This is a genomic window from Xanthomonas hortorum (genome assembly GCF_011305375.1).
In the GTDB taxonomy this organism is placed as follows: domain Bacteria; phylum Pseudomonadota; class Gammaproteobacteria; order Xanthomonadales; family Xanthomonadaceae; genus Xanthomonas; species Xanthomonas hortorum_E.
This window is the reverse complement of sequence record NZ_VCME01000028.1, coordinates 53,080-110,750: the sequence shown is the minus strand read 5'-3', so window position 1 is coordinate 110,750 and position 57,671 is coordinate 53,080. Positions and strand designations below refer to the sequence as shown.

Sequence of the window (57,671 nt, the reverse complement as noted above, 5' to 3'; positions counted from 1 at the left end):
CTGACGTCCAGGTCGGCGTGCGGCGTGCGCTGCGCGGCCTGACGGTGCGCGTAACCCGCCGCAGACTTGCTAGGTCATGCGCCCCCGGCGCGGCACCAGGAATGGCTTCAAAGAAAGGCTTCAAAAAAACACTGCAAGTCACCCACACACCAGCCGTCGGGCAACTCTCAACCTTTCCGCAATCGGGTCGCTATCCGACATATCCCGGTCACACATCCTTTCACTGGATACCTGCCATGACGTTTAAGATCACGATCGCAAACACGTTGGCCAACGTGCCGCTCAAGCGCAAGTTCCTGTTCCAGACTGCCTTGGTTGCACTCGGCATCATCGCGCTGGCGGTCGTCGCCGCGCGTATGCAGTACGTGGATCTCACCGATACGCGACGCGATGGGCTCAAGAGCCAGATCGAGATGGCGATCGCGGTGGTCAATGGCTACGCCGAGCGCGCCGAAAAAGGCGAGATCGATGTCGAAACCGCAAAGAAAAGCGCACTGCATACGCTGTCCACCATGCGTGCGCGTGGCGGTGTGGATTACATCTACGTCACCGACCAGGCGCCGGTGATGCTGATGCACCCCACCCGCCCGGATCTCAACGGCAAGCCGCTCAACGATGTGCTGAGCCCCGATGGCAAGCGCATCTTTCCGGCGTTCGTCACGGCCGCGCAGGCTGGCGGCGGCTACGTCGATTACGCCTGGGCCAAGCCGGGCGAAAAAGAGCCGGTGCAGAAGACTTCTTATGCATCGCTGTACAAGCCGTGGGGCTGGGTGATCGGTACCGGCGTGTATCTGGACGACACCCAGGCGCAGGCGCTGGCCTTCACCGGCATTGTCGCCGCAGCCGGCGGCGTGCTGGTGCTGATCAATCTGCTGGTGGGCTGGCTGATCGGCAACTCGATCCTGGAGCCGGTGTCGCGTGCACTGGCTGCCATCAAGGGCGTGGCGCGTGGCGATCTGAGCGTGCGCACCGCCCAGCACGGCAGCGATGAAATCGGCCAGATGCTCAAGGCCACCGACGAAATGGTGCACACGCTGGAGCGCTTCTCCGCGCAGACCAAGGTGATGATGCACATGCACGCCGGCGAAGACGTCAGCCATCGCATGCCGACCGATTTCCCCGGTGTCTACGGCGAGCTGGCCGGCGGCATCAACACCATGATCTTCGAACACCTGGACGCCATCATCGATGCGATCGGGGTACTCAACGAATACGCGCAGGGCGACCTGTCGCGCGACGCCGCACGCCTGCCCGGCACGCGTGCGGTGCTGCATGAAGCGATGGATGCGGCCAAGGCCAGCCTGCTGGCGATCAACACCGAGATCAAGCGCCTGGCCCAGGCTGCGGCCAATGGCGACTTCAGCCAGCGCGGCGATGCCACACGCTTCAAGCACGATTCGGCACGCATGATCAACGACCTCAACGCGATGATGGAGGTCAGCGACCGCAACCTGGGCAAGCTGTCCGAGCTGCTGGCCGCGCTGGCCGAGGGCGACCTCACCGCGCGCATGGACGGCCAGTTCCACGGCGTGTTTGCACGCATGCGCGACGACGCCAACACCACGGCCACGCAGCTGGCCGGCATCGTTGGACGCATCCAGCAAGCGGCCAGTTCCATCACCGGATCGGCCAGCGAAATCGCTGCCGGCAACAACGACCTGTCGCAGCGTACCGAGCAGCAGGCCGCCAACCTGGAAGAGACCGCCGCTTCGATGGAGGAACTCACCTCCACCGTCAAGCAGAACGCCGAGAGCGCACGTCAGGCCAATCAACTGGCGATCGGTGCGGCATCGGTGGCATCGCAAGGCGGGCACGTGGTCAGCCAGGTGGTGGATACCATGTCCGGTATCCAGACCTCGTCCAAGAAAATCGCCGAAATCATCAGCGTCATCGACGGCATCGCCTTCCAGACCAACATCCTCGCATTGAACGCGGCGGTGGAAGCCGCGCGTGCCGGCGAACAGGGCCGCGGGTTTGCGGTGGTGGCATCAGAGGTGCGCACGCTGGCACAGCGCTCAGCCGGCGCGGCGAAAGAGATCAAGCACCTGATCGACGACTCGGTCGGCAAGGTGGCACAGGGCTCGGCGCTGGTGGATCAGGCCGGCAAGACCATGGCCGAGATCGTGTCCTCGGTGCAGCGCGTGACCGACATCATGAGCGAGATCTCAGCCGCCTCCCAGGAACAATCGGCCGGTATCGAGCAGGTCAATCTCACCGTTACCCAGATGGACGAGAGCACCCAGCAGAACGCCGCGCTTGTGGAAGAAGCCACCGCCGCTGCCAATGCCATGCAGCAGCAGGCGCAGCAGCTCGACGAGGCGGTGTCCAGCTTCCGGGTGAGCGCAGCGGTTCCTGCACAGCGCAGCCACAGCCGCGTTGGCGCACGTGCAGGAGCCCTGCTCGCCACCGGCTGAGCAACATCCACACCGTCGCCTTCAGCAGTCAACCCCTTCTTTCGCAGCGACTCCCATGACCGTGTCTTCCACGCAATCTCGCTCCGGCGGCAGTCTGGCGTACCGCCTGATGCTGGGCACCGCAGTGGCTGCCTTGCTGTGTTTCGGTCTGACTGCGGCGATCAGCTACTGGCAAAGCAGTCGCGCGTTGATCGCCTCGGCACAGACCACGATGCAGAACGCGGCACGCTATCAGGCCGAGCAGATCGGCAACGAGCTGGGGCAGGCGTTCACCACCGGCCAGTCGGTCGCCAGCGCCTTGCTGGCGCAGCGTGCCCATGGTGGGGTGAGCCGCGATGCGGCGGCGGCGATCGTGCACGACCAGTTGCAGAACCATCCCGAATGGGTGGGCATGGGGACGTTGTGGGAACCGCAGGCCTTCGATGGCAAGGACGGCGACTATGTCGATGCCAAGGGCCACGACAACACCGGTCGTTTCATGACCTACTGGGCCTATAACGGGCAGTCGCTGATCCGCGAACCGTTGGTCGGTTACGAAAAACCCGGCGACGGCGACTGGAACCTCAAACCCCGTGCGCTGGGCCGGCAGATCGTGGCCGGCCCCTACGATTACCAGATCGGCGGCAAGCCGGTGTTGATGACCACCTTGTCCACGCCCATCATGGATCAGGGCAAGTATGTGGGCGTGGTCTCGGTGGATTTCGCCCTGGCCGCGTTGCAGAAACGCCTGAGTGCGCTACGTCCGATGGACGACGGCTATGTCGAGCTGATCTCGCCTGCCGGGGTGATTCTGGCCTCGCGTGACGCTGCGCGGATCGGCAAGCCAGCCGACGGCGCCGACTATCGCGCGATGCTGGAGGCGACCAGGGCCGGCAAGGACTATCTGGATTTCACGCCGGATGCAGCCGGCACGGTCAGCGCCTATGTGCCGTTGCAGATCGGCCAGGCGCAAGAGCGCTTTGCGTTGGGTGTGGTGGTGCCGTATGCGGCGATCATGCAGCAGGCACATCGCCTGTTGTGGACCATTCTGGCGGTCGGCCTGGGCTCGGCGCTGGTGCTCAGCATTGCGCTGTTTGCACTGTTGCGCCGTCAGGTGGTGGGGCCGCTGGATGCCGCCGCAAAGGTGGCAGGTGCCATTGCCGCCGGCAAGCTGGACAACCAGATTGCCGCGCAGCGCCAGGATGAGGTGGGCCGCCTGATGGGCGCCATGCAGCGCATGCAGACCGACCTGCGCCAGCGCATCGAGCGCGAGGCGCAGATCGCCAACGAAAACCTGCGCATCCGCACCGCGTTGGAGCATTCGGAGATGGAAGTTCTGCTCGCCGACGAACAGCACAACGCGGTATTCATCACCGAAGCGCTGCATACCTCGTTGAAATGCGGCGAAGCGGCGTTTCACGCCAAGGGCCAGCAGGGCTTCAGCGCCGATGCGGTGGTGGGCAAACCGCTGGACTATGTGTTCGGCACCGACGCCGACGGCAAGGCGCGTTTGCAGCGCCTGCAGCAGTTGCAGTCCACCTCCCTTGAGCGCTACACCTTCGGTCCGGTGACGCTGGACCTGACCATGACCCCGCTGTATGCCGCAGACGGCCATCGCAGCGGCAGCATGTTGCTGTGGCGCAATGTCAGCGCCGAGGTCAGCACGCAGCAAGAAGTCGCTGCCGTGGTGCAATCCGCCTTGATGGGCGACTTCGGGCAGCGCCTGGCATTGGACGACAAGCACGGCTTCTATCTGGAGTTCGGCCGTCAGCTCAACGGTTTGCTGGACACCACCGCGCAGGGACTTGAGCGTATTTCCAGCCTGCTCAGCGCGCTGGCCGAAGGCGACCTCAGCGTGCGCATGGATGGCGACTTCCAGGGCGTGTTTGCGCGCATGCGCGACGATGCCAATGCCACCGTGGCGCAGTTGACCGAGATCGTTTCCGGCATCCAGACCTCTGCCACGCAGATCAATGCGGCCGCCAGTGAAATTGCCGCCGGCAACAACGATCTGTCGCAACGCACCGAACAACAGGCGGCCAACCTGGAAGAAACCGCCGCCTCGATGGAAGAACTCACCTCCACCGTCAAGCAGAATGCCGAGAGCGCACGTCAGGCCAACCAGTTGGCGATCGGCGCAGCCGATGTCGCCTCGCATGGCGGCGCGGTGGTGGCGCAGGTGGTCACCACCATGTCCGGTATCCAGACCTCGTCCAAGAAGATCGCCGAGATCATCAGCGTCATCGACGGCATCGCCTTCCAGACCAATATCCTGGCCTTGAACGCGGCAGTGGAAGCGGCGCGTGCCGGCGAACAGGGCCGTGGATTTGCGGTGGTGGCCTCCGAGGTACGCACGCTCGCACAGCGTTCGGCCGGCGCAGCAAAAGAAATCAAACAGCTGATCGACGATTCGGTGAGCAAGGTTGCGCAGGGCGCGTCGCTGGTTCACCAGGCAGGCACCACCATGAGTGAAATCGTGGCCAGCGTGCAGCGCGTCACCGACATCATGGGCGAGATTTCCGCCGCCTCGCAGGAGCAATCCAGCGGGATCGAGCAGGTCAACCTCACCGTCACGCAGATGGACGAAGCCACCCAGCAGAACGCTGCCTTGGTGGAAGAAGCCACCGCTGCGGCACGTGCAATGGAAGAACAGGCTGGCCAGCTGACCGACGCGGTGGCGGTGTTCAAGCTCACGCAGGCAGCCAGGCCCAAGCCTGCTGCATCCACCGCCAAATCGGTCGGCACATCGAGCGTCAAACCGGCCGTCAGCACCGCGCCATCGCCCAAACGTGCGCCAACCGCCCGCAAGCACATGGCAGCGCCGCAGCCTCACGCGGCAGGCAAGACGTCCAGCAACGCTGGCAACGACAGTCAGTGGCACGAATTCTGAGACCGGCGTTCGGTGCATGCGCACACACGTGTGCGTAGCGGCATCCGGTTGCACTCGTCAACCGGACGCAAGCCGCAGCATTGATTGATCCAGGTAGCGCGCACGCTGCACGGCCGGCACGTGGCAGACGCCCTCCCCGACTGCAGCTCCGTCCATCGGCCACGCATCAAGATTCATCCGCCGTTGCCGCTAGCGAGGAGGACATCGACTGCCTGCGCCCCACCGCAACAGCCGCTCTAGCACCGCATGCGCGCTGTTGTCGGACAGTGCAAGCAGACGCATGCGTTCCGGATGTTCGCGCGTTTCAGGGGTCGCCATGAAGCCACGTATTCTTGCCAGCTGCCTCATCCTGTTCGGTGTCGTCGGCCATGCCCGCGCCGAAGATCCGATCGCCACCGACCGCCCCGATTTCGTCGAGTCCAGCCTGACCGTCGGCGACCGCCGGCTGCAGGTGGAAACCAGCGTCGCGTGGGAACGCGATGACGCGGTCGATGGCTACGCCACGCCCACCTTGTTCCGCTACGGCCTGGGTCAGACCTGGGAATTGCGGCTGGAAACCGATGGCTGGCAGCGCATCGACGCACCCGGCGAAGCCACGCTCAGCGGCATGTCCGATGTCGCGCTCGGCATCAAACACCACCTGGCCAGTTCCGACAGCGGCAAGACCTCGCTGGCTTGGCTGCTGCATGTGGATCTTCCCAGCGGCGCACGTGCGCTGCGCGGGCATGGCGCGCGGCCATCGTTCCGGCTGGTGGCCGAGTGGGATCTCAGCGACAGCATCTCGGCCGGCATGATGCCCGGCGTGATCCGGGACGACGACGGGCAAGGCCATGGCTACACCGCCGGCATCTTCGGCGCGGTGCTCGGCAAGGTCTGGAATGACCGCGTGCGCTCCTTCGTCGAAGTGGCATTGCCGCAAATCGCCAGCAGCGAGAACGGCGGCACCGTGGCACTGCTCGATGTCGGCTCGGCCTGGCTGCTGAGCAACGATGTGCAATTGGACGCGGTGTACAGCCGCGGGCTCAACCAGCGCTCACCGGATCACGCACTCGGCGTGGGTCTGTCTTTCCGCTTCTGAAACAGGCCGCACAATGAAAATCATGCACATGTTGGGCATTCTGGTACTGGTGGCTGCGCTGGCGCTGCTCGCCCTGGGCGGCGTCGGCTACAACGGCCAACGCGGCTTGCTTGCGGCGATCGCCGCGCAGGTGATCTCCTCCGATGCACTGCGCAACCACATGCAGGCGGACATGATGCATGACGCCTTGCGCGGTGATGTCACTGCCGCGCTGCTTGCCGCATCCAGGCAGGACGATGCCGCCATTGCCGCCGCACGCACCTCGCTGGGCGAACACGCCGCAGAATTTCGCCAGTCGCTGGAGGCCAACCGCACGTTGCCGCTCGATCCGGCATTGCGCAGCGAGCTGGAAGCGGTGACACCGACCTTGCAGGCCTACATCGCCGCGGCCGATCAGGTGATGACGCTGGCCGAAACGCATGCCGATAGCGGCGCGGCCTACGCCGATTTCAACGACAAATTCGGCCAGCTCGAAACCCGCATGGGCGCGATCAGCGAGCGCATCCTGGCCTTGAACGCGGCCAACCGCAGCCAAGCCGAGCACTACAGCAAGCGGGTGATGTGGCAACAAGGCGGCGCGGTGGTGCTCGCGTTCGTGTGTCTGGCGCTGGCGGCTGGCTGGATCCTGCGCTCGGTGTTCGGCCTGCTCGGCGGCGAGCCGCAGCTGGCCATGGCTGCCGCACAACATATCGCCGAGGGCCGCCTGGACCAACCGATTCCGGTCGCCGCCAAACACGCACGCAGTCTGATGGCGGCATTGGCACGCATGCAGCGCGATCTGCGCGAACGATTGGAGCGCGAGCGCAGCATCGCCGCCGAAAACCTGCGCATCCGCACCGCGCTCGACAACGCCTCCACCGGCATGTACATCGCCGATCCGGATCTGACCATCATCTACACCAACAACGCGCTGAAGACCTTGCTGCACACCTACGCCGACGATATCCACGCCTGCGCGCCCGCCTTCGACCGCGCTGCGCCATTGATCGGCCAACCGGTGTCGCAGCTGGAAGTGGGCAACGCGCAGGACGCGGAAATCTATCAACGCCTGGATCGCCAGGGCTCGGCGCAGCGCGAAGTGCAGTATCGCGCCGCCTGCATCGTGCAGGATGTCTCGGCGATCCGCGACGCGGCCGGCGCACACCTGGGGTTTGTCTGCGAATGGCGCGACCGCAGCGCCGAAGCGCAGGTCGAAATCGCCGTGGCCGACGTGGTACGCAGCGCGGCCGCAGGCGACTTGTCCAAGCGCATCGACAGCGTCGGCAAGCAGGGCTTCTTCCTGCAGTTGGCGCAGCAACTCAATGCCTTGCTCGATGCCAATGCAGGCAGCATCGCCGAGGTCTCGCGCCTGCTCAGCGCGCTGGCCGAGGGCGATTTGAGTGCACGCATGCACGGCAATTTTCAGGGCGTGTTCGCCAGCATGCGCGACGATGCCAACAGCACCGCCGAGCAACTGGCGCAGGTGATCGGACACATCCAGCAGGCCGCCGGCAGCATCCATACCGCATCCAGCGAAATTGCCGCCGGCAACAACGATCTGTCGCAGCGCACCGAGCAGCAAGCGGCCAATCTGGAAGAGACCGCCGCCTCGATGGAAGAGCTCACCTCCACCGTCAAGCAGAATGCCGAAAGCGCGCGCCAGGCCAATCAGCTGGCCATCGGCGCAGCCGGTGTCGCCTCGCAAGGTGGTGCGGTGGTGGCGAACGTGGTGACCACCATGTCCGCAATCGCGGTGTCATCCAAGAAGATCGCCGAGATCATCAGCGTCATCGACGGTATCGCCTTCCAGACCAATATCCTGGCCTTGAACGCGGCGGTGGAAGCGGCGCGCGCCGGCGAACAGGGCCGCGGATTCGCCGTCGTCGCCAGCGAAGTGCGCACGCTCGCGCAGCGTTCGGCCGGCGCGGCAAAAGAGATCAAACACCTCATCGACGACTCGGTCGGCAAGGTGACCGAAGGCTCGCTGCTGGTGCACCAAGCCGGCACCACCATGTCCGATATCGTGGCCAGCGTGCAGCGCGTGACCGACATCATGGGCGAGATTGCAGCGGCTTCGCAGGAACAGTCGTCCGGCATCGAACAGGTCAACCGCACCATCACCCAGATGGACGAGGCCACCCAGCAGAATGCCGCGCTGGTGGAAGAGGCCACCGCCGCCGCACGCACGATGGAAGAGCAGGCCGGGCAGCTGGCGCTGACAGTGGCGCGCTTCACCCAGGAGACGACGCCCGGCATTGCCGTTGCCGCGCCCACGAAAAAATCGGCCAGCGCCGCAGCCAAGCGTGCAACCGCTACCGCGACGCGTGCACCGGCCTCGCCACGTCGATCGAACAGTACGCCTGCGGCAACCGCCGGCAACGACAGCCAGTGGCAGGACTTCTGACCCCTGCACCGGTCGCGTGCGCAGCGCTGCGCGCGCGACCGTAACGCATGCCCTGCCCTATCGAAACTGCATATCGCAGCAGCCTGGACTATGGAAACAGCGCGTTCCGCATGACCGATTCTTCTTCATGAATAAAGAATCTTCCGGCCGGGCCGCTAGCGTGCTGGACAACGTCTCTGCGTAACTCCGAGGTAAATAATGAACAAGTTCAACGACTGGCCGATCCGCCGCAAACTGATGTTTGCCTTCTGCCTGAGCGCCGTGCTGACTGCCCTGCTGGGTGGACTCGGCTTTTCACGCATGAAGCAGATGCAGCAGGAAACCGACCTGATCAATCAGGACGTGGTGCCGGTCCTGAGCCGCCTGTCCGAGTTGCGTGGTTTCGCTGGCGAATTCCGCGTCTATGAAGTGGGCCAGTTCGTCAATCTCGACGATCCGGAACGCTATGCGATGTTCTTCAAGCGCATGGACGAGATCCAGGCCAAATACATCGAAACGCAAAAGGTCCTGGATACCAAGATCGGCGCCGCCTCGCCGTTGAAGGCCGAGTACGCCAAGCTGACCGATGCCAGCGCACGCTACTTCGCGGCCAACCAACAACTGCGCAAGCTCTATACAGACCCAGACCGCGCCGCGGCGATGGAATTTTCGCGCAAGCAGTCCGGCGAGATCCGCAAGGAACTGTTTGCTTCGGTCGACAAGCTCTATGCGCAGCAGTCCAAGGCACTGAGCGATATGGTGACCGCCAGCGCAGCCTCGTTCAAACTCACCAGCGCGGTGCTGCTGCTCGGCACGCTGCTGATGGCAGCGTTGTCGGTCACCTTCGGCTGGTTGATCGCACGCAGCATCACCACCCCGCTGTCCAAGGCACTGGGCGCGATCAAGGCGGTCTCGCGTGGCGATCTGAGCGTGCAGGTCAGCAAGACCAGCAACGACGAAATCGGCCAGATGCTGGAAGCCACCGGTGGCATGACGCAGATGCTGCGCCGCTTCAGCGACGAAACCGCGCGTATGTCGCACCTGCATGCGGCCGAAGACATCACCCACCGCATGCCGGAAGATTTCCCCGGCGTGTACGGCAACCTGGCCGGCGGCATCAACACGATGATCTTCGAGCATCTGGATGCCATCACCGATTCGGTGCGCATCCTCAATCAATACGCGCAAGGCGACCTGACCCAGGACGCACGTCGTCTGCCGGCCAGCCGCGCGATCCTGCATGAAGCGATGGATGCGGCCAAGGCCAGCCTGTTGTCGATCAACACCGAGATCAAGCAGCTGGCACAGGCCGCCGCTGCCGGCGATTTCAGCGCACGTGGCGACGCAGCACGTTTCAAGTACGACTTCGCGGTGATGGTGTCGGATCTGAACTCGATGATGGAAGTCAGCGACCGCAATCTGGGCAAGCTCTCGCAGTTGCTCGGTGCAGTGGCCGAGGGTGATCTCACCGCGCGTATGGATGGCGAGTTCCACGGCGTGTTCGCGCGTCTGCGCGACGATGCCAATGCCACCACCCAGCGCCTGACCGACATCGTCGGCCGCATCAAGCACTCCACCTTGGCCATCAACACCGCCGCAGGCGAAATCGCCGCCGGCAACCAGGACCTGTCGCAGCGCACCGAGCAGCAGGCGGCCAATCTGGAAGAAACCGCCGCCTCGATGGAAGAGCTCACCTCCACCGTCAAGCAGAATGCCGAACACGCGCGCCAGGCGAATCAATTGGCGATCGGCGCAGCCGGTGTAGCCTCACACGGTGGCAGCGTCGTCGGCCAGGTGGTCACCACCATGTCCGGCATCGAGACCTCGTCCAGGAAGATCGCCGAGATCATCAGCGTTATCGACGGCATCGCCTTCCAGACCAATATCCTCGCGTTGAACGCGGCGGTGGAAGCCGCGCGTGCCGGTGAGCAGGGCCGTGGATTTGCGGTGGTCGCCTCCGAGGTGCGCACGTTGGCACAGCGTTCGGCCGGCGCAGCCAAAGAGATCAAGAGCCTGATCGACGACTCGGTGAGCAAGGTGGCCGAAGGCTCGGCGCTGGTCAATCAGGCCGGCAGCACCATGAGCGAGATCGTCTCTTCGGTGCAGCGCGTCACCGACATCATGAGCGAGATTTCCGCCGCCTCGCAGGAGCAGTCGGCCGGCATCGAGCAGGTCAACCAGACCGTCACCCACATGGACGAAGCCACCCAGCAGAACGCCGCGCTGGTGGAAGAAGCCACCGCCGCCGCACGCTCGATGGAAGATCAGGCGCAGCAGCTCACCGAAGCGGTCGCGCTGTTCCGGCTGTCGGCCGAGCTGGAAGCGGTGACACGCGCCACCCCGGTGGTGCGCCACATCACCGCCAAGCGCCCAGCCGCCAGCACTGCGCCTGCTGCCAAGACGCCCGCTGCCAGGTCATCGGTGTCCAAGCTGGCTGCCTCCAAGCCGGCTGCCGCACGGTCGACCGCACGTACTGCCGCCGCAGCGGCGCCGTCCAACGAGTCGGATTGGGCGGAGTTCTAAACGCGCAGATCGTCCACATACAAGTCGCTGCAGTCCAAGCCGCGCTCTTTCGGGAGCGCGGCTTTTTTATTGCCGCAATTTTTCATAAGCAGACTCAGCCATGAGGCGAGAATAAACGCATATCGATAATAATATTTTACTTATGTATTGATTAGCCGGCGGTCGCGTTCGGCGTGATCGACAATTGGAGACCTTTAATCCGGGCCGCAAAACGATTTAATTGGCGACGCCATTTTCACAAGCATGACTTGACTTATATATTTACGCTATTGAGGTATTAAGTAATTGGCATGGCGAGCCGTTACTGCGCATAGCGACGCGGCATACAGCAAGTGGTCGGCGCTACTCGGTCGCTCCCTTTCATCGCATAACGCCATCCAGGATCTGTCATGACCGCACTTCTCCAACGCTACAACGTCGGCCCTCGATTGGCGGCGGCTTTTGCTGTGCTGATCGTGTTGTCGGGCATTATCGCCTTCATCGGCTATCGTGGGCTGACCTCTGCACGCGCACTCGTGGATCATCTGGTGCACCAGAACATGGAGAAGATCCGGCTGTCCAACGACATGATGAATGCCAATTACATCATTTCGATGCAGATTCGCAATGTCGTGCTGCCGACCTCCAACGAAGACAATCTCCGATTCATCGAGATCATCAAGGGTGCGCGCGCCGATTACCTCAAGGCACGCGAAACCTTGTATGCAATTCCGCCCTCCGAAGAAGGCAAGGCCATCCGGGCGGAAATCGATCGTCGCCGTGAGATCGCCAAGGGATTTAACGACAAGGTCATCGATCTGGTCATGACCAATCACAGCGACGAGGCACTGCCCCTGCTGCTGACCAAGGCCGCACCGGCAATGCAGCAATGGCAGGACAAGATTGGCGAAAACATCGACCTGCAGGACAAGCTGGCCGGCGAGGCGTCCGCTGACGCGCTGCAATCCATGGACGACTCGCGCAAGCTGCTGATCGGCGGTTCGCTGCTGGTGGTGCTGCTGAGCGGTACGCTGGGCCTGCTGATCACCCGCAGCCTCACCCAGCCGTTGAGCCGCGCCACCCGCGCCGCAGAAGCGATTGCCGGCGGCAACCTGGACAACGACGTCAACACGCAGGCCAATGACGAAGCCGGCCGCCTGCTCAAGGCCATGAGCAAGATGCAGCTGCAGCTGCGCAACCTGCTCAGCGCGCAGACCGACATGGCCAAGCGTCACGACGACGGCCAGATCAGCTTCCGCATCGATGCGGCAGCCTTCCCCGGCGAGTACGGCCGCATGGCGCACGACACCAACAACCTGGTGGGCTCGCACATCGCGGTGAAGATGCGTCTGGCGCAGATCATGGGCCGCTACGCGATCGGTGATCTGTCCGAGGACATGGAAAAGCTGCCCGGCGAAAAAGCCGTGCTCAGCGACACCATGGCGCAGGTCAAGGTCAATCTCGGTGCGATGAATACCGAGATCAAGCACCTGGCCCAATCGGCCGCCAATGGCGACTTCAGCGCCCGCGGCGATGCCGAGCGCTTCCAGTACGACTTCCGTGTGATGGTGGAAAGCCTCAATCACCTGATGTCCACCGCCGACGGCAACCTGCAGGCGTTGTCCGGCCTGTTGCAGTCGATCGCTGCCGGCGACCTCACCGCACGCATGAGCGGCGATTTCCGCGGCGTGTTCGCGCAGATGCGTGACGATGCCAATGCCACGGCCACGCAGCTGGCCGAGATCGTCAGCGGGATCAAGGCCTCGGCGATTTCGATCAAGGGCGCCGCCAGCGAGATCGCCGCCGGCAACCAGGATCTGTCACAGCGCACCGAACAACAGGCCGCCAACCTGGAAGAAACCGCTGCCTCGATGGAAGAGCTCACCTCCACCGTCAAGCAGAATGCCGAAGGCGCGCGCCAGGCCAATCAGCTCGCCATCGGCGCGGCGAGCGTGGCCTCGCAAGGCGGCGACGTGGTCGGCAAGGTGGTGCAGACCATGAGTGGCATCGAAGCCTCGTCCAAGAAGATTGCCGACATCATCTCCGTCATCGACGGCATCGCCTTCCAGACCAATATCCTGGCGTTGAACGCAGCGGTGGAAGCGGCACGTGCCGGCGAACAGGGCCGCGGTTTCGCGGTGGTGGCCTCGGAAGTGCGCACCCTGGCCCAGCGTTCGTCTGCTGCGGCCAAGGAGATCAAGGGTTTGATCGACGATTCGGTCGAGCGTGTCGCCGAAGGCTCGGCACTGGTGCACACCGCCGGCAAGACCATGGGCGAAGTGGTGGCCAGCGTGCAGCGCGTGACCGACATCATGGGTGAAATTTCCGCCGCCTCGCAGGAACAGTCGGCCGGGATCGAACAGGTCAACCAGACCATCACCCAGATGGACGAAACCACCCAGCAGAACGCCGCGTTGGTGGAAGAAGCCACTGCCGCCGCACGTGCGCTGGAAGACCAGGCCACCCAGCTCACCGACGCAGTGGCGGTGTTCAAGACCGATGCCGCCTATGCCCAGGCACCGGTACGCGCTGCGGTGCTGCGCCCGGCAGTGACCACGGCCGTCAAGGCAAAGGTCGCCGCAGCCGGTCGCAGCGCCGCGTCCAAGCCGCGTGCCGTGGTGACCGCACCCAGCAACGACAGCAGCTGGCAGGAGTTTTGACTGAATGGAGCCGGCCGGCCATCGTGCCGGCCGGCTCAAGGCATAGCAGCTATTGGCCGATAGGTTGCGTACGCCTACGAGAAGCATCAATGACCACTTCGCCCGCGCTGTCGACTCAGACTGCCCACCCCTCCCCGCGCCGCTGGAGCAGCCGCTGGGACGATCTGGCAATCGCAAGAAAGCTCGGCGCGATCGGTGTGCTCGCCTTGGCAGGCATGGTCATCCCGGTGCTGCTCTATCGCGGCAAGCTCAATGAAAGTGTGGCCATCAGCAGCAACGAACTGCGCAGCTATGCCCCGCTCGGGCAGATGCTGGGTTTGATCACCGACCTGCACGCCGCACATGTGGACAGCGGCAGCGCCGCCAGTAGCGCCGCGCAACGCGCCAATCGCGATCTGCAACAGCTGCTCGCCACCACCGCGCGCATGCCCGGTTTCGAACGCAGCCAGAAAGAATTGCTTGCATTGCAAAAACGCCATGTCGCTGGCGTTGCCGCGGACGGCTATGCCGCAGTGAGCGAGCAGGCGTTTGCCGCACTCGACGCACTGCGCGACGACAGCCAACTGGTCTACACCCCGTATATCGAGAGCTACCACCTGGTGGTCTCCACGCTGATCTACAGCCCCGATGCCACCGAGTCGCTGACCCGGCTGGATGCCGCCAACGACCCCTCGCAGGCAGCCGACAGCCGCGCCATGCTGCGCGAACAACTGAGCCAGCTCGCACGCAACCACCTGCACTTTCGTCATGAGCTGGACAAGGCGATGGGCTTGCTGGAACACCCCGACCCCGCCCTGGCCACAGCAGCAGCAACCGAAGCGGCGCGTGCAGACGCGGCACTGGCTGCACTGCGCAGCGCGCTGGAAGGCAGCGATGCACAGGCCGATACGCGCTGGAATGCCGCGCTCGATGATCTCGGCCAGGCCATGCAGGACTTGAGCGGCGTGTCGTTGCAGGCTGTGCAGCGCCAGTCCGAGCGGCACCTGGTCGAAGCCCGCACTGCGATGTGGCAAGCGATCGCCGGCCTCTCGGTGCTGGCCGTGCTGATCGCCGCCCTGGGTTGGTACACCTTGTCCAAGCTCACCCGCAATGTGCGCCGCGCCGCCGCGGTGGCCGCCAACATCGCGCAAGGCCGGCTGGACGAGCGCATCGTCGCACCCAGCCGCGACGAAACCGGCCAGTTGCTCGACAACATGCGTCAGATGCAGGAACAGCTGCAGGCCGTGCTGGCCGCACAGAGCGAGATGGCGCAGCGCCACGACGCCGGCCAGATCGGCTATCGCATGCAGTCCGAAACCTTCCCCGGTGCCTACGCCACCATGGTGCGCGAGACCAACACGTTGGTCGGCTCGCACATCGCGGTGATGATGCAGTTGGCGCAGATCATGTCGCGCTACGCCATCGGCGATCTGAGCCAGGACATGGATCGCCTGCCCGGCGAAAAGGCCGTGCTCAGCGACACCATGGACACGGTCAAGGGCAATCTGGCCGCGATGAACAGCGAGATCAAATTGCTGGCGCAGGCCGCCGCCAACGGCGATTTCAGCGTGCGTGGCGATGCGCAGCGCTTTCAATACGACTTCCGCGCAATGGTGGACAGCCTCAATCAACTGATGGCCACCGCCGACGCCAATCTGACCTCGCTCTCCAGCGTGCTGCAGGCGATCGCCGCCGGCGATCTCACCACCCGCATGCATGGCGACTTCCACGGCGTGTTCGCACACATGCGCGACGATGCCAATGCCACCGTGCTGCAGTTGGCCGACATCGTCGGGCGCATCCAGCACTCCACCGATGCGATCAACGATGCCGCCAGCGAAATCGCTGCCGGCAATCAGGATCTGTCGCAGCGCACCGAGCAACAGGCGGCCAATCTGGAAGAGACCGCCGCCTCGATGGAAGAACTCACCTCCACCGTGCGCAACAACGCCGAGCATGCACGCCGCGCCAATCAACTGGTGGTTGGCGCAGCAACGGTGGCCTCACAAGGTGGCGAGGTGGTCGGGCAAGTGGTCGGCACCATGGCCGGCATCCAGGCCGCCTCCAAGAAGATCGCCGACATCATCGGCGTCATCGACGGCATCGCGTTCCAGACCAATATCCTGGCCTTGAATGCGGCGGTGGAAGCGGCGCGTGCCGGCGAACAGGGGCGCGGTTTTGCGGTGGTCGCCTCCGAGGTGCGCACGCTGGCACAACGTTCGGCCGGTGCTGCAAAAGAGATCAAGCAGCTGATCGACGATTCGGTGAGCAGGGTCGAACACGGCAACCAGTTGGTCGGCCAGGCCGGCCGCACCATGCAGGACATTGTCGACTCGGTGCGCAGCGTCACCGAGATCATGCAAGAGATCAGCGAAGCCTCACAGCAGCAGTCGCAAGGCATCGAGCAGGTGGGCCAGACCATCGCACAGATGGACCAGGCCACCCAGCAGAATGCCGCGCTGGTGGAAGAAGCCACCGCCGCCGCGCGTTCGATGGAAGAACAAGCGCAGCAGTTGCGCGATGCTGTCTCGGTGTTTCAGTTACAGGCAGCCGCGACACCCGCCCGGCTTGGTCGCGCCGCGTGACGGCGTGAGCCCATTGCACGCGGTCTTGCATCCATCGGTCTGATGCAGCACGCCAGTACGCCGAAGCAGCTAGCGTGCATCCACGCTCAATCGGTGCTTTACCCAACTTTTTGCAATGCGTCACCTTCGCAGTGCTTTTTGAAAGCGTGATCACGAAGTGAATCCGCTGCCATCGGCGCGTGTCTGTGCATCGCGCCCTACCGGGCTTTCCGGGCAGGTTGTGCACATCCACGTCACTTCAATGACGGCCACCCATACGCGGTGGGCCTTGTGAATCAAGCGGCAAGCAAGCCGGCCGTTACAGATCCCAAGCATGCATACCTGCCCTGCACTCGGTCGCGTCGTGACGACGTATCACATGCACCGACGATCGGCTCGCTCCATGCCCAGCCTCGCGTTACTTCACCTATTGCCCAACGCGTCCGCGCCGACGCGTCTTGTCCTTCTTGCCACTGCCTCGAGACCCCACAATGATCGCTCTTCTTCAACGGTATAACGTCGGCAAGCGCCTGACTTTTGCTTTCGGCACGCTGATCCTGTTGTCATGCGGGCTGGTCGCCGCAGGCCTCTACACGCTGGCGCAGGCGCGCGACCGCATGGACACCGTGGTCAATCGCAACATCACGATCATGCAGCACGCGCAGGACATGACCAATGCCACCTCGGTCATCGCCGTGCAGTTGCGCAATATCGTGTTGCCGACCACACAGGAAGACAATCTGCGCTTCTACGCCATCATCAAGAAGCAACTCGAGAGCTATCAGCACACGCACGACAAACTGTACGAATTTTCCGCCTCGCCGCAGGCCACCGAGATCCGCAACCGGATCGACCTGGCCAGCGCAGAAGCCGCCAAGGCCAACGAGCAGGTCGCGCAGCTGGGTCTGACCGGCAAGCCCGATGAAGCACTCACGCTGCTGCTGGCAAAGGCCGCACCGGCCACCGAGCAGTGGCAGAACGCGTTGGCAGACTACTCGGCACTGCAGCGTCAACGCACCCTGGAGGCCTACGTCGCAACCACTGCCGAGATGACGCGCGGCCGTGCCCTGCTGATCGGTGGCGGCTTGGCGGTGGTGCTGTTCAGCGTGCTGCTGGGCTTTCTGATCACCCGCAGCCTGGTGCGCCCGCTCACCCAGGCCACCCGCGCCGCTGAAGCGATTGCCAACGGCAACCTCGATAACGATGTGCGTACGCAGTCCAACGACGAAACCGGCCGCCTGTTGCAGGCCATGGATCGCATGCAGGGCCAGGTACGCAATCTGATCAGCGCACAGCTGGACATGGCCAAGCGCCACGACGAAGGTCAGATCAGCTTCCGTATGGATGCCGGCGCGTTCCCCGGCGACTACGGCCGCATGGCCAAGGACACCAACGAGCTGGTCGCCGCGCACATCAAGGTCAAGATGCAGACCATCCACCTGGTGGAGCGTTACGCGATCGGTGATCTGAGCGAAGACATGCCGCAATTGCCGGGCGAAAAGGCGGCGATCACCACCGCGATGAATCAGGTCAAGTTGAATCTGTCGACGATGAATGCGGAGATCAAGCAGCTGGCGCAGGCCGCCGCCAACGGCGACTTCAGCGCACGCGGCAATGCCGAGCAGTTCCAGTTCGATTTCCGCATCATGGTGGAAAGCCTCAACCACCTGATGGCCACCGCCGACGGCAATCTGCAGTCGCTTTCCAGCTTGTTGCAGTCGATCGCTGCCGGCGATCTCACCGCCCGCATGACCGGCCAGTACCAGGGCGTGTTCGCCCAGATGCGCGACGACGCCAACGCCACCGCCGAACAACTGGCCGGCATCGTGGGCCGCATCCAGCTGGCCGCCAATGCGATTGGGTCGGCATCGGGCGAAATCGCCTCAGGCAACCAGGATCTGTCGCAGCGTACCGAGCAACAGGCCGCCAATCTGGAAGAAACCGCCGCCTCGATGGAAGAACTCACTTCCACCGTCAAGCAGAACGCCGAACACGCAAGTCAAGCCAATCAGCTCGCCATCGGCGCCGCTGCCGTGGCCTCGCAAGGCGGCGATGTGGTGGCCAGGGTGGTCACCACCATGGCCGACATCCAGGGTTCGTCGAAGAAGATTGCCGAGATCATCAGCGTCATCGATGGCATCGCCTTCCAGACCAACATCCTGGCCTTGAATGCCGCAGTGGAAGCGGCGCGTGCCGGCGAACAGGGCCGCGGGTTTGCGGTGGTGGCCTCCGAAGTGCGCACCCTGGCCCAGCGTTCGGCCGGTGCGGCGAAAGAGATCAAGCATCTGATCGACGACTCGGTCAGCAAGGTCACCCAGGGCGCCACCCTGGTCGACCAGGCCGGCACCACCATGGCCGAAATCGTCGCCAGCGTGCAGCGCGTGACCAACATCATGAGCGAGATTTCCTCGGCCTCGCAGGAGCAGTACGCGGGCATCGAACAGGTCAACCAGACCGTGACCCAGATGGACGAAACCACCCAGCAGAACGCCGCACTGGTGGAAGAAGCCACCGCCGCTGCCCGCGCGATGGAAGAACAGGCCCAGCAGCTCACCGAAGCGGTTGCAGTGTTCAAGGTCACCGAGCACACCGCGGTGGCGCGTCAGCTCTCTGCCATTGCCAAGGCACCGGCCAATGCCCGCTTCGCTGCGCGTCCGGCCGCACGTGCCGGCAGCATCGCTCCGCCGCGTCGCAGCGTGACTGGCGCCTCGGCAGCAGCGGCCGACCCGAGCGATTGGCAGGAGTTCTGAGCCACGCCCCACCGCTGTCGGCAATGCGGTTTTAAGCACGCCTCAGTGCTTCCATATCGCGCTTGAGACGGTTGCGCCTTGCGCAACTTCTCAAGCACGCGCTCACGCAAGTCTGCATCTGCACCATCTGTATCTGTATCTGCATCTGCATCTGCAAGATGTTCACCACGGCACCGCTCTTGCGGTGCCGTTTTGCGTTGTGCGCGACATCCCTGCCTGCACGCAACCCGCAGGCACTGCGGCAAGCGTGAAATCGCACTTCACATCGTGCACGTGACCCCGCGCCAAGCTGGGGTCAAAACCGCCATTTACGGCTGCTTTTTCAGGGTATTCCTGACACCTCCCCACCAATTCCCTACCCGTTCTACACATGGCGATCACATGGCTGAGACCGGGCTTTACCAGCAAGTTCTGCTTGCCTCAATGCAGCGCGCCTAACGCCGTTATCTGACCGATGCATCACACAAGGCATGACGCCTGACGCAATGCTCCAGCGCTGCGTTGTACGTCATGCCACCCCAACGGCACATCCGCTCAGGTCCCTCAATGAACTCCTTCCTGCACCGCTTCAACGTCGGCAAGCGCCTCTCGCTGGCCTTTGGCGTTTTGATCCTTCTCTCGTGCGCGCTGGTGGCCGCCGGTCTGTATACGCTCAGCCAGGCGCGCGAGCGCCTGGACACCATCGTCAACCGCAACATGGCGATGATCCAGTACGCCACCGACATGCTGGACGCCAATGCCACCATCTCGTTGAATCTGCGCAACATCGTGCTGCCCACCACCGACGAGCAAAACCGGCAGTTCGCCGAAGTGATCGATGCCCAGCGCATCCGCTACAAGGAACTGCGCGAAAAGCTCTACGCGTTTCCTGCCGATGCGCACGACCAGCAACTGCGCGACACGCTGGATCTGACCCGCGAGCAGGCGCTGTCGCACAACCAGCAGGTCCGCGAGCTGGGGATGGCCGGCAAGGTCGACCAGGCCATGCCGATCCTGCTCGAACGCGCAGCGCCGGCCACCCAGCGCTGGCAGGATGCGATCCGCACCTACTCCAACGCGCAGCGCAAGAGCAGCCAGTTGGCCTATGACCAGGCCAGTGCCTCGATGGCGCGTGGCCGCAGCATGCTGATCGGCGGCGGCGTTGCCGTGGTGCTGCTGAGCGCCCTGCTGGCCTGGATGATCACCCGCAGCCTCACCGGCCCGTTGAACCGCGCCACCCGCGCTGCCGAGGCGATTGCCGAGGGCAAGCTCGACAACGCAGTGCACAGCGAGGCCAGCGACGAAACCGGCCGCCTGCTGCAGGCGATGGACAAGATGCAATCGCAGGTTCGCAACCTGATCACCGCGCAGCTGGACATGGCCAAGCGCCACGACAGCGGCCAGATCAGCTTCCGCATGGATGCCGGCGCATTCCCGGGCGACTACGGCCGCATGGCCGGCGACACCAACGCGCTGGTCGACAGCCACATCCAGCTCACACAGCGCCTGGCGCAGATCATGGGCCGCTATGCGATCGGCGACCTCAGCCAGGACATGGACGCGCTGCCCGGCGAAAAAGCCATGCTGACCGACACCATGGCGCAGGTGAAAACCAACCTGGCGTCGATGAATCAGCAGATCAAGCAGCTGGCGCAGTCCGCGGCCAATGGCGATTTCAGCGCACGCGGTGATGCGGCGCAGTTCCAGTTCGATTTCCGCGTGATGGTCGAGAGCCTCAATCAGTTGATGGCCACCGCCGACGGCAGCCTGCAGTCGCTATCGGGCATCTTGCGGTCCATCGCCGCAGGCGATCTGACCGCGCGCATGGACGGCGATTTCAAGGGCGTGTTCGCCCAGATGCGTGACGACGCCAACGCCACCGCCACCCAGCTGGCCGGCATCGTCGGGCACATCCAGCACTCGGCGACCTCGATCAATGCCGCCGCCAGCGAGATTGCGGCCGGCAACCAGGATCTGTCGCAGCGTACCGAACAGCAGGCCGCCAACCTGGAAGAAACCGCTGCCTCGATGGAAGAGCTCACCTCCACCGTCAAGCAGAACGCCGAGAGCGCGCGCCAGGCCAATCAGCTCGCCATCGGCGCCGCAAGCGTGGCCTCACAGGGCGGCGCCGTGGTCAGCAAGGTGGTCGACACCATGAGCGGCATCGAAGCCTCGTCCAAGCGCATCGCCGACATCATCAGCGTCATCGACGGCATCTCGTTCCAGACCAATATCCTGGCCTTGAATGCGGCGGTGGAAGCGGCGCGTGCCGGCGACCAGGGCCGTGGCTTTGCGGTGGTCGCCTCCGAAGTACGTACGCTGGCACAGCGTTCGTCCGCCGCGGCCAAGGAGATCAAGAGCCTGATCGACGACTCGGTGCAGCGTGTGGCCGACGGCTCACAGCTGGTGGATCAGGCCGGCAAGACCATGGCCGAGATCGTCGCCAGCGTGCAGCGCGTCACCAACATCATGGGCGAGATTTCCGCCGCCTCGCAGGAGCAGTCGGCCGGTATCGAACAGGTCAACCAGACCGTCACCCACATGGACGAAGCCACCCAGCAGAACGCCGCACTGGTGGAAGAAGCCACCGCCGCCGCCCGCGCGATGGAAGAACAGGCCCAGCAGCTCACCGAAGCGGTGGCCGTGTTCAAGATCGTCGAGCAAGGCCCGGTGGCACGTCAGCCATCGTCGATGGTCGCTGCGCCGGTCAATGCACGCTTCGCTGCGCGCCCGGCCGTCGGTGCCGCCAGCATCGCCCCGCCACGTCGCAGCGCCAACGGCACGGCGACCGCAGCGGCAGGGCCGAACGACTGGCAGGAGTTCTAAGACACACACCGCAACCCGCAACACGCGCCGCATCCAAGAACACCATTCGAGAGTAGTTTGATTCGTGGTCAACGAATCTTGAGGGTCGCTTCCTTGCGAGGGAGGCGGCCCTTTTTTTGTGCCGAGATGTTTCCTCAAACCAGCGCCTGACCACGCTGGATGCGGACGCTGCCTGGTCGTAAAAATTCACCCGCCCTTAACAAACGGCAATCTTGCGCCCCTGCTCTGGAACCAAGCGAACGCGACAATTTGTGCGTAATTCAACATAAAACATCAATTTTGAGCATAGACGGCCGCTATCGACTTCACGCATCCGTAACGCCCTCCCCCGGGCAAGGTCGATTCCTCATGCATTCCTTCAACCGGCTTTCCGTTGGCACCCGGCTCTCCGCGCTGCTGACCCTGGTCATCGCCATTTCGCTGGGCCTGCTGGCCCTGACCATCTACCGCCAGTCCGCCGGCGATATCGAATCCCAGGTCAAGGCCGAACTGCGCTCCAGCACCCGGCTGATGCAGCAGTCGGTGGCGATGTACGACGTCACCCTGACCGAAAGCACCCAGCGCCTGGGCAGCGTGTTCGACGACATGCTCCCCAGCGGCGTACGCACGCTCGATACCGCCAGCACCGTCACCATCGGCGAGCAGGCCACCCCGTCCCTGCGCGCCGGCAAGCAGGCGCTCAACCTCAATGTCAACGCGGTGGACCGCTTTGCGCAGGCCACCGGCGGTGTCGCCACGATCTTCGCGCGCACCGGCGAGGACTTCGTGCGTATCACCACCTCGCTGCGTAACAAGCAGAACGAGCGTGTGATCGGCACCCTGCTCGACCGCAAGGGCAAGGCCTACGCTGCGTTGTCGCAAGGCAAGCCTTTCACCGGCCAGGCGCAGCTGTTCGGCGAGCAGTACATGACCCACTACCAGCCGCTGCGTAATGCCGCCGGCGAGGTAATCGGCGCGCTGTTCGTCGGTCGCAACTACACCCAGGGCCTGGCCGCGCTCAAGGCGCAGGTCGGCACCACCAAACTCGGCCAGGATGGCTACTTCGTCATCGTCGACATGGCACCGGGTGAGCATCAGGGCCAGGTCATCGCCGCCCCGCCGGGCACCCCGGCCACCCTGGCGGCACTGGTACCGGCCGAGCAGCAGGCGCTGTTGCAATCGGTGCTGGATGGCAAGCAGCCCAGCGCCAACCTGCAGTTGCGCGACGCCAAGGGCAACAGCCAGGCGTTCGAAGTCACCGCCCAGCGCTATGCCCCGTGGCAGTGGGCGGTGATCGGCACCCAGCCGCGCAGCGCCATCGACGGCCCGCTGGACGAACTGATGGGCAGCATGCTGCTGTTCTCGCTGGTGGTGCTGGCGCTGTGCATCGCAGTGGTCTTTGTGGCGGCACGCCAGATGGTCACCCGCCCGTTGCTGGCGGTGGAGCGCGTGCTCGGCGATGTCGCGGCCGGCCGCCTGGACAACCCGATCGAGATCGACCGGCACGACGAACTCGGCCGCCTGCTGCTCAGCGCCCGCACCATGCGCGACGACCTGCGCGCACGTCTGGAACGCGACCACCTGATTGCCAGCGAAGCGCTACGCGTGCGTACCGCACTGGACGACGTCAGCACCAACGTGATGATCGCCGACGCCGATCGCCGCATCATCTACGTCAATCGCCCGCTGCAGCGCATGCTCAAGAGCGTGCAGGACGAACTGCGCCGCGACCTGCCCCACTTCGATGCCGATGCGTTGATCAATGCCAGCATCGACCAGTTCCATCGCAAGCCCGAACACCAGGCACGCATGCTCGATCAACTCACCGGCACGCATACCGCGCAGATCCATGTCGGTGGCCGCACCATGCGGCTGGTGGTCAACCCGGTGCTGGGCGCGGCCGGCGAGCGCATGGGTTTTGTGGTCGAATGGGCCGACCGCACCCAGGAAGTGCAGGTCGAAGAAGAAGTCGCGCGTATCGTGCAGGCGGCCGCCGCTGGCGACCTGAGCGAGCGCGTCGGCACCGATGGCAAGCAAGGCTTCCTGCTGCTGCTAGCAGAGCAACTCAACGTGCTGCTGGACAACAATGCAGATGGCCTGTCGCGCGTGTCCGCGCTGCTTTCGTCGCTGTCGCAAGGCGATCTGACCGCGCGCATGGATGGCGACCTGCAAGGCGTGTTCGCCACCATCCGCGACGACGCCAATGCCACCGCCGACCAGTTGGCCGGCATCGTGCGCCGGATCAAGGACTCCTCGCTGGCGATCAACTCCGCCGCCAGCGAAATCGCCACCGGCAACAGCGACCTGTCGCGTCGCACCGAGCAACAAGCCGCTGCGCTGGAAGAAACCGCCGCCTCGATGGAAGAGCTCACCGCCACCGTCAAGCAGAACGCCGACAACGCCGATCAGGCCAATCGCCTGGTGCTGGACGCAGCCGGCGTGGCGGCCAAGGGCGGCGATGTGGTCGGCCGCGTGGTCACCACCATGGCCGACATCGACACCTCGTCCAAGAAGATCGCCGAGATCATCAGCGTCATCGACGGCATCGCCTTCCAGACCAACATCCTGGCCTTGAACGCCGCAGTGGAAGCCGCACGTGCCGGCGAACAAGGCCGCGGCTTCGCAGTGGTCGCCTCCGAGGTGCGCAGCCTCGCCCAGCGCTCGGCCGGCGCCGCCAAGGAGATCAAGCACCTGATCGAAGACTCGGTTGCACGCATCGGTAGCGGTGCCGCACTCGCCTCCGAAGCCGGCAACACCATGCAGCAGGTGGTGGGCTCGGTGCAGCGCGTCACCGACATCATGGGCGAGATCACCAGCGCCTCGCGCGAGCAGGCCGCCGGCATCACCCAGGTCAACCAGACCGTCACCCAGATGGACGAAACCACCCAGCAGAACGCCGCACTGGTGGAAGAAGCCACTGCGGCCGCACGCGCGATGGAAGACCAGGCCGCACAGTTGGTGGACGCAGTGGCGGTGTTCCGTCTGGAACAACAAGACCAACTGAGCACTCTGCTGGCCAACGCACGCCACGCCTACCACTGATGTAAGTCAAACGCTCGATGAGTCGAGGGCGCGGTGCCCTCCCCGATCAGCACGACCTGTCTGCACTGTCCAATCACTTAGCGAGACAACCAAAGTTTCGAGTTGTGGCGGCGTTTAAATGCACTCAAGCCTAGTCAGTCGAGCGCGCGGTGCCCTCGCCGCTCGCGGGACACGCCGTAAATCCGTCCCTGGAGGCTCGGTGGCGGCATCCATGCCGCCACACGGTCCCGCAATCGGCGAGGACACCGCACCAGAAAGTTGGTCGGTGGTCGCGCAAAAAGCTGTTTGTCGCGCAATGTGCATCGGACATTGAGCCGGCGCTAAGTCATCGAACAACGCGCATCCCGCACTGCTTTTAATCGTGCGCACCGACCATCTGGACTGGTCCTTGCCCGCTCACCATCGCGGGACCTTACGCGGCATGGATGCCGCGTAAGAGCCTACACGGACGTACTTGCGTACTTGCGGCGTGTCCCGCGATGGTGGGCGGGCAAGGGCCCTGCAGCAAACCCCCAGCCTTGAGGGCGCGGTCCCCTCATCGCACAGGACAGTTTGCTGGCAGTTTTATTCAAAGCCATGCACACCGACCATCTCGACTGGTCCTTGCCCGCCCACCGTCGCGGGACCTTATGCGGCATGGATGCCACAGAAGAGCTTACAGGGACGTACTTGCAGCGTGTCCCGCGACGGTGGGCGGGCAAAGGCCCTGCAGCCAAGCCTAAGTCGTTTTATGAGCCGCTCTTAAAGATTTGGTTTTGCCGCCGATATCAAGGCGACGCCGGGACAACCGTCCGGGCGCATTCCCGCATCCACTGTGCTGGTGCTCATGTCCCAAGGCGATACCTCAGAGCTGGACCACGACGCCGATCACCTGGCCGAAGGCGACGAGCGCTATCTGCTGCGCAACAAACGGCAGATCCGTGGCTTGCTGCGCCAGCTGCTCGACCAACGCGCCGTGGTGACCATGCACGTGGCCGGCCGCGACATGGCGGTGCCCACCGCCGTGCTCGAAGTGGACGAAGACGACGACTGCGTGATTCTGGACGGCAGCCACAACGAAGCTTCCAACCGCGCCATCGAAGATGCCAAGTATCTGCTGTGCTACGCGCAACTGGAACGGGTCAATATCCGTTTCCGGCTGGAAACGCCCGACCGGCTGGAACGCGACATCCACGTCGCCTTCCGCGCTGCATTGCCCGACGCCATGTATCACATGCAGCGCCGCGAATCGTACCGGCTGGAAACGCCGATCACCGATTCGCCCATCTGCACCATTCGTCAGGACGACGCACAGGGTGGCACTCTCAACTTGCAGCTGCGCGTGATCGACATCAGCAGCGGCGGCCTGGCGGTAGCGATCACCGACGGCATGCCGCTGCTCGAACCGCAACGCACCTACCGCAATTGCACGCTGCAACTGCCCGACACCGCGCCGATCACGCTACCGCTCACCGTCTGCAGCCAATATAAGCAGTCCCTGCCCAACGGCAGCGAGGGCTTCCGTGTCGGCATGCAGTTCAGCGATCTGCCGCGTGGCGCCGACGAAACCATTCAACGCTATATTTTTCGCGTCGACCGCCAGCGCAACGCGCGCAAGAGCGGCGTGTTCTGAACCCGCCCGTACCGTGCACAGCGCACCGCTAAAGTTGCCGTGCGCTGCGCCGATGTTGCTAGGGCAACCTCTTCCACACTCTTTTTCGCACGCTTCTGCCGCATTTCTTCAGCAATCTGACACTCAGCCGCAACGCCCGGAGTTTCCATGAACGACAAAAGCACTGCCACCGGCACCGGTGGTGAATTCCTCAGCTTCGCCTTGGGCGAAGAACACTACGGCGTGGACATCCTGAAAGTGCAGGAAATCCGCGGCTACGATTCGGTCACCCGTCTGCCCGACGCTCCCGATTACATCAAGGGTGTGATCAACCTGCGCGGCACCATCGTGCCGGTGATCGACCTGCGCCTGAAGCTGCGGCTGAAAGAAGCGCGCTACGACGCCTTCACCGTGATGATCGTGCTCAACGTCGAAGACCGCGTGGTCGGCATCGTGGTGGACAGCGTCTCCGACGTGATCCCGCTCAACGACGACCAGATCCGCCCGACGCCGGAATTCGGCGCCGCCGTCGACACCCGTTTCATCTCGGGCATCGGCACCCAGGACGATCGCATGCTGATCCTGCTGGATATCGAAACCTTGCTGGACAGCGCCGAACTCGGTCAGCAGCAATTGGCCGAAGAAGCCGCCTGACGTATAGCGATCAAGGCACGCAACAAGCGCTCGTTATGCATGCTTAGTCAGAGCACGAAAGTCGTCGTGTAGCGCGCTACACGACGACTTTCTGCACGCAGCAAACCCGCCTGGGGGCTGCAGTGGTACCGGCAGTCGCGGTTACGACCATCTGGTGTCGGGAGCTTCCCGACACGAGACGTGCGCCTAGAGTGAAGTGAGATAGGAATCACGTTTTTTGGATTCAAGTTGAACGGCAGCTAGCCGATAGCTGAATAGAAGCCCGCGCACTTAAACGGGTCACCGTTCGACTTTTGATTCTGGAGAATCCCAATGAAGTTCCTGCTCTCGCTCCTCCCCGTCGCTGCTCTCGTTATCGTTGCTCCCACGCTTTCGGCTCAGTCGCAGGAAATGATTCCGCCGGAAATGGCCACCCGCTTCGTCGGCAAGGATGGCATGGTGTGCGGCAAGGTCGAAAAGGCCAAGTACGCGCAGAGCTCGGAAGGCGAACCCACCTTCCTCTACATGGGTGGCATGTTCCCGCGCCACACCTTCTCGGCCCGCATCGACGGCGCCAACCGCGGCAAGTTCAGCTTTGCTCCCGAATCCCTGGAAGGCAAGGACGTCTGTGTGCTCGGCAAGATCCAGCGCGACAGCTCGCGTGCCGAAATCGAAGTCAGCTCGCCGGCCAGCCTGAAGCTCGCCACCATCAAGTAATCGCCTCGCACATCGCCACGCCCTCGCGCGTGGCGATCTGCTGTTTGCGCTTATGCGGACTGACTTCTACGGGGAATCGTGTCAATGCAATGGATCAACAATCTGAAATTGATGCCCAAGCTGATGCTGGCATTCGGCATCGTGCTGCTGATCTTGCTGGTGCAGGGGATCATCGCTTATTCGGGTCTGGCCTCGCTCAACAACGTCACCAGTGACCTGGCCGGCAACACCATGTCCAGCGTGCGCGAAGCAGGCGACCTGCGCGGCATGCTCGGCGAATACCGTAATGCTTCTTATCAAAGTTTGGTGCGCGCAAGCGACGCGGTGAAGCAGGAAGCCAAGCTCCGCGCCAAGCGGCTCGATGGCGAAATCGAAGCGACGATCAAGGGCTATCCCCGCCTGATCGAAAGCCCGGAGCAGAAGAAGCTGTTTGCGAGCTTCGTGGCAGACTGGAAGAAGGCCTCGGCTTCCTACGCCAGCGTCAACGAAATGCTCGAACTCAATCTGCCCGACGATGCCGTCGACACCTTCGTCGGCGAAACCCGCACCCTGCACAACAAGGCCAAGGATTCGCTGGCCGCGTTGATCGTCGAAGACAACCGCCTGGCACAGGCGGCCAAGAGCAAGGCCGAGAAGGTCCACGCCACCTCGGTCACCTTGAGCATGGTGGTGTTGCTGCTCGGCATCGCTGGTGGCCTGGGTCTGGCGTTTCTGTTCGCCCGTTCCATCGTCAAGAGCATGCGCGGCGCGGTCTCCACCGCCACCGAAATCGCCGGCGGCAAACTCGATGGTCAGATCAACGTGCAGGGCAAGGACGAAGTGGGCGAACTGATGCGCTCCATGCAGCGCATGCAGCGCGATCTGAAGGAACGCATCGAACGCGACCAGAAGATTGCCGACGAAAACCTGCGCATTCGCACCGCGCTGGACAAGTCCTCCACCGCCACCTTCATCACCGATACCGATCGCATCATCATCTACGCCAACGAAGCGTTCATGAAGCTCGTCGCGCATTACGAAGGCAGCATCCGTCTGGCATCGTCGGATTTTGAAGCCAGCAAGATCATCGGTCAGCACATCAGTTATCTCGGCCTGCCCGAGACGACCGTGCGCAAGGCCATCGCCGCACTGGAACGCGACGGCATCACCAGCTTCGAAGAACGCTACGGCGAGTTCGTGATGATGCAGACCGTCACCGTCATCAAGAACGAACAGGACGAAAGCACCGGCGATGTCTGCGAATGGCGCGACCGCACCATCGAAGTCCAGGTCGAAGAAGAAGTGGCCCGTATCGTGCGCGCCGCTGCCAGCGGCGACATGAGCGGCCGGGTGGAAACCGAGGGCAAGCAGGGTTTCTTCCTGCAGCTGGCGCAGCAACTCAACGGCTTGCTGGATGCAAACGCTGCCAGCCTGGAGCAGATTTCCTCGCTGCTGTCGGCGCTGTCACGTGGCGATCTGACCGTGCGCATGCACGGCGAATTCAGCGGCGTGTTCGCGCAGATGCGTGACGATGCCAATGCCACCGCCGAGCAGCTGGCCGACATTGTCGGGCGCATCAAGGTCTCCTCCACCGCCATCAACTCGGCGGCTGGCGAGATCGCCTCGGGTAATCAGGATCTGTCGCATCGTACCGAGCAGCAGGCAGCGAATCTGGAAGAAACCGCCGCCTCCATGGAGGAGCTCACCTCCACCGTCAGGCAGAACGCCGAAAGCGCCCGTCAGGCCAACCAGCTTGCCATCGGCGCCACCGGTGTGGCCTCGCAAGGCGGTGAAGTGGTCTCGCAGGTGGTCGCCACCATGTCCGGCATCGAAGCCTCGTCCAAGAAGATTGCCGACATCATCAGCGTCATCGACGGCATCGCGTTCCAGACCAACATCCTGGCCTTGAACGCGGCGGTGGAAGCGGCCCGTGCCGGCGAACAGGGCCGCGGCTTTGCCGTGGTCGCCTCGGAAGTGCGTACGTTGGCACAGCGTTCGGCCGGTGCGGCCAAGGAGATCAAGGGCTTGATCGACGACTCCGTGCACAAGGTCGCCGAAGGCTCGGCACTCGTGCGTAAGGCCGGTGCGACCATGGCCGACATCGTGGCCAGCGTGCAGCGCGTCACCGACATCATGGGCGAGATCTCTGCCGCTTCGCAGGAACAGTCGACCGGGATCGAACAGGTCAACCAGACCATCACCCAGATGGACGAAACCACCCAGCAGAACGCCGCGCTGGTGGAAGAAGCCACTGCCGCCGCACGCTCGATGGAAGAGCAGGCCGGTCACCTGGCCGAAGCAGTCTCGGTGTTCAAGCTGGACGAGCCTGCCGCGCCGGTCGCACGCGCGCGCCCGGTGGCCGTGGCCTCACGTCCGCTCGCAGCCAAGACCGCTGCCAAACCGGCTGCGCGTGCAACCGCCGCGCCTTCGCGCCAGGCCAAGCCGCAGGCCGCACTGGCCGACGGTAACTGGCAAGAGTTCTGATTCACCGCCCTCACCCACACCGCCCCGGCCAAGCCGGGGCGGTGTGTTTCTAGGGTGTATTTCTGTCTCTGTTGCGACGCGCATCTGCGCAGCCATCCCCTGCTGCCGGCGCCATGCCGCAGCGCCATGCTCCATAAATACTCGGCAACCAGCCCCAACCGCCCGCGACGGCGCAGATTGGTGCTTCAGTTGCATGACCACATGGCCGATATCCAGTACTAGCTAACGACGCGTACGGATATGACGACCACCTCGACTTCCGCTTCAGACACACGCGAATTTGATTTTGGCGACCGCGATTTCAAACGCGTTTGCGATCTGATCTATCAGCGTGTCGGCATCGCCCTGGCTCCGGCCAAGCGCGATATGGTGTATGGCCGGCTGTCGCGTCGTCTGCGCGTGCTCGGTCTGCGCTCTTTCCGCGACTACATCGATCAGCTCGAAGCAGGCAACGATGAGGAAGAATGGCAGGCGTTCACCAACGCGCTGACCACCAACCTGACCTCGTTCTTCCGCGAGCCGCATCACTTCGACAAGCTGCGCGAAGAACTGCAAAAGCGTGCCTCGCAGGCACCGCTGAAGATCTGGTCGTGTGCGGCCTCCACCGGTGAGGAGCCCTACTCCATCGCCATCACCGCCTGCGAAGCCTTCGGCTCGCTGACGCCACCGGTGAGCATCATCGCCACCGATGTCGACACCCAGGTGCTGGAAACCGCCTCGCGCGGCGTCTATGCCATCGACCGCGTCGCCTCGCTGGATGCATCGATCAAGCGCAAGTATTTCCAGCGCGGCAGCGGCCCCAACGAAGGCAAGTGCCGGGTCATTCCGGCGCTGCGCCAGCTCATCGAATACAAGCAGTTGAATCTGCTGTCGCCGCGCTACGACGTCGGCGGCCCGTATGCGGCGCTGTTCTGCCGCAACGTGATGATCTATTTCGACAAGCCCACCCAGCGCGGCATCCTGTCGCGTCTGGTCAGCCACATGGGCGATGACGGCCTGCTCTACACCGGGCACTCGGAGAACTACCTGCACGCGGCCGACCTGATCCAGCCGTGCGGGCGCACGCTGTATCGGCGCGCTCCGCGCGCGGGAGCCGCTACATGAGTACCGCTGTGCAGGTCGACGATGTCATGCGCTACCGCGATTCGCGGTTCCAGACCATCACCGCCAAGCTGCTGCCTACCCAATACCTGGTGGTGGACGACGACACCGCGTTGACGACCACCTTGGGATCGTGCGTTGCGGCCTGTCTTCGCGACCCGGTGTTGAAGATCGGCGGCATGAACCATTTCCTGCTGCCGGAAGGCCAGGTTGGCGATGGCGCACCCGCGCGCTACGGCAGTTATGCGATGGAGTTGCTGATCAACGACATGCTCAAGCGCGGCGCGCATCGCAAGCGGATCGAAGCCAAGGTCTTCGGTGGCGCCAACGTGCTCAAGGGCTTCACCAGCAACCCGGTGGGCACCCGCAACGCCGAGTTCGTGCGCCAGTACCTGTTGGCCGAGCACATCCCCATCATTGCCGAAGATCTGTGCGGCATCCATCCGCGCAAGGTCTGGTTCTTCCCGACGACCGGACGCGTTGTCGTGCAGCGTTTGCCGCACGCACACGAAGCCGAAGTCGCCGCTACCGAATCTGCCGTGCGCGCCCGTCTGTCCAAAGCACCGGTCACCGGTGGAGTGGAGTTGTTCGAATGACGCTGGAAACCCCTGTTCGCGTATTGATCGTCGACGACTCGGCGGTGGTGCGTCAGATGCTGACCGAGATCCTGTCGCGCGATGCCGGCATCGAAGTGATCGGCTCGGCCGCCGACCCGATCCTGGCGCGCGAAAAGATCAAACGCCTCAATCCGGACGTGATCACGCTGGATGTGGAAATGCCGCGCATGGACGGCCTGGTATTCCTGGAAAACCTCATGCGCCTGCGCCCCACCCCGGTGGTGATGATTTCATCGCTGACCGAGCGTGGCGCCGACACCACCTTGCAGGCCTTGTCGCTGGGCGCGGTGGATTTCATCTCCAAGCCCAAGATCGATGTCGCACGCGGGCTGGAAGGCTATGCCGAAGAAATCGTCAGCAAGGTCAAGATGGCCTCCAAGGCCAAGGTCAGCGCGCTCAATCGCCCCAGCGCGCCCAAGGTCACCCTGGACATGCAGGCTGCGCCGGTGGCTGGCAGCGCCCTGCGCTTCCGCACTACCGACCGCCTGATCGCCATCGGCGCCTCGGCCGGCGGCACTGAAGCCCTGCGCGTGGTGCTCGAACACATGCCCGCCGATGCACCGGCGGTGGTCATGACCCAGCACTTGCCGGCCAGCTTCAGCACCGCTTTTGCCGAGCGACTCAATCGTCATTCGGCCATGTCGGTGCGCGAAGCCAGCGATGGCGAAGCGATCCTGCCCGGCCACGCCTACCTGCCGCCCGGCGGCCAGCATCTGCGCATCATCCGCGACGGTGCCCGCTGGCGCTGCCGCATCGACGACGGCCCGCCGGTCAATCGCCACAAGCCGGCGGTGGACGTGCTGTTCCGCTCGGTCGCCGCCAACGCCGGCCCGAACGCGGTCGGCGCCATCCTCACCGGCATGGGTGACGACGGCGCACGCGGCCTGCTGGAAATGCTGCAGGCCGGCGCGCCCACGCTGGTGCAGGACGAAGCCAGCAGCGTGGTATGGGGCATGCCCGGTGCCGCCTACAAGCTCGGCGCCGCGCAGGAAGTGGTGCCGCTGGACCGCGTTGCCGAGCGCTTGATCGCGCTGTCGGCGCAGGCACGTTGATCCGGCATGAGCGCCCTGCCCCCGTCTCCGACCGACCAGGCGGAGGTTCCCGGCGCACCGGGAACCACGTCGGTCGCTGCTGCGGATTCAACGGTAGATAGCGCGACAGAACTTGGCGCACTCGACACACCGTCGATCAAGGCCGGCCCGGTCACTGCCGGCATGGTCAAACCCGACGAACGTCCCGATGCCACGCGCTCGCGCCTGTTGGCCGAAGCGCTGGATGGCAGCAGCAGTGCGATCCTGATCTGCGATCTGCAATCGCACCTGCTCTATGCCAACGACGGCTTCCAGCGCATGTTCGGCTATACCGAGGCCGAACTGGTCGGCAAGCGTCCCTCGGACGTGCTCACCCGCGCGCAAAGCGATCAGAGCGAGGTGGCGCGCATCCGCGATCGCGCCGACGCCTTGCAGCAGACCCAGGCCGACCTGCTGGTCTATCGCAAGGACGGCACGCCGCTGTGGATCTCGCTCAACTTCAATCCGATCTACGACGCCAGGCACAACCCATCGCATTACGTGGCGGTGCTGACCGACATCACCGACACCAAGATGCACGAGGTGCTGCAGCACCGCGTGCTTGAGGCGCTGGTGCAGGAGCGCCCGCTGATCGACGTGATGACCTTGATCTGCACCGAGGTCGAACGCATCGCACCGGACGTACTGGCCACGGTGATGAGCGCGGACAACCAGGGCTGCCTGCATTCGCTGGCCGCCCCCAGCCTGCCGCCCGAATACGCCGATGCAGTCAACGGGTTGAAGATCGCGCCCGGTGCAGGCGCCTGCGGCACCGCCGCCTGGCGCGGCCGCGCGGTCATGGTGGAAGACATCGCCACCGACCCGCTGTTCGCACCGTACCGCGACCTGCTGCTGCCGATGGGCTTGCGCGCCTGCTGGAGCACGCCGATCCGCTCCAACAGCTCGCGCGTGCTCGGCACCTTCGCGCTGTACTACCGCAAGGCGCAACGTGCCGATGCCTGGCATGTGCGGCTCACCGATCTGTGCCAACAGTTGTGCACGCTGGCGCTGGAACGCGAACAGATCCGCCAACGCGTGCATCAGCTCGCGTTCTACGATGCGCTGACCGGGCTGCCCAACCGCATCATGTTCAGCGCACGCGCCGAGCAGGCGTTGACGCAGGCCGAATACGCCAGCGAACCGGCCGCGTTGATGTTCATCAACATCGACCGCTTCAAGTTGATCAACGACAGCCAGGGCCATGCCGCAGGCGATGGCCTGTTGCGCGACATCGCATTACGCATCGGCGAACAACTCACCGCCACCGCCATGCTGGCGCGCCTGGCCGGCGACGAATTCGCGCTCGCCCTGCCGCAATGCAGTGCCGAACAGGCCAGTGCCGCCGCGGAGCGGCTGCTCTGCACCATCGCCGTGCCGTTGCCGGTCGGCCACATGACCGTGCATCCGTCTGCCAGCGTGGGCGTGGCGATGTTTCCCGAGGACGGTCGCGACATCAACATCCTGTTGCGGCATGCCGATCTGGCGATGAATCGCGCCAAGCAGGAAGGCGGCGGACGCTTCCGCTTCTTCAGCGCCGACATGAATCGCATGGCGCAGGAGCGCGTTGCGCTGGAAGCGGAGCTGCGCCAGGCCATCGGACGCGATCAGTTGCAACTGCACTATCAACCGCAGCTGCACAGCGCCGCACCGCACGCGCTATATGGCGTGGAAGCGCTGCTGCGCTGGAACCACCCGCAACTCGGCGCGGTGTCGCCGGCACGGTTTCTGCCCGTGGCCGAAGAACAAGGCATGATGCCGCAGCTCAACGATTGGGTATTGCGCCGCGCCTGCCAGCAGGTCGCCGACTGGCGCCAACGCGGCGTGCCAGTGGCCCGTGTATCGGTGAATCTGTCGGCCAGCAGTTTCGAAAGTCCGCGCATGCTCAGCGACCTGCTCCGGCTCATCGCCGACATGGGCGTGCTGCCCTCCGATCTCACATTGGAAATGACCGAAAGCGTGATGCTCTCGGGGCAACCCGGGGTGCTGGAAAACCTGCATGCCATCCGCGAAGCCGGCATCTCGTTGTCGCTGGACGACTTCGGCACCGGCTATTCCAGCCTGAGCCATCTGCACCGCCTGCCGATCGACGAACTCAAGCTGGACATGAGCTTCGTGCGCGACATCGAACACAGCGAAGACGCTCGCGCGCTCACCACCTCGGTGTTGCGCATCGGCGAACATCTGCGCAAGCACGTGGTTGCCGAAGGGGTGGAAAATGAGGCGCAACGCTTGTTTTTAGCCGACCTGGGCTGCGAAGTGCTGCAGGGCTATCTGTTCTCGCGGCCGCTGCCGGCCGCAGCGTTGGAAGCCTGGTTGGGTGCGCAGCCTTAGCGCGGCCAACACATGTGCTTCGTGGCCATCAGACGGGTGCCGCTATTGCACGATGCGGTATGTACCACGCGTACATGCCAGTTTTGAGTGCGCCGTCCACGCCCAGACGCCCCGTGCTCGCGACGTTTTGTCAGCCGCTTCAAGGCCGTGAGATCTCGATTATCTTCGGACGCTTGGAAGCTATGCATGTGTAGGCTGCAGAGCGGTTGATCTGCGGCTTGGCTGCAGGGTCCTTGGCTGCAGGGTCCTTGCCTTGGCTGCAGGGCCCTTGCCCGCCCACCATCGCGGGACACGCCGCAAGTACGTCCGTGTGGATCCATGCCGCGTAAGGTCCCGCGACGGTGGGCGGGCAAGGACCAATCGAGATGGTCGGTGTGCGTGGTGCAAGCGATGCATGACGTGCGGTGTTCGGATAACGCCGCGGCCGATCAGCTTCTCAATGTAAGCCGAGCAACGGACAAGATTTTAAGAAAACAACCGACCAACTCCCTGGTGCGGTGTCCTCACCGATTGCGGGACCGTGTGGCGGCATGGATGCCGCCACCGAGCCTACATGGACGTACTTGCGGCGTGTCCCGCGAGCGGTGAGGACACCGCGCACTCGACCTACGTCGCTTGGGACCATCCTTCCGAGCGCTGCCTTCAAGCGTACATCGCGGCATTCACGCCAACACCTTGCCCCAATGTGCGCTTCAACCAACCCAACAACTGCGCAGTGACGAACGCCGGATTCTCCAGCGACGCGATATGCCCGGCATCGGGCACCAACTCGTAATCGCAGCCGATCACTTCGGCCATCAGCCATAGCTCTTCCGGCGGGCGCGGAATATCGTATTCGCCACCCAGCAAGAACGTGTTTGCCGGATTCAGCGCCGACAACGCCTCCAACCGATCGGCACGCCCGAAGATCAACCGGCCCAACGGCACCACCGATGCGCGCAGCTGCTCGGCCGACATCGCCGCCAATCGTTGTGCAAACGCAGCCGGCAACGCAGAGCTCGGATCGATACCGGGACGGAAAAAGATCGGCACGATCGCCTCGATCAACGCAGGCGTCACCTGCCCCGCCGCTTCGATGGCATCGAGCAAACCGAAATAACGCGTCTGCATCGCCTGCGGCTCTGCACCCAGAAACGTATCCATCAGCACCAGGCTGCGCACGCGCTCCGGCGCAAGCAACGCGAGCTCTGCGCCCCACATGCCACCGACCGACAAACCGACCACCGCGCATTGCGGCAGTTCCAGCGCATCCAGCAATAGCAGCATCTGCTTGGCAAGGTCGCCAACCGTCTGCGTGCCGGCCGGCAGCGCAGCCGATTGCCCATGTCCCCACAGCTCGGGAACGATGACCCGATAGTGCTGCGAGAGCGCGTGAATCTGCGGCTCCCACATGGCCGCATCCCAGAGGTAGCTGTGGCCAAGCAGAACCGGAAACCCTTGACCGTATTGTGCGTAGTGCAGCGTTTGACCAGCGATCGTGCAAATAGGCATTGGAAATCATGAGAGCCATGGGAGCGGCGCCACTCTAGTCCCCTGCACTTCAGATTTTTGTTGCAACGCGACAGGCGAGTTAACTGCTATTGGCTTTAACTTCTGGCATCGTGCAGGCAAAGCGAAGTGACCACCCGAATAACGAAAAACGCCCGGCATTGCCGGGCGTTTTCGAACACGAGATCAAGCAGCTGGATCAGGCAGCGACGGTATCCGCCACATCCTGATATTCCTGGATCTGATCGAAGTTCATGTAGCGGTAGATCTGGTCGCCACTGGTCTTGATCACACCCACATCGGCCATGTACTCATCCTTGGTCGGGATGCGACCCAGACGCGAGCAGATCGCGGCCAACTCTGCCGAACCCAGATACACGTTGGTGTTGCGGCCAAGGCGATTCGGGAAGTTACGCGTGGAGGTGGAGAACACCGTGGCGCCCTCGCGTGCCTGCGCCTGGTTGCCCATGCACAGCGAGCAGCCCGGCATTTCCATGCGTGCACCGGCCGCGCCGAAGGTGCCGTAATGGCCTTCCTTGGTCAGCTCGGAGGCATCCATCTTGGTCGGTGGCGCAACCCACAAACGGGTCGGGATATCGCGCTTGCCTTCCAGCAACTTGGCGGCGGCACGGAAGTGACCGATGTTGGTCATGCACGAACCGATGAACACTTCGTCGATCGCCGCACCGGCAACTTCGGACAGCGTCTTGACGTCGTCCGGGTCGTTCGGGCACGCCACGATCGGCTCATGGATGTCGGCCAGATCGATCTCGATGACGGCGGCGTATTCGGCGTCGGCATCGGGCTGCAGCAGCTGCGGGTCGGCCAGCCATTCTTCCATCTTCTTGATGCGGCGGCCCAGCGTGCGCGCATCGGCATAGCCTTCGGCAATCATCCAGCGCAGCAAGGTGATGTTGCTGGTCAGGTATTCGATGATCGGCGCCTTGTCCAAGTGCACCGTGCAACCTGCGGCCGAACGTTCGGCAGAAGCATCGGACAGCTCGAACGCCTGTTCCACTTTCAGATTCGGCAAGCCTTCGATTTCCAGGATGCGGCCGGAAAAGATGTTCTTCTTGCCCTGCTTGGCCACGGTCAGCAGACCGTCCTTGATCGCGTACAGCGGGATCGCGTTGACCAGGTCACGCAAGGTCACGCCCGGCTGCATCTCACCCTTGAAGCGCACCAGCACGCTCTCGGGCATGTCCAGCGGCATCACGCCGGTGGCGGCGGCAAAGGCCACCAGACCGGAGCCGGCCGGGAACGAAATACCGATCGGGAAACGGGTGTGCGAGTCGCCGCCGGTGCCGACGGTGTCGGGCAGCAGCATGCGATTGAGCCAGCTGTGGATCACGCCATCGCCCGGACGCAGCGACACGCCGCCACGGGTGGAGATGAACTCCGGCAAGGTGTGGTGGGTCTTGACGTCCACCGGCTTCGGGTAGGCGGCGGTGTGGCAGAACGACTGCATCACCAGGTCGGCCGAGAAGCCCAGGCAGGCCAGGTCCTTGAGCTCGTCGCGGGTCATCGGGCCGGTGGTGTCCTGCGAGCCCACCGAAGTCATCTTCGGTTCGCAATAGGTGCCCGGGCGCATGCCCTCGCCTTCCGGCAAGCCACAGGCGCGGCCAACCATCTTCTGCGCCAGCGAGAAGCCCTTGCCGGTATCCGGCGGCACCATCGGCAGACGGAACAGATCAGACGCCGGCAGGCCCAGGAATTCGCGCGCCTTGGCGGTGAGACCGCGGCCCACGATCAGCGGAATGCGGCCACCGGCGCGCACCTCATCGAACAGCACGTCCGACTTCATCGCGAACTCGGCGATCACCTGGCCGTTCTTCAGCGCCTTGCCGTCGTACGGACGCAGCTCGACCACATCGCCGTGCTCCATCTGCGACACGTCCAGCTCGATCGGCAATGCACCCGCATCTTCCATCGTGTTGTAGAAAATCGGCGCAATCTTCGCGCCCAGGCACACGCCGCCGAAGCGCTTGTTCGGAATGAACGGAATGTCCTCGCCGGTCCACCACAGCACCGAGTTGGTCGCCGACTTGCGCGAGGAACCGGTACCGACCACATCGCCCACATAGGCGACCAGATGGCCCTTGTCCTTGAGATCGGCAATGGCCTGGATCGGGCCGCGCTTGCCGTCTTCTTCCGGCACGAAGGCCGCGCCGTCGCGCGCGTTCTTGAGCATTGCCAGCGCATGCAACGGGATGTCCGGGCGGGTGGTCGCATCCGGGGCCGGCGACAGGTCGTCGGTGTTGGTTTCGCCCGGCACCTTGAACACGGTGACGGTCAGGCTCTGCGGCACTTCCGGCTTGCTGGTGAACCACTCGGCCTCGGCCCAGCTCTGCAGCACGGCCTTGGCGTGCGCATTACCGGCCTCGGCCTTTTCCTGCACGTCGTGGAAGGCATCGAACACCAGCAAGGTGTGCTTGAGCGCTTCGGCAGCGGTGGCGCCCAGCTCGGCGTTGTCGAGCAGATCGATCAACGGCTGGATGTTGTAGCCGCCCAGCATGGTGCCGAGCAGCTCGGTCGCACGCGTGGGGTTGATCAGCGCGGTGGTCTCGGTACCGAAGGCCAGCGCGGCCAGGTACGAGGCTTTGACCTTGGCAGCGTCGTCGACGCCGGCCGGCACGCGCTGGCTGAGCAGCTCGACCAGGAACTCCGCTTCACCCGCAGGCGGGGCCTTGAGCAGCTCGATGACCTCGGCGGTCTGCTGCGCGGTCAGCGGCAGCGGCGGGATACCGAGCGCGGCGCGCTCTGCAACGTGGTGGCGATAGGCTTCCAACATGCGGATTCTCCGAAAAGACAACGTGTGAATGTGTAAAACGTGAATGTGTAAACGCGAAACGTGGATGCGTGCGGATCAGCTTGCGGGTTTGGGAACAACGATCTTCAAACCCTTGAAGTAGTCGCGGAAAAAGCCCTCGTCGCGGGTGATCAGCCCATCGCACTGGAGCATCGCGTGAGCGCCGATCAGAAAATCGGCAACCACCCGCTCGCGCTTGCCGCCACGCGCGCGGAAGCGCTTGTTCATGTGGCCGGCGCGTACCGCCGCCGCTTCCTGGGTGGCTTCGTAGCGCACCCCGATCGAGGCCAGCGTTTCCATCAGGTCGACCTGGGTATCGAGCATGGCCAGCACCTCGGCCACCACCGCATCGCAGACCACCACCTCGTCGCGCGCCAGCGCATCGCCGATGCAGATCTCCGACACCTCGCCGTAGACCGCATCGCCGATCAGGATGTCCAGCAGTACCGAAGAATCCAGAGCGATCATGGGTCGAACGGATCCCCGGGCGCGCGGCCACGGATGGCGCGCATGGCTTCGTCGGTGTTGGTCAGGCCGTCGACCAGCTTGAACTTGCCGCGCACCTTGCGCAGCGCCTCGCTGACGTCCTTGCGCAGGATGATGCGGCCGCCGTCGAGCTCGATCTTGAGCGTGGTGCCCTTGGTCAGGCCCAGGGCATCGCGTACGGCTTTGGGCAGCGTGATCTGCCCGCGTTCGGCAACTGTGGCTTCCATGAAGGTGGCCCCGGCATAAAGTATGCAGCGATTCTACATACTTGACTTGTCGTACTCAAGGCCACATACCCGGTCTTGCAACCGAACGTACACACTGAATTAGTCACACTGTTCAGAACAAACCTACAGCCTGCTGCCATAGGAGTGATGCATGAGCGATTCCTTTTCCACCCGCACCTCGCTTGAGGTCCACGGCAAGCGCTACGAGTACTACAGCCTGCCAAAGCTGGGCGAGCGCTTCGATATCGGCCACCTGCCCTATTCCATGAAGATCCTGCTGGAGAACCTGCTCCGGCATGAAGACGGCGGTGTCACCGTCGGCAAGGACCACATCGAGGCGGTCGCCAAATGGGACCCCAAGGCCGAGCCCGATATCGAGATCGCCTTCATGCCGGCCCGCGTGGTGCTGCAGGACTTCACCGGCGTGCCGTGCGTGGTCGACCTGGCCGCGATGCGTGATGCCGTGGTCAAGCTCGGTGGCAATGCCGACCAGATCAACCCGCAGATTCCCTCTGAATTGGTCATCGACCATTCCGTGCAGGTGGATGTGTTCGGCTCGGCCGATGCGCTCGACCTCAACGGCAAGATCGAATTCCAGCGCAATCAGGAACGCTACGGCTTCCTGCGTTGGGGCCAGAAGGCGTTCGAAAACTTCAAGGTGGTGCCGCCCAACACTGGCATCGTCCACCAGGTGAACCTGGAAAACCTGGCGCGCGTGGTGATGAGCGCGGACAAGGACGGTACGCAGATTGCGTATCCGGACACCGTGTTCGGCACCGACAGCCACACCACCATGATCAACGGCATCGGCGTACTGGGCTGGGGCGTGGGCGGCATCGAGGCCGAGGCGGCAATGCTTGGGCAGCCGTCGTCCATGCTGATTCCGCAGGTGGTCGGCTTCAAGCTCAGCGGCAAGATGCCTGAAGGCGCGACCGCCACCGATCTGGTGCTCACCGTCACCCAGATGCTGCGCAAGGCCGGGGTGGTCGGCAAGTTCGTCGAGTTCTATGGCGAAGGCTTGCAGCATCTGCCGCTGGCCGACCGCGCCACCATCGGCAACATGGCACCGGAATACGGCGCCACCTGCGGCATCTTCCCGGTCGATGAAGAATCGCTGACCTATCTGCGCCTGTCCGGCCGCAGCGAGGAACAGATTGCGCTGGTCGAGGCCTACGCAAAAGCGCAGGGTTTGTGGCACGACGCCAATACTCCGCAGGCGCAATACAGCGCCACGCTGGAGCTGGACATGGGTGAGGTCAAGCCGTCGTTGGCCGGCCCCAAGCGGCCGCAGGATCGGGTGCTGCTGGAAGACATGCAGACCAACTTCCGCGAGAGCCTCAAGCCGTTCGTCGATGCGCGCAGCAAGCGCCTGACCGATATCAAACAGGAAGACCGCCTGAAGAACGAAGGCGGCGGCGGCACTGCGGTCGGCGCCAAGGCCTCGCAAGCCGAAGCCTCCAACGACAGCGGCGCCGGCTGGCAGCTGCGCGATGGCTCGGTGGTGATCGCGGCGATCACGTCCTGCACCAACACCTCCAACCCGGCAGTGATGCTCGGCGCCGGCTTGCTCGCGCGTAACGCGGCGGCCAAGGGGCTGAAGGCGCAGCCGTGGGTGAAGACTTCGCTCGGGCCGGGCTCGCGCGTGGTCACCGATTATCTGAGCAAGGCCGGCGTGCTGGCCGACCTGGAAACGCTCGGCTTCTACGTGGTCGGCTACGGCTGCACCACCTGCATCGGCAACTCCGGCCCGCTGCCGGACGATGTGTCGGCGGCGATTGCCAAGGACGACCTGGTCGTTGCATCGGTGTTGTCGGGCAACCGCAACTTCGAAGGGCGCGTGCATCCCGAAGTCAAAATGAACTACCTGGCCTCGCCGCCGCTGGTCGTGGCCTACGCCATCGCCGGCACCACCGACATCGACCTCACCACCGACCCGCTGGGTACCGGTAGCGACGGGCAGCCGGTCTACCTGCGCGACATCTGGCCGAGCAACAAGGAAATCGGCGACACCATCGCCGCCACCGTCGGCCCGGAGATGTTCAAGCAGAACTACGCGGATGTCTTCAAGGGCGACAGCCGCTGGAACACCATCGCCTCGCCGGATGGTGCGCTATACGAATGGGACGCGGCCTCGACCTACATCAAGAACCCGCCCTACTTCGACGGCATGACCATGCAGGTCGGCCACGTCGAGGACGTGCACGGCGCGCGCATCATGGGCCTGTTCGGCGACTCGATCACCACCGATCACATCTCTCCGGCCGGCAACATCAAGAAGGATTCGCCGGCGGGTCGCTTCCTGCAGGAGCGCGGCGTGCAGCCGGCCGACTTCAACAGCTACGGCAGCCGCCGCGGCAACGACGATGTCATGGTGCGCGGCACCTTCGCCAACATCCGCATCAAGAACCTGATGTTCGGCGGCGAAGAAGGCGGCAACACGCTGTATTACCCCGCCGACGGTGGCCAGCCGGAAAAGCTGGCGATCTACGATGCGGCAGTGAAGTACAAGGCCGATGGCGTGCCGTTGGTGGTGCTGGCCGGCAAGGAATACGGCACCGGCTCGTCGCGCGACTGGGCGGCCAAGGGCACCAACCTGCTCGGCGTCAAGGCGGTGATCGCCGAGAGCTTCGAGCGCATCCATCGCTCCAACCTGGTCGGCATGGGCGTGCTGCCGCTGCAGTTCCTCGAGAACGAAAACGCGCAGACGCTGGGCCTGGATGGCTCCGAGGTCTTGGACATCACTGGCCTGCAAGATGGCGCCAGCCGTCGCGCCACCGTCGATGCCAAGAAGTCCGACGGCAGCGTCAAGCAGTTCCAGGTCAAGGTGCTGCTGCTCACGCCCAAGGAAGTGGAGTACTTCAAGCACGGTGGTTTGTTGCAGTACGTGCTACGCCAATTGGCTGCACGCAAGGCGGCCTGATCGCCCAGCGCATTGCGCTTTACACGTTCAACGGCACTCCCGCCGCTTGGCGGGAGTGTCGTTTCAGGCGAGCGCTCAACGCCCGGTCGGCTCCCACTGCGCGTGATACAGCTGCCAGTCGCCGCCCTGCAATCGCCAGCCGGTGGTCACCTGATACGTCTGCGCCTGCTCGGGTAGCCAGCGCCCGCTGCCACCGGTCAGCAACGCAGTGAAACGCACGCTTGCGGTGTCACCGCGCAGTTGCACATCCACCGGCCCCAAGGTCACCCCGATCTTTTGATTGCCCAGCATCTGCAGCTGCATCAATCGCCGCAGACCGGCTGCGTCCAGTCCTTGTTCGCCGACGAAATCCTCGGCCACCGGCGCCATCGCATCGCCGATCTCGCGTGCTTCGATCGCCTGATGCAGTTGCTCCAGTGTCGCGCGCAACCGTTGTTCCGGCGCAGGCCGTGCGCAACCGATGAGCGCAAGCATGCACAGTACGGCGAGCCAATATCGCCATCGCAGTTGAATGCTGCCCTGCATCACACTTCGCCTTTTACATGCATGACGGTATGCTGCCACTTGCAGTCGTGCCGTGGAACACACCGCGTCACGCACCGAACACCCTGGAGGGGGGCAGATGAATCAGGCACGTCCTTGGTTACAGAGTTATCCGGCCGGCGTCGCCGCCGAGATCGATCTTGAGCAGTTCCGCACCGTTGCGGAAGTGTTCGCCACGTCGGTCGCGCGCTTCGCCGATCGCCCCGCGTATCACAGCTTCGGCAAGACCATCACCTACCGCGAAGCCGATCAGCTGGTCGAGCAGTTTGCCGCCTATCTGCTTGGCGAATTGCAGTTGAAAAAAGGCGATCGTGTCGCCTTGATGATGCCCAACTGCCTGCAGTACCCGGTCGCCACGTTCGGCATCCTGCGTGCCGGTCTGACCGTAGTCAACGTCAATCCGCTGTACACCCCGCGCGAGCTGAAGCATCAGCTGATCGACTCCGGCGCCAGCGTACTGGTGGTCATCGACAACTTCGGTACCACCGTGCAGCAGGTCATCGCCGACACCCCGGTCAAGCAGGTGATCACCACCGGCCTGGGCGACATGCTCGGCTTCCCGAAAGCGGCGGTGGTCAACTTCGTCGTCAAGTACGTCAAGAAGCTGGTGCCGGAGTATCGCCTCAAGGGCGCGATCCGTTTCCGTGACGCGCTCGCGCTGGGCCGCAAACACAAAGTTCCGACGCTGCAGATCGAGTCCGACGACATCGCCTTCCTGCAATACACCGGTGGCACCACCGGCGTGGCAAAGGGCGCGATGCTGACCCACCGCAATCTGGTCGCCAACATGCAGCAGGCCCACCAGTGGCTTGCCAGCACCGGCAAGCTGGAAGAAGGCCACGAGGTGGTGATCACCGCACTGCCGCTGTATCACATCTTCGCACTGACGGCGAACGGGCTGGTCTTCATGAAGATTGGCGGCTGCAATCACCTGATCAGCAACCCGCGCGACATGCCCGGCTTCGTCAAGGAATTGAAGAAGACCCGCTTCACTGCCTTCACCGGCGTCAACACGCTGTTCAACGGCCTGCTCAATACGCCCGGTTTCGATCAGGTCGATTTCTCCTCGCTCAAGATGTCCCTCGGCGGCGGCATGGCGGTGCAACGCTCGGTCGCCGAACGCTGGAAGAAGGTCACCGGCCTGACCCTGGTCGAGGCCTACGGCCTGACCGAGACCTCGCCGGCCGCCTGCATCAACCCCATGGATCTGAAGGACTACAACGGCTCGATCGGCCTGCCGATTCCGTCCACCGATGCCTGCATCAAGGACGACGCCGGCGCCGTGCTGCCGCAGGGCGAGATCGGCGAGCTGTGCATCAAGGGCCCTCAAGTGATGAAGGGCTATTGGAAGAAACCCGAAGAAACCGCCAAGGTCATGGACGCCGAGGGCTGGCTGCACACCGGCGATATCGCACGCATGGACGAACAGGGCTTCGTCTATATCGTCGATCGCAAGAAGGACATGATTCTGGTCTCCGGCTTCAACGTGTATCCGAACGAGATCGAAGACGTGATCGCCGAGATGCCCGGCGTGCTGGAAGTGGCCGCCGTGGGCGTGCCGGACGAGAAGTCCGGCGAGATCGTCAAGGCCGTCATCGTCAAGAAGGACCCTGCCCTGACTGCCGACGCCGTGAAGGCGCATTGCCGCGCCAACCTGACCGGCTACAAGCAGCCGCGCGTGATCGAATTCCGCAAGGAATTGCCGAAAACCAACGTCGGCAAGATTCTGCGCCGCGAATTGCGGGATGCGCCGAAGGAGTAATCCTACCTGCCATCGCAGGATCGAGGCCGTTCAGCCATCATCTCGCGCCCGCAATGCCGCAAGGCCTTGCGGGCGCTTGCTTTTGCACGCATAGAATCAGCGGTCGGCGCACGCTCCTCGTTCCTCTCACTCTCCGTCCGTAAGGCGGCCGGCCGGACGGTCTTCACGGAGAACCACCATGTCTGCAGTTCAACCTTTTGTTCGCACCACGATCGGTTCCACCCTACGCGTCATCGAAGAACTGCAACGCGACGTCTACTGGATTCACATGCATGCCAATCTGGACATAAATCCAGGTCGCGCCTGCTTCTCTTCGCGCCTGGTCGACGACATCACTGGCTACCAGGTCGACCTCGGCCAGCGCCTTCTCCATGCCGGTGCGACGTCCCCACACGTGGTGTTGGCATCGGACAGCGACGTTTTCAACCTTGGCGGTGATCTGGCGCTGTTCTGCCAGTTGATTCGCGAAGGCGATCGCGCCCGCTTGCTCGACTACGCGCAGCGCTGCGTACGCGGGGTGCACGCGTTTCACGTTGGCCTCGGCGCACGTGCGCACAGCATCGCTCTGGTCCAGGGCAATGCGCTGGGCGGCGGTTTCGAGGCGGCATTGAGCTGCCATACCATCATTGCCGAGGAAGGCGTGATGATGGGGCTACCCGAAGTCCTGTTCGATCTGTTCCCGGGCATGGGTGCCTACTCTTTCATGTGCCAGCGCGTCAGCCCGCAATTGGCGCAGCGGATCATGCTCAATGGCAATCTGTACTCGGCTGAAGAACTGCTCGCCCTGGGGCTGATTGATCGCGTGGTCCCACGCGGCCAGGGTGTGGCTGCAGTGGAACAGGTGATCCGTGAGAGCAAGCGTACGCCGCACGCATGGGCAGCGATGCAGCAGGTACGCGAAATGACCACCGCCGTACCGCTGGAAGAGATGATGCGCATCACCGAGATCTGGGTAGATACAGCGATGCAGTTGGGCGAAAAATCGCTGCGCACGATGGACCGGCTGGTACGAGCGCAGTCGCGCCGCTCGGGACTCGATGCCGGCTGATGCGCCGGCCGCCCTATTCGCTATTACGGGGGGAGCACTCTTCGTCCTTGGCGCGCTTCACGCGTGCGTCGAGTGCGTCCTTTCCGGCCTGCAATTGGCCGCGCAACGCAGACAGCCGCTGCCGCCACTCTGCCTGCAATTGCCAGTCGGCCATGCGCATCAATTCGCCCCCGCTACCGGCAACCTGAGCCAGACCCAGGTTGCTGGCAACGCCACGCAATGCATGCGCGCTCTCACGCAACTGCTCCCAATCCGAACGGGTTCCATCACGCTCGATCGCACCGACGCAGTTCTGCGCATCTTCCAGGCACTGACGCACGAACTGGTGTTCGAACTCATCTCCCATACCCAGTGCAGCCAGCTCGTCCAGCACACTGGCATCGAGCACACCATCGAACATGTCCGGGATCTGCACACTTGTTGTCGGCGTGACCAAGGGCCGCGTACTGACAGCCAGATCGGCCAAGGTATCCAGCAACTTCGCTGCAACAACCGGCTTGGCCAAGAACGCACGCGCGCCGGCTTGTTCGCATGTACGAATCGCGTCGGGCGTGACATCGGCACTCAGTACCACAACCGGGGTGTAACGCATTCCGCTGGCCTGCATTACCCGTAATTGCTTGAGCATGTCCAGACCACTCATGCCCGGCATGTGCAGATCGACGATGACCGCATCGAAATCTTCTTCAGCCATTGCGTCCAGCACCTGCTCGGCGCCGTTGACGCACCTCACCTTGTGCCCGGCCTTTTCCAGCAACCGCTGCAACACCATGCGGTTTGCTTCGTGGTCGTCGGCCACCAACATGCGCATGCTGCGTACGCGCGCGCGATGACGCAGAAATGGATTGGAGAACGCGATGACGTTGGAGGCTTCCAGTTCGTCTTGCGTTCCCACGAGTGCGCCGCCAGACACCTGTGCGGGTGCCGCCTGCACAGGTGCGCCGATCGCCATCGGCAGTTCGAACCAGAACACGCTACCGCTGGGCTGGTTCTCCTTGAACCCGATGCTGCCGCCCATTGCCTCCACCAACCCCTTGGCGATGGTGGTGCCAAGCCCGGTCCCCTCATAACGCCGCGACAGGCCAACGTCGGCCTGCTCGAACGCGTCGAACAGCCGCGACCGCATATCCAGCGGCACCCCGATGCCGGTGTCTTCCACATCGAACCGCAGTCGCAGTGCACTGCCGGCGGACACTCGCGTGATCCGCAGCAGCACATGGCCTTGCTCGGTGAATTTGACGGCATTGCCCACGATGTTGAGCAGTACCTGCCGCAGATGGCCATTGTCACCCTTAAGCAAATCGGGAACGTCGGCAGCAACCTGGGTGCTGTAGTGCAAGCCTCGCGCCCTGGCCTGCGGCTGCAGGATCAGTCCAATCGCGCCGAGTAGCTCACGCAGCGAAAAATCGCGCTGGTCGATGCGAATCTTGCCGGCCTCGATCGCTGAAATGTCCAACACTTCTTCGACCAGCGACAGCAGGCTGCGTGCCGACGCCTGGATGGTGTTGACGCACTCCTTCTGCTCAGCATCAAGGCGCGTGGTTGCCAGCACTTCGGTCATGCCCGACAGCCCATTGAGCGGCGTGCGGAATTCGTGACTCATATTGGCCAGAAAACGGCTCTTGGCCTGATTGGCATGACGCGCCTCGCGCACCGCCCGTGTCATCGCACGCAACAGCGAATCGAAGTACAGCGGCACGGCGATCAGGCCCAGCAACAAGCCCCAGCTCAGGTATGGATTGGCTTTCCAATAGGGTGAAATCAGGATGGCGCTGAGGAAGCACAGGCTGCCCATTGCCGTAGCGGCGCGCAGATAGTTGCTGCCGTAGCGCAGACCGTTGCCGATGGTCACCCACATGCACACTGCGTACAACGGTGAGGCAGGCTCGCCCTGGATCGCCATGATGGCACCGGTGCAGGTGTAATCCAGCAGCATGCCGATCAGGCGCCGCGTGTGGGACACCTGCGGTCGCAGCAGGATCGCCACCATCAGGCCAAGCGACACCACCAGTTCGCCCACCAGGATCAACCAAGTGGCAACCAGCGTGTCGCCGTGCGTATGTTGGTAGCGCCAGCCCAGGTAAGAAATAAACAGGGTGGTGATGATGATACGGACCAGATTTTGCGCGTGCTCCGTGTCCGCCCGTCCTGACAGACGTTGCTTCAACCATGGCAGTGGAAACTTCATAGACGCCTCAGACGCGCGGTGGCGTCGATGGGGTTGGGATCCTTCCGTGCTGCGTCGCAGCGTCGATACCTGCAGCGGGCGGTGGCTCAATGATCGCCTGGTCGTGCTCGCGCAGCGTACGCAACAATGACATAGGAATGACGATCAACGCACCCAGCAGCGCGATCGCCAAGCCAAGCCGACCCTGCCAATAGCTACTGTTGGCCAGCGTTGCGCCGAAGCTGAGCGTGGCCATGGCCACTGCGTTGTGCAGAGCCTCGCTACCGAACCGCAGCCCATTGCCGATCGTTATCCAAAGCAACACGACATACAAGAATGCCATTGGCGCCCCCATCCAGGTCATCGCCAGCCCGATCAAGCCGTAATCGGACAGCATCCCTAGCGTGCGACGCAGATGCGAGCGCTGTGGGTTTGCAACAATCCAGCCAAAGAGCACCAGCGCCATCCCCTGACCGATTGCGATCAGGCAGAACAGCTGCTGCAGCTTGTGCCTGGAGACCTGCCACTGCTGAGCGAAGGTCAGCGCATAGACCAGGATCAGCAGAATCAACACGATGCGCACCAGCGCCTGACCATGCTCGCTGTCGGCACGCCGGGCGAGTCGAGCGCGCAGCTGGCCAAGCACCGCCTTCACTTCACACCCCGGGTCGTGCCGATGCGGTCGAGAACTCCCCGCAGATCTGATCCAGCTGCGCGCGGCCGCGTAGCAGCGCATCCACGCAGCGCGGGTCGAACAGGCGGCCGCGTTGGGCGTACAGATACGCAAGCGCAGCGTCCATGGTCCAGGCCTCCTTGTACGGGCGCGGCGACAGCAGGGCGTCGAAGACGTCGGCCACCGCCACGATGCGCGCCTCCAGCGGAATCGCCTCGCCCACCAGTCCGTCCGGGTAGCCGGTGCCGTCGTAGCGTTCGTGGTGACGCAGTGCGATCAGGGCGCCGACCTGGATGAAGCGGTTCTGGCTGCCGCTGAGCAGCTCGTAGCCGATGCGCGGATGCCGCTTCATGATGCTCATCTCGTCGTCGGTGAGCTTGCCCGGCTTGAGCAGCACCGAATCGGGAATGGCGATCTTGCCCATGTCGTGCAGCGGTGCGGCCATCTCGATGATGCGCACCTCTTCTTCCGACAGGCCAAGTTGCTCGGCGATCAGGCCGGCCACATGCGACATGCGCTCCAGGAACGCGCTGGTGCCCGAATCGCGGTACTCGATGGCGCGCGCCAGCCGCGACAAGGTTTCGCGTTCGCGCTCTTCGACCTCGTTCATGCTGGCCAGCAGGCGCTGTTCCAGCGACAGCGCGCGTTGCTTGACGCTTTCGCTCTGCTGACGCAGCTGCAGCAAATTGGCACAGCGCGCGCGCAGCTCGCGCGGGCGGATCGGCTTGACCAGGAAGTCGATCACGCCGGCTTCCAGTGCGGCCTGACGAATCGGTTCGTCACCGACGATGGTGATCAGGATGATCGGAATATCGCGATGGCTTGGCAGCCGCCGTAGCCGGCGTGCGAACTCCAGGCCATCCATGCCCGGCATGCGATAGTCGAGCAGCAGCAGATCCACGCGTCCGGCTTCGCACCAGGCAAGCGCGTCGAGCGGGTCACCGAAGTCATAGACCTTCAACTCCGGTGCGATGTCTTCGATGACGTGACGCAGCATCGTCCGCGCAGACATCTGGTCATCGACAATAACGATGTTCAATCCCAGATCCGCCTTTTCCGACCAGCTTCCCCATGTATCCGTCGACGATACACCGACCGGATTCCCTAAAACATCCTGCATAGCCGTTGCTCCTCTGTCTCGAGAACGGGAAAGCGATAACGCCGACGGTACTGCCGACTCCCCCGACGATACGCCATTCGGGGCTCCGCTCAAGCATATGCAGTATCTGTGCCGTCGGCGAGCCGACGGCACAGAGCATCAGGCTTCCGGACGCATATACGGGAACAGCAGCACATCGCGGATCGAGGTGCTGCCGGTCAGCAGCATCACCAGGCGGTCGATGCCGATGCCCAGACCACCGGTCGGCGCCATGCCGTACTCCAACGCACGGATGTAATCGGCGTCGTAATGCATCGCTTCGTCGTCGCCACCATCCTTGGCCTGCACCTGCGCCTGGAAGCGCGCGGCCTGGTCTTCGGGGTCATTGAGCTCGGAGAAGCCGTTGGCCAGTTCCTTGCCGTTGATGAAAAGCTCGAAGCGATCGGTGTAACCGGGCTCGGTGTCGCTGGACCGCGCCAGCGGCGACACTTCGACCGGATGATCGGTAATGAAGGTCGGCTGCACCAAGGTGTGTTCCACCGTGGCTTCGAAGATTTCCAGCAGCAGCTTGCCCCAGCCGTACGACGGCTTGACCTTGATCTTCAGGCGCTCGCAATGGCGCAGCAGCGCAGCGCGATCGGTGCAATCGGCCGCGCTGATGTCCGGGTTGTGATGGCGAACGGCCTCATCCATGCGCCAGCGCCGGAAAGCCGGCGCCAGGTCGATGTCGGCGCCATCCCAGTTCACCTGGGTGGTGCCCAGCACCGACTGCGCGGTGTCGCGGATCACCTGCTCGGTCAGGTCCATGATCTCGTGGTACGTGGCATAGGCCTCGTAGAGTTCGAGCATGGTGAACTCGGGGTTGTGCCGGGTCGACACGCCTTCGTTGCGGAAATTGCGATTGATCTCGTAGACGCGCTCCAGCCCACCGACCACCAGCCGCTTGAGATACAGCTCCGGCGCCACGCGCAGGTACAGATCCAGATCCAGCGCGTTGTGGTGGGTGGTGAACGGCTTGGCGGTGGCGCCACCGGGGATGTAATGCATCATCGGCGTTTCCACTTCCAGGAAGCGGCGCGCGTCCAGCCAGGCGCGCATGGCGCGGATGATCTTGGAGCGCTTGATGAAGACCTCGCGCGCTTCCGGAGTGACGATCAGATCGACATAGCGCTGACGATAGCGCTGCTCCACGTCCGACAGGCCATGCCACTTGTCCGGCAGCGGGCGCAGCGACTTGGTCAGCAGCCGCAGCGCAGTGGCCTTGACCGACAGCTCGCCGGTCTTGGTGCGGGTCAGCCCGCCTTCCACTGCGACGATGTCGCCGACGTCCCAGCCTTTGAATGCGGTGTAGGCATCGCCGAGCACATTGCCCTGCAGAAACAGCTGCACGCGCCCGGATTCGTCCTGGATCTGCGCAAAACTCGCCTTGCCCATCACCCGCTTGGCCATCAGGCGGCCGGCCATCTTGACCGTGCGGCCGCTCGCTTCAAGCGTGTCGGGGGTCCAGGTGTCGGCATCGGCGAATTCGGCCTGCAGGTCGCCGGCGAACTGCTCGCGCACGAAATCGTTGGGATAGGCGATGCCCTGGCTGCGCAACGCGCCCAGTTTCGCGCGACGCTCGGCGATGAGGCTGTTCTCGTCGGCGGGGATCTGCGGCGCGGGGGTCTGCTCGGTCATGGCGGGAATCGATCTGCTATGGGTCGGGCGCGTGCCCGGTGGGGAGTGAGGAACCGGACTTGCCGGTGCCTGCTTTGTTTTACGGTGGGACTGTGACGACTGCGCGGTGCAGCAGTGTCGACTGTTGCGCAATCTGCAGCCGCTGCACGATCAGGACGCATTGCGGCCGCAGGTAGCGCGAGGTCGATATGCGCGCAGGCACATCGACCTCGCACAGCGGTCAGGCATCCAGGCGTTTGGAGCCTGCCGCCAGACCGGCCTTCAAGCTGGCCTCGACGAATTCGTCCAGGTCGCCGTCGAGCACCTTCTGCGTATCGCTGCGCTCGATGCCGGTGCGCAGATCCTTGATGCGGCTCTGGTCGAGCACGTAATTGCGGATCTGGCTGCCCCAGCCGATGTCGGACTTGGTGGCTTCCAGCGCGTCGCGTTCGACATTGCGCTTTTGCACTTCCAGCTCGTACAACTTGGCGGCCAACATCTTCATCGCGTTGTCGCGGTTCTGGTGCTGGCTGCGGCCGGTCTGACAGGCCACCACGGTGTTGGTCGGAATATGCGTGATACGCACCGCCGATTCGGTCTTGTTGACGTGCTGACCGCCGGCGCCGGAGGAGCGATACACGTCGGTGCGCAGATCGGCCGGATTGATGTCGATCTCGATGTTGTCGTCCACTTCCGGCGACACGAATACCGAGGTGAAACTGGTATGTCGGCGATTGTCTGAATCGAACGGCGACTTGCGCACCAGCCGGTGCACGCCGATTTCAGTCTTCAACCAGCCATAGACGAACTCGCCTTCGATGCGGATCGTGGCCGACTTGATGCCCGCGACTTCACCGCCGGACACTTCCATCAGCTCGGTCTTCCAGCCACGCGACTCGGCCCAGCGCAGATACATGCGCAACAGGATTTCGGCCCAGTCCTGGGCCTCGGTACCGCCGGCGCCAGCCTGGATGTCGACGAACGCATTGGCGCCGTCCATCTGGCCGGAGAACATGCGCTGGAATTCGAGTTTCTCGACGTGCACCTGATACTTGTCCAGGTCGGCAAGCACCGCCACGGCGGTGTCTTCGTCCTGCTCGCTTTCGGCAAGCTCCAGCAGGTCGGCCGCGTCGGCCAGGCCAGCCAGCACGTCGGCAATGCCGATGACGGTCTTTTCCAGCATCGAGCGCTCGCGCCCCAACGCCTGCGCGCGCTCGGAATCGTTCCACACATCGGGGTTTTCAAGCTCCCGGGTGACTTCCTCTAAACGCTCTTTCTTGACGTCGTAGTCAAAGATACCCCCTGAGCGAGAGCACGCGATCGTTGAGATCGGTGATGCGCTGGCGGATCGGATTGGTTTCGATCATGACGGACTTCCGGCAAACAAGCCCGGTAGTTTAGCAAGCGGGCGGCGGCGGCGGAACGCAGCGGTGGCCATGCCGGGTCGCAGCGTTCTGCGGGCACAACTAGCATCAGGAAGCGCCGGTCGGTGCAGTCGGCAGCCGGGCCAGCGCACAGGTCAGGTGCCGGGGCGCTGACTGATCCAGGCCGGACAAAGGCGGCATTACATATGATCGGCGCTGCTCCACTCAGCCAGCCGGTGCAGCCTCGGCACGCTGCGCGACGGGCGCCTGCCCGGCCACTGTCCGCAACGCAGCCAGATATCGGCGGCTGCATGGCAGCACGGTGGCATCGGTCAGATGTACGCGGGCGTCGCCGGATTCCAGCGGTTCGATCGCTTGCACACGTGCCAGCTTCACCAGGTAGCTGCGGTGGATACGCACGAACACGGCCGGGTCGAGCTTGGCTTCGATCGCGGCCATGGTGCTGCGCAGCGGGTAGTCGTGGCCGCGCACGTGCAGATTGACGTAGTTGCCCGAGGCCTGGACCCATTCGATGTCGGCGGTAGCGACCAGGAAGTCGCGGCCCAGCTTGCGCACCAGAAAGCGTTGCGGGCGATCCAGCGGCTCCACCGGCGCGCCTTCGTCCGGCGCGGCCAGCAGATGCGCCTCGCCCTGCCGACGCCGCCCATACCAGGCCAGCGTGTGTTGCAGCGCCACCAGCAAGGCGAAGGTGCGCAGATCCTTGGAGAGTTCGTACACCCACTGCAAGCGCCAGCCACCGAAGTCGTAGTGCGCCCCTACCGCCATATAGACAAGCTTGCGCAGCAGCACCATGCCGCTGACGTGCAGCAACCACCAGACCAGCCCGGCCGCCATATAAAGCGGAATGCGCCGCCGCCAGACATCGGCATGCAGCGGCCAGCGCCGGCATAGCCAGAGCAACAGCGGCAGAAGCAGTAACGAGGCGGTTGCGCTACTCAGCTCCCAGGTCAGCACCTGCCATAGCAACAACGGCTGACCATCGCGACGCGCCGCCAGCCATGCGGTCGCGGTGTTGCCGAGCGCACTGCCATAGAAAACCAGCAGCCAGATCAACGCCACCCAGTGCTTGCCCGCGCTGGGATCGCTGTCGGTATCGGGTGGAATGGCCCCGGATGCTGGTGAATTCATCCGCGCATTCTAGGCAAACCGTCCGCCTACCGTCCCCGGTTCGTCCCTGCAGTACCGCAACTGGTCACTCAGGGACAGCGTTGCCACCCTTGGTACAGCTGGGTAGCGCCGGATCTGCCGAGGATGCAGGCATGCCTTCTACCGACACGACCATGACCGAGCGCCGCCACGATATCGATGCCTTGCGCGTCTTCGCCTTTGCACTGCTGATCCTCTATCACGTGGGCATGGCCTATGTGGCCGACTGGGATTTCCACCTCAAGAGCTTGCACACGGCGCAGTGGTTGCAGTGGCCGATGATCGTGCTCAATCGGTGGCGGATGCCGTTGCTGTTCATGATCTCCGGCATCGCGATCGGACTGGCGCGGCCGCAGGCCAGGCCCTGGCGCTTCGCCTTGCAGCGCTGCAGGCGGTTGCTGCCGCCGTTGCTGTTCGGCATGTTCGTGGTGGTTGCGGTGCAGGCCTATTGCCAGGGCGTGAGCAACGGCAAGGTCAGCCCGGGCTTGGGCAACTTCCTGTTGCGCTATTGGCAGGTGCGGCCGTGGCCGGCCGGCAGTTTCGATGGCTGGGAGTACGGCATCACCTGGAACCATCTGTGGTATCTGGCCTATCTGCTGCCCTACACCGTGGCGTTGATGGCGTTGATGGCGTTGATGGCGCTGGTGTCGCTGACAACGCGGCTGCGGTTGGCCGCGTTGCCTCGCTTGCCCGCTGCGCTGGCGGTACCGGCACTGCTGCTGTTGCCGATCCTGTGGGAAGCGTTCTGCGTGCTGTGGGTGATGCCGCGCCACCCGCCGACCCACGCGCTGGTCGGCGACTGGTTCGTGCATGCCGAATCGTTCCCGTTGTTCTTGCTGGGGTATCTGCTGGCACGCCGCGAGCGCTTCTGGGCTTGGGCGGTGCGGCTGCGGTGGCTCACACTCGGCACCGCGCTATTGGCGATCGGCACCGAACTGGCAATCCGTTATGTCGGCATCCATGGACAACCGGCGCAACTGGGTGCAACGCTGACTGCGTTGCCGTGGGAGACGATCGAACACAGCGCACGTGCCGCCTACACCTGGCTGGCGCTGCTGACGATCCTTGGCTGGGCCAGGCACCGTTTGAACCGTCCGTTCCGCTGGCTGCCTTACTGCACCGAGGCAGTGTTCCCGTGGTACATCCTGCATCAGAGCCTGATCATCGTGGTGCTTTACTGGCTGATGCCGTTGCACTTGAATGCCTGGCTGGAACCGGCGCTGGTGATTGCCGCTACCGTGATCGGCTGTCTGGCACTGCATGAATGTGCGATTCGCCGCGTGCGCTGGCTGCGCCCGTTGTTCGGATTGCGTGGGCGCACGCAGCGTTCGACGAGCAAGCTCAACGTCATGCCGATGAGCTCATGAACACATTGCGCACCGATGGCGCTGTTTGGCGCGCGATGGACTGGACGGCCTATCCGCAGCAACGCAAGATGCGCGCCGGACACGCTCTTTCGAAGAACACCATGCGCCCCACCCTGCTCGCCGCCGCCTTGTTGCTGACGCCCGTCGCCGCCCTTGCCGAGGCCCCGGTTGGCATCGCCTTCGACCATGAAGACTGGACCATCGCCTGCGACAACACCCGCACCTGCCGCGCTGCCGGTTACCAGCCGGACGAAGGCGACAGCACGCCGGTGTCGGTGCTGTTGACGCGCAAGGCCGGCGCCGGGCAAGCGGTGACGGCCGAGTTGATGCTGGGCCAGTACGACGAGGTCAAGATGCCGGCGTCGCTCACATTGCGCATCGACCAGCGCGATCTGGGCAAGCTGGCGCTCAATCGCGACAGCGGCACCGCGCCGCTGACCAACGCGCAGGTCACCGCACTGCTGGCCGCGCTGACACGCAGCAGCAAGATCGTGGCGCTCGGCAACGACGGCCGCCGCTGGCAGCTGTCCGATCGCGGCGCGGCGGCGGTGCTGCTGAAAATGGACGAATTCCAGGGCCGGTTGGGCACGCGCGGCGCACTGGTGCGCAAGGGCGATCGCGATGAGGCCGCCGTGCTGCCGGCAGTGCCGGTACCGCAGATACGTGAAGCCAAACTCGCCGCCCCGCAAGCGGCCGATGCGCGCCTGGGCAAACTGCCGGCGCTCTATCAGGCGCTGCGTGCCAGCTTGCCGGCCAACGACGAATGCAAGGGGCTGGACGCAAGCACTGCGCCGGAACCGCTGACGATCACCCGGCTCAGCAGCGAAAAATTGCTGGTGTCGACCGACTGCTGGATGGGCGCCTACAACGTCGGCACCGGCTACTGGGTCATCAACGCACGCGCGCCGTTCGCGCCCACCTTGATCACCACCCAGGCCAGCGATCTGGATGAGGCGACCATCCTCGCATCGCACAAGGGACGCGGTCTGGGCGATTGCTATAGCGAGGCCAGCTGGACCTGGGACGGCCGCCGGTTTGTGCCAACGTCCAAATCCACCTCCGGCCTGTGCCGGCTGGTGGCCGCGGGCGGCGCATGGGAATTGCCGACGTTGGTGACCGAGGTCAAGAAGTCACCTTGATCGAAGCGAGGACAGTGCGCGTGTGCACTTGCACTGTCTTGCAAGACGCTTTGACGCGGCGAACGACACTATTTCGCGGCTATCAGGCCTGCGCCACTTGCGGCACACCACCGCACACATGCCACCTGTGAGTACGCCGTCCCGTGCAGAGCGGCTGATCCGCGACTTGGCTGCAGGGTCCTTGCCCGCCCACCATCGCGGGACACGCCGCAAGTACGTCCGTGTGTAA

At 63.7% G+C, this 57,671-nt stretch carries 34 protein-coding genes, 1 other RNA gene and 1 pseudogene; 25 read left to right on the top strand and 11 right to left on the bottom strand.

Translation table 11 applies throughout. The features are described 5' to 3' along the window. Nucleotides 1–101: 101 nt before the first annotated feature. The 20 genes and pseudogenes from FFY45_RS22480 to FFY45_RS20675 all read left to right on the top strand — a co-directional run. Nucleotides 102–980, top strand: a pseudogene (locus FFY45_RS22480) (cache domain-containing protein); the annotation flags it as partial. Between the two features lie 21 nt (nucleotides 981–1,001). Further along, nucleotides 1,002–2,414, top strand: coding sequence for a methyl-accepting chemotaxis protein (locus FFY45_RS22475; protein ID WP_439333557.1), 1,413 nt, complete (start codon nucleotides 1,002–1,004; stop codon nucleotides 2,412–2,414). A gap of 55 nt (nucleotides 2,415–2,469) precedes the next feature. Then, nucleotides 2,470–5,283 (top strand): methyl-accepting chemotaxis protein, encoded by a 2,814-nt coding sequence (locus FFY45_RS20760; RefSeq protein WP_176341863.1) that lies wholly within the window; start codon nucleotides 2,470–2,472, stop codon nucleotides 5,281–5,283. A 316-nt stretch (nucleotides 5,284–5,599) separates the two neighbouring features. Further along, nucleotides 5,600–6,361, top strand: coding sequence for a transporter (locus FFY45_RS20755; RefSeq protein WP_176341862.1), 762 nt, complete (start codon nucleotides 5,600–5,602; stop codon nucleotides 6,359–6,361). A 13-nt stretch (nucleotides 6,362–6,374) separates the two neighbouring features. Next, nucleotides 6,375–8,744, top strand: coding sequence for a methyl-accepting chemotaxis protein (locus FFY45_RS20750; RefSeq protein ID WP_176341861.1), 2,370 nt, complete (start codon nucleotides 6,375–6,377; stop codon nucleotides 8,742–8,744). A 198-nt stretch (nucleotides 8,745–8,942) separates the two neighbouring features. Then, on the top strand, nucleotides 8,943–11,246 hold the full coding sequence (locus FFY45_RS20745) for a methyl-accepting chemotaxis protein (RefSeq protein WP_176341860.1): 2,304 nt from the start codon (nucleotides 8,943–8,945) through the stop codon (nucleotides 11,244–11,246). Between the two features lie 389 nt (nucleotides 11,247–11,635). Next, entirely contained in the window at nucleotides 11,636–13,885 is a 2,250-nt protein-coding gene (locus tag FFY45_RS20740; RefSeq protein ID WP_176341859.1) for a methyl-accepting chemotaxis protein, read from the top strand. A gap of 89 nt (nucleotides 13,886–13,974) precedes the next feature. After that, a complete protein-coding gene (locus FFY45_RS20735; protein ID WP_176341858.1) occupies nucleotides 13,975–16,449 on the top strand; it encodes a methyl-accepting chemotaxis protein in 2,475 nt (824 codons plus the stop codon). A 470-nt stretch (nucleotides 16,450–16,919) separates the two neighbouring features. Further along, nucleotides 16,920–19,178, top strand: a complete 2,259-nt coding sequence (locus tag FFY45_RS20730; RefSeq protein ID WP_176341857.1) for a methyl-accepting chemotaxis protein — start codon at nucleotides 16,920–16,922, stop codon at nucleotides 19,176–19,178. 546 nt (nucleotides 19,179–19,724) lie between these two features. Beyond that, nucleotides 19,725–21,983, top strand: a complete 2,259-nt coding sequence (locus FFY45_RS20725) for a methyl-accepting chemotaxis protein (RefSeq protein ID WP_176341856.1) — start codon at nucleotides 19,725–19,727, stop codon at nucleotides 21,981–21,983. Nucleotides 21,984–22,331: 348 nt separating this feature from the next. Next, nucleotides 22,332–25,004 (top strand): methyl-accepting chemotaxis protein, encoded by a 2,673-nt coding sequence (locus FFY45_RS20720; protein WP_176341855.1) that lies wholly within the window; start codon nucleotides 22,332–22,334, stop codon nucleotides 25,002–25,004. A gap of 826 nt (nucleotides 25,005–25,830) precedes the next feature. After that, the gene (locus tag FFY45_RS20715) at nucleotides 25,831–26,616 is read left to right on the top strand and encodes a flagellar brake protein (RefSeq protein WP_043889772.1); all 786 of its coding nucleotides are present in this window, start codon (nucleotides 25,831–25,833) and stop codon (nucleotides 26,614–26,616) included. Nucleotides 26,617–26,763: 147 nt separating this feature from the next. Further along, complete coding sequence (locus FFY45_RS20710) at nucleotides 26,764–27,249, top strand: chemotaxis protein CheW (protein ID WP_006451575.1); 486 nt, start codon at nucleotides 26,764–26,766, stop codon at nucleotides 27,247–27,249. A 312-nt stretch (nucleotides 27,250–27,561) separates the two neighbouring features. Continuing rightward, entirely contained in the window at nucleotides 27,562–27,945 is a 384-nt protein-coding gene (locus FFY45_RS20705) for a hypothetical protein (protein WP_005993867.1), read from the top strand. An 84-nt stretch (nucleotides 27,946–28,029) separates the two neighbouring features. Beyond that, complete coding sequence (locus FFY45_RS20700; protein WP_176341854.1) at nucleotides 28,030–30,408, top strand: methyl-accepting chemotaxis protein; 2,379 nt, start codon at nucleotides 28,030–28,032, stop codon at nucleotides 30,406–30,408. Between the two features lie 240 nt (nucleotides 30,409–30,648). Further along, nucleotides 30,649–31,512 (top strand): CheR family methyltransferase, encoded by an 864-nt coding sequence (locus FFY45_RS20695; protein WP_023903866.1) that lies wholly within the window; start codon nucleotides 30,649–30,651, stop codon nucleotides 31,510–31,512. Then, entirely contained in the window at nucleotides 31,509–32,105 is a 597-nt protein-coding gene (gene cheD / locus FFY45_RS20690; RefSeq protein WP_006448345.1) for a chemoreceptor glutamine deamidase CheD, read from the top strand. Before FFY45_RS20695 ends, cheD begins: the two co-directional genes overlap by 4 nt. Continuing rightward, nucleotides 32,102–33,178 carry a protein-glutamate methylesterase/protein-glutamine glutaminase gene (locus FFY45_RS20685; RefSeq protein ID WP_006448344.1) on the top strand — a complete coding sequence of 359 codons (1,077 nt, stop codon included), beginning with the start codon at nucleotides 32,102–32,104 and terminating at the stop codon, nucleotides 33,176–33,178. Before cheD ends, FFY45_RS20685 begins: the two co-directional genes overlap by 4 nt. A gap of 6 nt (nucleotides 33,179–33,184) precedes the next feature. After that, nucleotides 33,185–35,527, top strand: a complete 2,343-nt coding sequence (locus FFY45_RS20680) for an EAL domain-containing protein (protein WP_255172101.1) — start codon at nucleotides 33,185–33,187, stop codon at nucleotides 35,525–35,527. Nucleotides 35,528–35,586: 59 nt separating this feature from the next. Then, nucleotides 35,587–35,663: non-coding RNA, sX9 sRNA (locus FFY45_RS20675), on the top strand. Between the two features lie 506 nt (nucleotides 35,664–36,169). Here the strand turns inward: FFY45_RS20675 and FFY45_RS20670 are convergent. From FFY45_RS20670 to FFY45_RS20655, 4 genes are all read right to left on the bottom strand, one after another. Then, nucleotides 36,170–37,018, bottom strand: a complete 849-nt coding sequence (locus tag FFY45_RS20670; RefSeq protein WP_176341853.1) for an alpha/beta fold hydrolase — start codon at nucleotides 37,016–37,018, stop codon at nucleotides 36,170–36,172. A gap of 196 nt (nucleotides 37,019–37,214) precedes the next feature. Next, nucleotides 37,215–39,806 carry a bifunctional aconitate hydratase 2/2-methylisocitrate dehydratase gene (acnB, locus tag FFY45_RS20665; RefSeq protein WP_074057548.1) on the bottom strand — a complete coding sequence of 864 codons (2,592 nt, stop codon included), beginning with the start codon at nucleotides 39,804–39,806 and terminating at the stop codon, nucleotides 37,215–37,217. 75 nt (nucleotides 39,807–39,881) lie between these two features. After that, nucleotides 39,882–40,292 carry a type II toxin-antitoxin system VapC family toxin gene (locus tag FFY45_RS20660; protein ID WP_006451233.1) on the bottom strand — a complete coding sequence of 137 codons (411 nt, stop codon included), beginning with the start codon at nucleotides 40,290–40,292 and terminating at the stop codon, nucleotides 39,882–39,884. Next, nucleotides 40,289–40,537 carry an AbrB/MazE/SpoVT family DNA-binding domain-containing protein gene (locus tag FFY45_RS20655; RefSeq protein ID WP_002806474.1) on the bottom strand — a complete coding sequence of 83 codons (249 nt, stop codon included), beginning with the start codon at nucleotides 40,535–40,537 and terminating at the stop codon, nucleotides 40,289–40,291. The genes FFY45_RS20660 and FFY45_RS20655 overlap by 4 nt, the downstream gene beginning before the upstream one ends. Nucleotides 40,538–40,688: 151 nt before the next feature. Between FFY45_RS20655 and acnA the strand changes: the two genes are divergently transcribed. Continuing rightward, a complete protein-coding gene (gene acnA / locus FFY45_RS20650) occupies nucleotides 40,689–43,457 on the top strand; it encodes an aconitate hydratase AcnA (RefSeq protein WP_176341852.1) in 2,769 nt (922 codons plus the stop codon). A gap of 75 nt (nucleotides 43,458–43,532) precedes the next feature. On the opposite strand, the gene FFY45_RS20645 is transcribed toward acnA, so the two are convergent. After that, nucleotides 43,533–43,982, bottom strand: a complete 450-nt coding sequence (locus FFY45_RS20645; RefSeq protein ID WP_176341851.1) for a nuclear transport factor 2 family protein — start codon at nucleotides 43,980–43,982, stop codon at nucleotides 43,533–43,535. 97 nt (nucleotides 43,983–44,079) lie between these two features. Here FFY45_RS20645 and rpfB point away from each other — a divergent pair, with 97 nt between their 5' ends. Further along, nucleotides 44,080–45,762, top strand: a complete 1,683-nt coding sequence (gene rpfB / locus FFY45_RS20640; RefSeq protein ID WP_006451236.1) for a fatty acyl-CoA ligase RpfB — start codon at nucleotides 44,080–44,082, stop codon at nucleotides 45,760–45,762. Between the two features lie 178 nt (nucleotides 45,763–45,940). Then, entirely contained in the window at nucleotides 45,941–46,810 is an 870-nt protein-coding gene (gene rpfF / locus FFY45_RS20635; RefSeq protein ID WP_176341850.1) for a diffusible signal factor synthase RpfF, read from the top strand. A 13-nt stretch (nucleotides 46,811–46,823) separates the two neighbouring features. Here the strand turns inward: rpfF and rpfC are convergent, their stop codons facing one another. The 6 genes from rpfC to FFY45_RS20605 form a co-directional block, all read right to left on the bottom strand. Further along, nucleotides 46,824–48,998, bottom strand: a complete 2,175-nt coding sequence (gene rpfC / locus FFY45_RS20630; RefSeq protein WP_176341849.1) for a sensor histidine kinase RpfC — start codon at nucleotides 48,996–48,998, stop codon at nucleotides 46,824–46,826. Between the two features lie 7 nt (nucleotides 48,999–49,005). After that, nucleotides 49,006–49,623, bottom strand: coding sequence for an RpfH protein (locus FFY45_RS20625; RefSeq protein WP_176341877.1), 618 nt, complete (start codon nucleotides 49,621–49,623; stop codon nucleotides 49,006–49,008). Nucleotides 49,624–49,633: 10 nt separating this feature from the next. After that, nucleotides 49,634–50,770 (bottom strand): cyclic di-GMP phosphodiesterase response regulator RpfG, encoded by a 1,137-nt coding sequence (gene rpfG, locus FFY45_RS20620; RefSeq protein WP_006451240.1) that lies wholly within the window; start codon nucleotides 50,768–50,770, stop codon nucleotides 49,634–49,636. A 138-nt stretch (nucleotides 50,771–50,908) separates the two neighbouring features. Beyond that, nucleotides 50,909–52,426, bottom strand: coding sequence for a lysine--tRNA ligase (gene lysS / locus FFY45_RS20615; protein WP_176341848.1), 1,518 nt, complete (start codon nucleotides 52,424–52,426; stop codon nucleotides 50,909–50,911). Nucleotides 52,427–52,646: 220 nt separating this feature from the next. After that, nucleotides 52,647–53,772, bottom strand: a protein-coding gene (gene prfB, locus FFY45_RS20610; protein ID WP_104591659.1) for a peptide chain release factor 2 whose coding sequence is annotated in 2 segments (ribosomal slippage) — nucleotides 52,647–53,696 and nucleotides 53,698–53,772 — 1,125 coding nt in all. Because the reading frame shifts where the segments join, the coding sequence is not laid out codon by codon here. 222 nt (nucleotides 53,773–53,994) lie between these two features. Next, a complete protein-coding gene (locus tag FFY45_RS20605; RefSeq protein WP_255172100.1) occupies nucleotides 53,995–54,918 on the bottom strand; it encodes a LytTR family DNA-binding domain-containing protein in 924 nt (307 codons plus the stop codon). Nucleotides 54,919–55,070: 152 nt separating this feature from the next. On the opposite strand from FFY45_RS20605, the gene FFY45_RS20600 reads away from it, so the two are divergent. Then, nucleotides 55,071–56,303, top strand: coding sequence for an acyltransferase family protein (locus FFY45_RS20600; RefSeq protein WP_176341875.1), 1,233 nt, complete (start codon nucleotides 55,071–55,073; stop codon nucleotides 56,301–56,303). 101 nt (nucleotides 56,304–56,404) lie between these two features. After that, on the top strand, nucleotides 56,405–57,442 hold the full coding sequence (locus FFY45_RS20595) for a DUF1176 domain-containing protein (RefSeq protein WP_176341874.1): 1,038 nt from the start codon (nucleotides 56,405–56,407) through the stop codon (nucleotides 57,440–57,442). The last annotated feature ends 229 nt before the right edge of the window (nucleotides 57,443–57,671 follow it).

What these genes read in the sequence shown, in the direction of transcription:
- FFY45_RS20715 (WP_043889772.1), top strand. Translation starts at nt 25,831, where the DNA reads ATGTCCCAAGGCGATACCTCAGAGCTGGACCACGACGCCGATCACCTG.
- FFY45_RS20685 (WP_006448344.1), top strand. Translation starts at nt 32,102, where the DNA reads ATGACGCTGGAAACCCCTGTTCGCGTATTGATCGTCGACGACTCGGCG.
- FFY45_RS20710 (WP_006451575.1), top strand. Translation starts at nt 26,764, where the DNA reads ATGAACGACAAAAGCACTGCCACCGGCACCGGTGGTGAATTCCTCAGC.
- FFY45_RS20645 (WP_176341851.1), bottom strand. Translation starts at nt 43,982, where the DNA reads ATGCAGGGCAGCATTCAACTGCGATGGCGATATTGGCTCGCCGTACTG.
- FFY45_RS20600 (WP_176341875.1), top strand. Translation starts at nt 55,071, where the DNA reads ATGACCGAGCGCCGCCACGATATCGATGCCTTGCGCGTCTTCGCCTTT.
- lysS (WP_176341848.1), bottom strand. Translation starts at nt 52,426, where the DNA reads ATGACCGAGCAGACCCCCGCGCCGCAGATCCCCGCCGACGAGAACAGC.
- acnB (WP_074057548.1), bottom strand. Translation starts at nt 39,806, where the DNA reads ATGTTGGAAGCCTATCGCCACCACGTTGCAGAGCGCGCCGCGCTCGGT.
- FFY45_RS20750 (WP_176341861.1), top strand. Translation starts at nt 6,375, where the DNA reads ATGAAAATCATGCACATGTTGGGCATTCTGGTACTGGTGGCTGCGCTG.
- rpfG (WP_006451240.1), bottom strand. Translation starts at nt 50,770, where the DNA reads ATGCAGGATGTTTTAGGGAATCCGGTCGGTGTATCGTCGACGGATACA.
- FFY45_RS20595 (WP_176341874.1), top strand. Translation starts at nt 56,405, where the DNA reads ATGCGCCCCACCCTGCTCGCCGCCGCCTTGTTGCTGACGCCCGTCGCC.
- FFY45_RS20700 (WP_176341854.1), top strand. Translation starts at nt 28,030, where the DNA reads ATGCAATGGATCAACAATCTGAAATTGATGCCCAAGCTGATGCTGGCA.
- rpfF (WP_176341850.1), top strand. Translation starts at nt 45,941, where the DNA reads ATGTCTGCAGTTCAACCTTTTGTTCGCACCACGATCGGTTCCACCCTA.
- FFY45_RS20705 (WP_005993867.1), top strand. Translation starts at nt 27,562, where the DNA reads ATGAAGTTCCTGCTCTCGCTCCTCCCCGTCGCTGCTCTCGTTATCGTT.
- acnA (WP_176341852.1), top strand. Translation starts at nt 40,689, where the DNA reads ATGAGCGATTCCTTTTCCACCCGCACCTCGCTTGAGGTCCACGGCAAG.
- FFY45_RS20760 (WP_176341863.1), top strand. Translation starts at nt 2,470, where the DNA reads ATGACCGTGTCTTCCACGCAATCTCGCTCCGGCGGCAGTCTGGCGTAC.
- FFY45_RS20730 (WP_176341857.1), top strand. Translation starts at nt 16,920, where the DNA reads ATGATCGCTCTTCTTCAACGGTATAACGTCGGCAAGCGCCTGACTTTT.
- cheD (WP_006448345.1), top strand. Translation starts at nt 31,509, where the DNA reads ATGAGTACCGCTGTGCAGGTCGACGATGTCATGCGCTACCGCGATTCG.
- FFY45_RS20735 (WP_176341858.1), top strand. Translation starts at nt 13,975, where the DNA reads ATGACCACTTCGCCCGCGCTGTCGACTCAGACTGCCCACCCCTCCCCG.
- FFY45_RS22475 (WP_439333557.1), top strand. Translation starts at nt 1,002, where the DNA reads ATGCTCAAGGCCACCGACGAAATGGTGCACACGCTGGAGCGCTTCTCC.
- rpfC (WP_176341849.1), bottom strand. Translation starts at nt 48,998, where the DNA reads ATGAAGTTTCCACTGCCATGGTTGAAGCAACGTCTGTCAGGACGGGCG.
- FFY45_RS20655 (WP_002806474.1), bottom strand. Translation starts at nt 40,537, where the DNA reads ATGGAAGCCACAGTTGCCGAACGCGGGCAGATCACGCTGCCCAAAGCC.
- FFY45_RS20660 (WP_006451233.1), bottom strand. Translation starts at nt 40,292, where the DNA reads ATGATCGCTCTGGATTCTTCGGTACTGCTGGACATCCTGATCGGCGAT.
- FFY45_RS20745 (WP_176341860.1), top strand. Translation starts at nt 8,943, where the DNA reads ATGAACAAGTTCAACGACTGGCCGATCCGCCGCAAACTGATGTTTGCC.
- FFY45_RS20740 (WP_176341859.1), top strand. Translation starts at nt 11,636, where the DNA reads ATGACCGCACTTCTCCAACGCTACAACGTCGGCCCTCGATTGGCGGCG.
- FFY45_RS20695 (WP_023903866.1), top strand. Translation starts at nt 30,649, where the DNA reads ATGACGACCACCTCGACTTCCGCTTCAGACACACGCGAATTTGATTTT.
- rpfB (WP_006451236.1), top strand. Translation starts at nt 44,080, where the DNA reads ATGAATCAGGCACGTCCTTGGTTACAGAGTTATCCGGCCGGCGTCGCC.
- FFY45_RS20725 (WP_176341856.1), top strand. Translation starts at nt 19,725, where the DNA reads ATGAACTCCTTCCTGCACCGCTTCAACGTCGGCAAGCGCCTCTCGCTG.
- FFY45_RS20605 (WP_255172100.1), bottom strand. Translation starts at nt 54,918, where the DNA reads ATGAATTCACCAGCATCCGGGGCCATTCCACCCGATACCGACAGCGAT.
- FFY45_RS20680 (WP_255172101.1), top strand. Translation starts at nt 33,185, where the DNA reads ATGAGCGCCCTGCCCCCGTCTCCGACCGACCAGGCGGAGGTTCCCGGC.
- FFY45_RS20755 (WP_176341862.1), top strand. Translation starts at nt 5,600, where the DNA reads ATGAAGCCACGTATTCTTGCCAGCTGCCTCATCCTGTTCGGTGTCGTC.
- FFY45_RS20720 (WP_176341855.1), top strand. Translation starts at nt 22,332, where the DNA reads ATGCATTCCTTCAACCGGCTTTCCGTTGGCACCCGGCTCTCCGCGCTG.
- FFY45_RS20670 (WP_176341853.1), bottom strand. Translation starts at nt 37,018, where the DNA reads ATGCCTATTTGCACGATCGCTGGTCAAACGCTGCACTACGCACAATAC.